This is a genomic window from Streptomyces jeddahensis, assembly GCF_001642995.1.
In the GTDB taxonomy this organism is placed as follows: Bacteria; Actinomycetota; Actinomycetes; order Streptomycetales; family Streptomycetaceae; genus Streptomyces; species Streptomyces jeddahensis.
In genome coordinates, this window is the sequence record NZ_LOHS01000070.1 from 1 (window position 1) to 57,671 (window position 57,671).

A 57,671-nucleotide genomic window follows, 5' to 3' on the forward strand; every position below is an offset into this window, starting at 1 on the left:
CATGCAAGCATCAACGCATTGGCGTTCGGCGTGATCCTGCACGTGGCGGTCTGCCGCCGCTGGCCACTGGACGACAAGACCTCAGCACTGCGGCAGTCCGAGGCGCCCGAACAGTCACCGTGAGCCGGACCGGACCGTCCACCGCCTTCCGGGGCCCCGCACTCGGACGCTGCGGGCGGCCCTCGCCGTGGTCGACGCCGATCGGCTGGCGGAGATACGGCGGACGAAGGACGAGGCGTTCACGAAGGCACTGGAGTGGCAGTCGCTGAGTGTGCGGAGCTGGGTGCCGACCTGGGCCAGGGGCATCGAGTTCGCCCGCCGCACCCTCGCCTTCAGCAGAACCTGTTCAGGAGAGTTCGATGGGCCCATCCGGCAGCCAGCCCTCCGTATAGCCGGCGGTCAGGAGCGCAACCCCTTCAGGAAAGACCTCCCGCCGCCGTCGACGGAGTTGGGGCACAGGCCAGAGGGCGTGGCTGTGGCCCGCGTTTCTCGCGTTCTCCGCCTGCTCATCGGTGATGTGCACGATGAAGACCCGGGAGGGGGTCGGATGGTCAGACTCCCACGTTGCATCGGATCGTGACTGGTGCAGTCCGTACAGGGCAGAGAACCGTGGATCTCTTAGGCCGAACCGTTCCTGCAAGAAGCGGGTGGCCTGTCCGAGGTAGTCGGCACCTGAATCCAGCCGCACCTGGGGCACTGTCCACCCGCGGCAGCATGCCCCGCACAGCAGCAGCCGCTGCTGTTCATCCAGGAGCAGGTGGAACACCCGCCGGTCGAACCTGGGCCATGGTACGTAGACGTCGTCCATGAGCACACCGTCAGGTGTTGCTATTCAAATAGCAAGCCGACGGGCGGGTGAGCAGAGAGGGAGTGAGCTGACAAGGTGAGCGTGGGCGCAGCCTTATGAACCGTCATCGCCGTAGGTTGGCCTGGCCGGAGGCGGCGTGCAGGCTGGAGGCGTTTTGAAATCCAGGGGAGGTCGTTTTCGCTTCCAGAGTGCCAAGCTGGTGACCTGCGCCTCGGGAGTTTTAGACAGATCCCACGAAGGCGCGAAGGCGACGAAGGCGGCGAAGGACGGGCTTGCGTGAGAGTCCGGGGGAACTGACGGGCAGCTCGGGCCTGGGCTCTCGGTGAAGCCACGCTCGGTCCACAGCGTACCGGATGGTGGGTTCGGCAGGTGGGGAGGTTTCGCTGTCTGGGTCTTGGTCGGGGCGTGTGGGCGCCGGGGGAGTGAAGGGCCGGTGAAGGGTGGGCGCGGGGTGAGGAGGGGTCATCGGGACCGGCCTCTTCGTAGGACCTTGTCGATGCCGACTGCCACGATGACGAGGGTGCCGGTGGCCACGTCCTGGTAGAGGCTGTCGATGCCTGCCTGGGTGAGGCCGGAGCGGAGGACGCTGACGATGAGGGTTCCGATGAGGGTTCCGACGACGCCTCCGCGGCCGCCGAACAGGCTCGTTCCGCCGATGACGACGGCGGTGATGCTCTCCAGGTTCGCCGTCTGGTAGGCGTTCGGGTCGGCGTTGGGGATGCGGCCGAGGGCCTGCCAGGCCGCGAAGCCGTAGAGCAGCCCGGCGGTGACGTAGACCGAGAGGACCGTGCGCTCCACGTTGATGCCCGTCAGGCGGGCCGACTGCGGTGCGTTGCCGACGGCGTAGACGTGGCGGCCCCATGCGGTCTTGGCGAGCAGATACCAGAAGAACGCATACAGGACCAGCAGGACGAACGTTCCCCAGGTGATGAGTGCCCCGCCGACGCGGACACCGTTGCCCCAGAAGCGGAGCAGGTCGTCCGTCACCGGGTAGCTGCGGGACTGCGAGTACAGCCTGCCGACGGCGTAGACGACGGTCAGGATCCCGAGCGTCACGATGAACGGGGGGAGGCCGAGGCGGGTAACCAGCAGTCCGCTCACCAGTCCGATGGCCGTCGTCGCGACCAGGCCCAGCAGCACCGCCGTCGCGGGGTCGCCGCCCTCGAAGACGAACCTGGCCATGACGACCGTGCCGAGCACCGCGATGGCGCCGTTGGCGAGGTCGATGCCCGCGGTGAGGATGATCAAGGACTGACCCAGGGCCAGCGTGCCGATCACGATGGACTGCTGCAGAACAAGGGAGAGGTTGGCGGGCGTCAGGAACGTCTCTGTGCCGAGCGAGAAGACCACCACGGCGAGGATCAGAGCGGCCAGGGGACCGGCGGTCGGCGTGCGCAGGGCGTACCGGAGCGGCTCCCAGCGTGAGACGGCCGGTTCGCTGTCGGGGGCGGGCGCGGTGGCGGGTGGTCTCATGGTGTGCGGTGGCCCCTTCGAGCCGATGCACGCCGGGATGTCAGCCCTGTCAGCCCGGGCACGTCAGCCCCGCATGTCAGCCCCAGCATCGCTCGAGTCCCCAGGCCGTGTTCTGCGACTTCAGCCCGGCCACCGGCTTGTCCGTGATGAGCACCGTGCCCGTGTGGGTGAAGCCCGACGGCTTCTTGCCGCTCTTCGCGAACTCGACGACCGCGGCCACGCCGTCATCGGCCATCCTGACCGGGAACTGCATGACCGTGGCCGCGTACTTGCCGGCCTGTACGTCGCGTACGCCCGCGCATCCGCCGTCGATGGAGCCGATGGACACCTGCTGGGTGAGTCCGCGTGCGGCGACCGCAGCGTAGGCGCCGCCGGCCACCGGTTCGTTGATGGTGTAGATGGTGTTGACGTCGCTCGCCCGCTGCAGCAGGTTCTCCAGCGCGGCTTGCGCCGTGTTCGAGTCGGCCTGGGTGTCCGCGCGCCCGACGATCGCCGGCGAGTCCTCGGTGAGCTCGAAGCCCTTGAGGAACCCGTCGTGGCGCTGCCGGCTGACCGAGGAGCCCTGCGTACCGTCAAGCATGATCACCTTCGGCGCTCGGTCGCCGAGCACGGCCCTGAGATAGGCGCCCTGCAGTCGTCCGGCCTCGACGTTGTCGGTCGCGAACGTGGCGTCCACCGCGTCCGGCGGGTCGGTGGCCGTGTCGAGCGCGATCACCAGGATGCCCTGTCGGCGGGCGTCCTCGATCGCCTCCAGGATGCCCGTCGTGTTCGACGGGGTGATGAGGATGCCGTTCGCGCCGCGCGAGACGAGGCTCTCGATCGCGGCGACCTGGCCTTCGTTGTCGCCGTCGAACCTGCCCGCCAGGGCGATGAGCTCGGCGCCGTGCTTCTCCGCCGCGGCTGCGGCGGCCTCGCGCATCGTCACGAAGAAGGGATTGGTCTCGGTCTTGGTCACGAGGCCGATCGTGACCTTGTCGTCCGTCCGGCCGCCCGTATCGTCCTGACCTCCGCCGCACGCGACGGCACCGAGCAGCAGCGCCACGACGGCGAGGAGCGCGGCACCATGGCGTCGGCGTTGTTGCCCGGTGCGTTGTTGCCTGGTGCGCTCGCGGCTTGTGCGGTGCTCACGGTCTGTGTGGTCGGGACCCATGGGTGACACCTCCTCCAGCCGGCGGCAGCGTCATGCGAGCTGTCATACGTACGCGCGTCTACGTCGTCTCCATCATGTGTCCAGAATCTTCCGGTATAGCGACTTATGCCCCCTCGGTACGGGCAGACGGACGCCCGCCGAGCAGAGCAAGGGGCCTCCACTCGGAGGACGGCTTGAGCGATCTGGCGGAACCGCGCGGAACCGAGCAGCAACGAGCGGCAACGAGCGACAACGAGCGGATGCGGGCCGCCCCATGGATTGCGGCCGTGGTCGTTGAGGCGAAGGATGGTGAACGGCCTGGTGGCAGCACTGGTCGACGGCCTGGTGGCGGCACTCCGCGAAGCCCGGCGAGCCCGCGGAGCCCGCCGGATCTGCCGAACCGGTGAGCCCGCCGAACCGGCGAGCCCGTCGACGACCAGAGAAGGTGAGGTTCCCGTGACCGGCCCGCCCCTGCTGGCGCTGCGTGGGATCTCCAAGCGGTTCGGCGCCGTCCAGGCCCTCATGGACGTGGAGCTGGAGATCCACAGCGGTGAGGTCGTCGCGCTCCTCGGCGACAACGGCGCCGGCAAGTCCACCCTCGTCAAGGTCATCTCGGGCGTCGTGCCCGCGGACAAGGGCGTCATCGAGTGGGAGGGCCGGACCGTGCAGGTCAGGTCACCCCAGGACGCCCAGCGCCTGGGCATCGCGACCGTTCACCAGAACCTGGCGCTGTGCGACAACCTCGACGTCGCCGAGAACCTCTTCCTCGGACGGGAGCGGCGACGCCCCGGCCTGCTGGGCAGTCTCTGCCGGCTGGTCGACGGCAGCGGTATGCGGCGGGAGGCCCGCCGGCAGCTCGACGAGCTGGGGATCCGCATTCCTGACGTACGGGTCCCGGTCGCCGTCCTGTCCGCGGGTCAGCGGCAGAGTGTCGCGATCTCCCGGGCGCACCTCGGCGAGCCCAGGGCCGTACTCCTGGACGAGCCCACCGCCGCTCTGGGCGTCCAGCAGACCAGCCACGTCCTCGACCTCGTCGACAAGCTTCGCGAGCGTGGCGTGGGGGTGCTCCTCATCAGCCACAACATGGGGGACGTCAAGGCCGTCGCGGACCGGGCTGCGGTGCTGCGGCTCGGCCGCAACAACGGCTTTTTCGACGTGCCGACCACCTCGCACGACCAGATCATCTCCTCGATCACCGGCGCCACGAGCAGCGCCTGAGCCGCCGGTACGGGATCCGGAACGCGGCTGGTATGTCGGTACGGATGCGGTGCGCCGCCGGTACGGGATGCGGTCCCTCATGACCGCGTGACCCGTACCCGGTAGTCGCCGTCTCGTCCGGCGTCCGTGACACTGATCCGCAGGTGGCTCTCGGCGTCGGTGAAGGTGCTGCCCGCTCCGTACGTCGCATCGGAGAGTTCCGCCTGGACGTTGGGGCTGCGGGTGCAGCCGCCGCTGCGGGGCGTCGAGTCGACGACCGTGATCGGGCCGTGGCCCGTGTCTATGTCCGCGTCGACGCGGTAGATCAGGACGCCCGGCTTGCAGACGGCCTCGTCGTTGCCTGCCTTGGTGCGTACCTCGACGGCGTAGCCGGTCGTCTTGGTCAGGGGGACGAAGAGGAGCTTGGGGCCGCCGGCCCGGGACAAGGGGGTGAGGCGGTGTTCCGACGTGCCGCGGGTGGAAGCACAGGATATCTGGGTGCTGTCGAGCCAGCCGAGCTTCCATTTGTGCCAGGCGAGCAGGTCGTTGTTGGCGCCCCAGTCCTCGCTCATGATGTCCCAGTGGCCGACCGCGCTGCCGCCCTCCAGGGTGTAGAGGTCGGGTAGTCCGAAGGTGTGGCCGTTCTCGTGGGGGAGGACCCGGTAGCCGGTCTCGGCGTAGGTGCCGGAGCCGTCGTCCTGGCGGCTGTAGATGAAGGAGGCGTTGGCGATCGGCACGCCGTCCGCCGTCGGAGCGTCGCGGTTGCCCGCGAAGGTGACGGAGAGGACGGTGTCGAGGGCGGACGGGCCGGCGTTCGGGGTTATCAGGATGTTGACCAGGTCGTACGTGCGGAAGTCCACGTCCGGGTCGGCCTTGGCGACGATGTCGTCCACGAGGCGGCGATAGCCGGGGTCGAACGGCGCGCCTCGCTGTATGCCGTAGTCCGTGAATTTCTTGGGCATCCGCAGCCAGTGCCGGATGGGGGTCTCGGGGCGGTAGTCGAGACGGCCGTACGAGCTGGTGCGGAACCAGTCGCGGGTCTGCGGGAAGAACTCCGCCAGGCGGTCCATCGCGCTGCCCTCGCCGGGGACGTCGGGGAAGTCGACCATCAGGTTGAGGGCCCGGACCGTGCCCGTGGAGCGGGCGTAGCCGGTCGCCGTGGGTATGCCCTCCGACATCTGCACGCCTATGACGCCGTTGATCATGCAGGGGCCGAGTGCGGTGTTGCGGGCCAGGCCCAGGGCTCCCGAGGCGGTCGACGAGCCGTCCATGAGTCCGCCGGTGCTGGCCGACATGGTCATCGCCAGGGTCAGGGCGGTGAGCGACGCGAGGACGGTGGTGCGGCGCGGGCCGCGTATCCGACGACGGCTGGTCGGCTGCATGCACTGGCCTTCCGCTCCGCGGCAGCCGGGCCGTTCTGGCTGCTCCCTCTCGATCACCTTCTGCCGAGGGCTGCGCGGTCGCCTGCTGGGTGCGCCGATCGTGGGTTTTCCGGGCCCGAGAGGGTGTGACTCACCTCACGGACGGGGTGGGAAATAACCGGGGATCGCCTCCCCGTTTAGCTGAGTGTCCGAGCGAAGTGGGGACGGAATCCCCGGATGGGAGTGCACAGGTGAACGCCGTGGACACCGCCACCGTCGCGCAGCGCCGTACGTCCCGCCCGCGGGCCGACGCCCTGCGCAACCGGGAGCGGATCGTCACCGCCGCACGCGAGATCTTCGTCGAATACGGCGCCGAGGTGCCGTTCGATGAGATCGCGCGTCGCGCCGGCGTCGGAAACGCCACGCTGTACCGGCACTTCCCCGACCGCGAGGCGCTCGTGCGCGAGGTCGTGTGCTCGGTCATGGACCGTACGTCGGAGCTGGCCGAGGCGGCCCTCGCCGAGGAGGGCGACGCCTTCTCCGCGCTGCGCCGCTTCGTGCACGCTGCGGCCGACGAGCGGATCGGCGCCCTGTGCCCGATGCTCTCCGGCACCTTCGACAAGCACCACCCGGATCTGGTGGCCGCGCGCGACCGGATCGAGGTCCTTGTCGAGGCGCTCATGGAGCGGGCCCGGGCGGCCGGGCAGCTGCGCTCCGACGTCGCCGTCGGCGATCTGATGGTCGCGATCACCCAGCTCACCAGGCCGCTGCCCGGAACCGGATGCCAGGGCATCGACCGCTTCGTTCATCGTCATCTGCAGCTGTTCATGGACGGTCTGCAGGCCCCCGCCCGTTCCGAACTGCCGGGAACCGCAGCGACTTTGGAGGATCTCAGGCGGACGGACTGACACAGGCCTGACGGACTGACGCGCCGTCCCGTCCCGAGCGTCACACCGTTCCTCTCGTCTTCTCTCGACCTCGTCTTCCTTCGACCTCGTCTTCTTCGTCCTCCTTCGACCGACCTCGTCTTCTTTCGACCTCACGTTCTTCCGACCTCTCGCCACGTCGCGAAAAGTCCCGAAATGGGTACCTCCATGCCTGAAACCGCCAAGGCTGCTTCATCCACGGCAGCTCCCGCCCCCGATTCCAACCGCTGGAAAGCGCTCGTCTTCATCGCGCTCGCCCAGCTGATGGTCGTGCTCGACGCGACCATCGTGAACATCGCCCTGCCCTCCGCCCAGCAGGACCTGGGCATATCCGACGGCAACCGGCAGTGGGTCATCACGGCCTACGCCCTCGCCTTCGGCGGTCTGCTGCTGTTCGGCGGCCGTATCGCCGACCTCTGGGGCCGCAAGCGCACCTTCGTGACCGGTCTGATCGGCTTCGCCGCGGCCTCTGCGCTGGGCGGTGCGGCGCAGGGCGAGGCGACGATGCTCGGCGCCCGTGCCCTGCAGGGTGTGTTCGGCGCACTGCTGGCACCCGCAGCGCTGTCCCTGCTCGCGGTGATGTTCACCGAGGCCAGGGAGCGCGCCAAGGCGTTCGGCATCTACGGTGCGATCGCCGGTGGTGGCGGCGCCGTCGGCCTCATCCTCGGCGGCTTCCTCACCGAATACCTGGACTGGCGCTGGACGTTCTTCGTGAACATCCCGTTCGCCGTGGTCGCGGCCGCAGGCGCGTACTTCGTCATCCGTGAGCCCGCCGGCTCGCGCAACCGCTCGCCGCTCGACATCCCGGGCGTGGTCCTGTCGACCCTCGGCCTGGTGTCCCTGGTCTACGGCTTCACGCGCGCCGAGTCCGACGGCTGGTCGGACTCGATGACCATCGGCCTGTTCGTCGCGTCGGCTGTGCTGCTGGCCGGATTCATCCTCGTCGAGTCGAGGGTCAGGGCGCCGCTGCTGCCGCTGCGTGTGCTGACCGACCGCAACCGCGGCGGCGTCTACCTGTCGCTGGGCCTCGCCGTGATCGCGATGTTCGGGCTGTTCCTCTTCCTCACGTACTACCTGCAGATCGTGAAGGGCTACTCCCCGGTGAAGACCGGCTTCGCGTTCCTGCCGATGATCGTGGGCATGATCACGGGCTCGACGCAGATCGGCGCCCGGCTGATGACGCGGGTCGCGCCCCGGCTGCTGATGGGCCCGGGCTTCCTGGTCGCCGCGGTCGGCATGCTGCTGCTGACGCAGATGGAGATCGACTCGTCGTACGCGGGTCTGCTGCTGCCGGCGCAGCTGCTGCTGGGTCTCGGCATGGGCACCGCGTTCATGCCCGCGATGTCGCTGGCGACCCACGGCGTCGAGCCGCGGGACGCCGGTGTCGCTTCCGCGATGGTCAACACCTCGCAGCAGGTGGGCGGTGCCATCGGTACGGCGCTGCTGAACACCATCGCCGCGTCCGCGACCACCGCGTACATCACGGACCACATCGCAACGGCGGCCTCCAGGCCCCAGCAGCAGCTGGTCCAGCTGCAGGGCATGGTGCACGGCTACACCAACGCGATCTGGTTCGCCGTCGGCATCCTGGTCGTGTCGGCCGCCATCGCGCTGACCTTCGTCACCACCGGCCGCCCGGGCGCGGCCGCGGCCTCCGGGCAGGCCGGCAGCGCGGACGCGCAGGACGAGGTGCAGGTGCCGGCCGTCGCGCACTGACACGGCGTAGGTCCGAAGGAGGCACCCCGTACCGGCGAGGGCCCCGCGCCCTCAGCGGAGCCAGGGCAGGTCCGCTGACGCGTCCTTCGGCTCGAGTCCCTCGGCGACGATCTGCATGATCTCGCCGAGGGACTTCTGCTGTTCGGGCGTGAGCCGGTCGAACAGTGCCTGGCGGACCGCCGACACATGGCCGGGTGCCGTCTTGCGCAGCACCTCGTACCCCGCGTCGGTCAGCACGGCGAACTGTCCGCGCTTGTCCGACGGGCAGTCCTCGCGGCGCACCCAGCCGTTCTTCTCCAGCCGGGCGATCGCGTGCGAGAGGCGCGAGCGCGTGATCTTGGCGACCATCGCCAGCTCCGTCATGCGCAGCCGGCGCCGCGGGGCCTCGGAGAGCCGTACGAGCAGGCCGTAGTAGACATGCGGCATACCCGCGTCGCGCTGCAGCTGCCGGTCGAGATGGTCCTCAAGGAGCATGGTGGCGTGCAGATACGCCAGCCAGATGCGCTGTTCCTCACTGGTCAGCCAGCGCGGTTCCTGGTCGGGTGCCGTCGTCATGTATTCCACTCTACGCCCCCTCCTTGAATCTTAAACAAAGCGGAGGTAGGGTCTTAAACCGGAAAGCTTGATACTTCAAGCAGTATCAGGCAATCGCCGATAGGGCTGCAGGGAGTAACCGCCATGACCGTCACCGCACCGGAGCGTATGCCGACCCTCTACCTCAGCCACGGTGCCCCGCCGCTCGCCGACGATCCCGTGTGGCCCGGTCAGCTCGCCGCCTGGGCCGCGGACCTGCCGCGCCCCAAGGCGATCCTGATGGTCTCCGCCCACTGGGAGGAGGCGCCGCTCGCGCTCGGCGCCACCGAGACCATCCCTCTCGTGTACGACTTCTGGGGCTTCCCTGAGCACTACTACCAGGTGCAGTACGCGGCCCCGGGCGCTCCCGAACTCGCCGAGTCCATACGGAAGTTGCTGCGCGGCCCCGGCGTACCGGTGCAGGACATCCCGGACCGCGGGCTCGATCACGGCGCGTACGTGCCGCTCGTCGAGATGTACCCGGACGCCGACATCCCCGTTCTGCAGATCTCGATGCCGACCCTCGACCCGCAGAAGCTGATGGACATCGGCCGCAAGCTCGCTCCGCTGCGCGACGAGGGCGTGCTGATCGTCGGCAGCGGCTTCTTCACGCACAACCTGGCCGCGCTGCGGCAGGGCGGCATCCCCGCATGGTCCGTCGAGTTCGACGACTGGGGTCACCGCGCGCTGGAGTCCGGCGACGTGGACGCGCTGCTGGACTTCGCCCGTAAGTCCCCGGCGGGCCGGCTGGCCCACCCGCGCACCGAACACTTCGCGCCTCTGTTCGTGACCATGGGCGCGGCGGACGCGGCCGGTGAGCTGGACGGGCAGCGGAGCGTGATCGACGGCTTCTGGATGGGGCTGGCGAAGAGGTCCGTGCAGTTCGGATAGCCCCGTGTAGTTCGGACAGGGGTTCCTCCGGTGGAGGTTCGCGTGTCCCTTGGAGCTGTAGCCCGCCCGGGCTACAGCTCCTTCTCGTACCAGGCCACGTCCCAGTACTGGCCGAACTTCCGGCCCACCTCGCGATACGTGCCGACATGCCGGAAGCCGAAGCGCTCGTGTATGCGGTTCGAGGCCTCGTTCGGCTGGGCGATGCCCGCGTACGCGCGGTGCACGTCCTCGCCCGCCAGGGCCTCGAAAAGCGCCTTGTAGAGGAGTGTGCCGATGCCCCGGCCGCCTGCGTCCGGGGACAGATAGATGCTGACCTCGACGGAAGTGCTATATGCCGGTTTTTTTCGGAATGGGCTTGATGTGGCGTATCCAAGGATGCGACCGTTGTGCTGCTCCTGGGCAACCATGAGGCGGTACGGGCCGTCTTCAGGGTGGGAGAGCAGCCAAGGGCGGCGCTCATCAGGAGTGAAGGCGGCCGTGTCGAAGGTGATGGCGGTCTCGCGGACGTAGTGGTTGTAGATGTCCGTGAGGGCCCTGAGATCTTCCTCGGCGCCTGGCCTGACCTGCACCTCTGTGTGCTCTCGCGGCATCAGCCCTCCTTTGTGGCGGCACAGGGTACTGCATGATCAGGAAAATTGATGAGCGGCTTGGGAATTGTGTCCGGATTCCAGTCGTTGTTTCCATCGGATGCAGGGCACCCGGCAGGGTGTCGGCCACTCCAGGACCCGCTCGAATCCACCATCGCAAGGGAGCACGCATGGCAACCCGTGCCGTCGCCAGTCGTCAGTCCGCCGTGGGCGAGACGGACGTGGCAAGCAGTGTTCGCGCCGGAGGCGGCGAGATCGCCGATCGCGACCTGGTCGGCATGTATCTCGACGAGATCGCGCGGACGCCGCTGCTCGACGCCGCCAAGGAAGTCGAGCTGTCCCAGATCATCGAGGCGGGTGTGTACGCCCGGCAGATCCTCGACGACGATGTGGAGCAGGAGAGCGAGGTCGCGAAGAAGGCGACCCGTGAGGAGCTCGAGGCGCTGGTCGAGGCCAGTGACCGGGCCAAGGACGTCTTCATCAGGTCCAACCTCCGTCTGGTCGTCGCGGTCGCCCGCCGCTATCCGCGGAGCGGTCTGCCCCTGCTGGACCTGATCCAGGAGGGCAACGCAGGTCTGGTGCGCGCGGTCGAGAAGTTCGACTACCGCAAGGGCTTCAAGTTCTCCACGTATGCGACGTGGTGGATCCGGCAGGCGATCACCCGCTCGATAGCGGACCAGTCGCGCACCATCCGCCTCCCCGTCCACCTCGTGGAGGAGCTTGGCCGGATCCGTCGCGTGCAGCGCGAGTTCGCCCGTGAGCACGGCCGGGAGCCGGAGCCCGCGGAGATCGCCGCGGAGCTGGGCTCGAACGCGGAGCGCGTCGGGGACGTCCTGGACTGGGCCCGCGACCCGGTCTCGCTCAACATGTCGGTCGACGACGAGGGTGAGACCCAGTTCGGTGATCTGCTGGAGGACACCTCGGCGGTCACGCCCGAGCAGTCCGTGATGACGCTGCTGCGCAGCGAGGAGCTCGACGACCTCATCGGGCGCCTCGACCAGCGCACCGCATCGATCATCAAGATGCGGTACGGCATCGAGGACGGCCGGGAGCGCACGCTCACGGAGGTCGGCAAGGAGCACGGCCTCACGCGCGAGCGCATCCGCCAGATCGAGAAGCACGCACTCCTCGAGCTCAAGAAGCTGGCGCGGGACACGGGGTTCGACGCGGCCGCGTAACCGCGGTGGCCGATGACTGCCTGATGCCTGTGGCCTGCCCTCTCGTGGCATGCCGGCCCCCTGAAAGCCGAGCCCCGGTACCTACTCCCCCCCAAGGTGCCGGGGCTCGCCCGTGCCCCTGACCCCCTGCTCATCCAGCCCCGCGCGGCCGCGGGTGGGCCCGTTTATGTCTGGGCCGTGCCCGAAAATGCCCGAACCTGTTTACTTCCCGGAAATCCAGTCGTAGTCTCAGGTAGAAACCACAGGTTCGGGCATCGAACGGAGGCAACCGGGCTATGTACGCACCGGAGCGTCAGCAAGAGATCCTCCGCCTCGCGCGCGACGGCGGTCGGGTGGACGTGCTGTCGCTGGCCGAGGAGTTCCAGGTCACGGCCGAGACCATTCGCCGGGACCTCAAGGCCCTGGACCGCGCCGGACTCGTACGCCGTGTGCACGGCGGAGCCATCCCGGCCGGGCGGCTCGACTTCGAGCCCGACCTCGACGAGCGCGAGAGCACGGCCGCCGACGAGAAGGACCGCATCGCGCGGGCCTCGCTCGCCGAGCTGCCGAGCGAGGGCAGCGTGATCCTCGACGCGGGTACGACCGTGGCGCGGCTCGCCGCGGCGCTGCCGCTGGAGTCGACGCTGACCGTCGTGACGCACAGCCTGCCCACCGCGGCCCGGCTCGCCGACCACCCCGGCATCCAGCTCCACCTCATCGGCGGCCGGGTCCGGCACCGTACCCGCGCGGCCGTCGACGCCTGGGCGCTGCGTGCGTACGGCGAGATCCGCGCCGACGTCGTCTTCCTCGCCGCCAACGGCTTCTCCGCCGAGCACGGGCTCACCACGCCCGACCTCGCCGAGGCCGCCGTGAAGCGGGCGGCCGTCGCCGCCGCGCGGCGCGTCGTCCTGCTCGCCGACTCCGGCAAGCACGGCAAGGAGCACTTCGCGCGCTTCGGGGACCTGGCCGACGTGGACCTGTTGATCACCGACAGCGGGCTGAGCCCCGACGACGCTAGCGCCATCGAGCGCGGTGGCACGGAAGTAGTACGCGCATGATCCTCACCGTCACCCCGAATCCGAGCCTCGACCGCACCTACGAGGTCCCGTCGCTGGACCGCGGCGAGGTCGTCCGGGCCACCGGCGACCGTATGGACCCGGGCGGCAAGGGCGTCAACGTGTCGCGGGCCGTCGCCGCGGCCGGCCAGCGGACCGTCGCCGTACTGCCGCTCGGTGGCGCGCCCGGCCGGTTCGTGGCGCAGCTCCTCGACGAGCAGGGGATCGAGGTCGCCCCGGTGCCGGTGGCCGGCCAGACGCGCTCCAACATCTCGATCGCCGAACCTGACGGCACGCTCACGAAGATCAACGCGCCCGGGCCCGAGCTCTCCCCCGAGGAGCAGGAGCTGCTTCTCGAGACCGTGCGCCGGCAGTCCGCGGGCGCCGCCTGGATCGCGTGCTGCGGCAGCCTGCCCCGCGGGCTCGCCCCCTCGTGGTACGCGGAGCTGGTCGCCCGCGCCCATGCGGCGGGCGCCCGGATCGCGCTGGACACCTCGGGCCCGGCCCTGCTCGCCGCGCTCCGCGAGCGGCCCGACGTCGTCAAGCCGAACGCCGAGGAGCTCGCCGAGGCCGTCGGCCGCCCGCTGGCGACCGTCGGCGACGCGGTCAAGGCGGCCGAGGAACTGCGCGAGCTGGGAGCGCGGGCGGTGCTTGCGAGTCTTGGCGCGGACGGACAGCTGCTGGTCGACGACTCCGGCGCCTACTTCGCCAGCGCCCCCGTCGCCGTCGTACGCAGCAACGTCGGCGCGGGCGACTCCTCGCTCGCCGGATTCCTGATCGCGGGCGGCAGCGGGCCCGAGGCGCTCGCCTCCGCCGTCGCCCACGGTGCGGCGGCGGTCCAGCTGCCCGGCAGCGTGATGCCGACCCCGGCCGACCTCGAACCGGCCGCCGTGACGGTCACGTCCGTCATCCCCCAGGACCAGGCCCTGACGGAGGCGGTGTCATGACCGTGCACCTCGGGCGCCGTCTGTACGCGGTTCGCTCACCCCTGGCGTTCCGGCCCGACTTCGTGGTCCACTCGTCCGCGACGTACCCGAAATATCCGCTGATTTCGGCGAGCCGCCACTCCCCCCAGGCTCGTCTGAACACTCCGGCCCGGCTCTCCCCGGCGTCGCGGTCGGCCTCGATGCGGGCCGCACGCCCGTGGACGACCGCGAAGCGCCTGCTTCTCCTTCTCCCGCTCCCCGTCCCCACCCCCGCCCGCAAGGCGATACGCGCGCTAAGGAGCCCGCGATGAGCGACATGATCACCGCGGACCTGGTCGACCTCGACCTGTCCGCCGACACCAAAGAGGCGGCGGCCCGTGCCCTCGCCGAGCGGATGGCGGCCCGAGGCCGCGTGACCGACCTCGAAGGCTTCCTCGCGGACGTTGCAGCCCGCGAGGCGCAGATGCCGACCGGTCTCGACGGCGGCATCGGCATCCCGCATTGCCGCAGCGAACACGTCACCGAGCCCACGCTGGCCTTCGGGCGCAGCGCCCAGGGCATCGACTTCGGCGCCGCCGACGGCCCGGCCGACCTGATCTTCCTGATCGCGGCCCCGGCCGGTGCGGACGACGCCCATCTGACGATCCTGTCGTCCCTGGCCCGTCAGCTCATGGACGCCGACTTCACGTCCGCGCTCCGGGCTGTCGGCGACGCCGCGGCAGCTGCGGCCCTGATCCGCGGCGACGAAGCCCCGGCGGCCACCGCCAAGGCCCAGGCCGCCCAGGACTCCGCGCCGGACGCCTCGGCGGCCTCCGACGCCGGCGCGGACCGCACGGCCCCGGCGCCGGGTGCCCCTGTCAAGGACAGCGGGGCCCCGGCGCCGGGCGCCACGGACGCAGACGCCCCGCGGCCCTTCCGTATCGTCGCCGTCACCTCCTGCCCGACCGGCATCGCGCACACCTACATGGCCGCCGAGTCGCTGGAGAACGCGGGACGCGACGCGGGCGTCGAGGTCGCCGTCGAGACCCAGGGATCGGCCGGCTTCACCCGGCTCGACCCCGCCGTCATCGCCGCCGCCGACGGCGTGATCTTCGCGCACGACGTTCCCGTACGCGACAAGGAGCGCTTCGCCGGCAAGCCGACCGTCGACGTGGGCGTCAAGGCCGGTATCAACCGCGCCACCGAGCTCATCACCGAGGTGCGCGAGAAGGCGGCCCGCGGTGAGACGACGTCCGCCGCCGCGCCCGGCACCCCGGTCGAGAGCGCGGGCGAGGCCGGTGACGGTTACGGCACCAAGCTGCGGAAGTGGCTGATGTCCGGCGTCAGCTACATGGTTCCGTTCGTCGCCGCGGGTGGTCTGCTCATCGCCCTCGGCTTCGCCATCGGCGGCTACTCGATCAACAAGGCGCCGTCCGTCGCCGAGCACTTCGTGTGGACCCAGGCGGACAGCTGGGCCGCGCTGATGTTCCAGATCGGCGGACTGGCGTTCAGCTTCCTGATCCCCGTCCTCGCCGGCTATATCGCCTACGGCATGGCGGACCGGCCCGGTCTCGTCCCCGGCTTCGTCGGCGGCTCGGTCGCGGTCACGATCAACGCGGGCTTCCTCGGCGGTCTCGCCGCCGGTCTGATCGCGGGCGCCGTTGTGATGGCCATCCAGCGGATCAAGATCCCCGCACCGCTGCGCGGCATCATGCCGGTCGTGGTGATCCCGCTGATCTCGTCGATCGTCGTCGGCTTCCTGATGTTCCTGGTCATCGGCAAGCCCATCGCCGAGCTGCAGGCCGCGCTGACGGACTGGCTGAAGGGCCTGAGCGGCGCGAACGCCATCATCCTCGGCGTCATCCTCGGCCTGATGATGTGCTTCGACCTCGGCGGCCCGGTGAACAAGGTCGCGTATGCCTTCGCGGTCGGCGGCCTCGCCAACCCGACCGAGGGCTCGCTCAAGGTGATGGCCGCGGTCATGGCGGCCGGTATGGTGCCGCCCCTGGCGATGGCGCTCGCCACCACGGTGCGCGGGAAGCTCTTCACCAAGGCCGAGCGCGAGAACGGCAAGGCGGCCTGGGTGCTCGGCGCCTCCTTCATCTCGGAGGGCGCGATCCCGTTCGCCGCGGCCGACCCGCTGCGGGTCATCCCCGCCTCGATGGTGGGCGGCGCGGTCACCGGTGCCCTGTCGATGGCCTTCGGGTGCACGCTGCGTGCTCCGCACGGCGGCATCTTCGTGGTCCCGCTGATCGGTCAGCCGCTGCTGTACCTGGTCGCCATCGCCGCGGGTGTGTGCGTGACGACTGCGCTGGTCGTGGTGCTGAAGGGGGCCCGCAAGGCGTCCGGTGCCGCGGCGGCACCGGAGGCGGCCGGGGCGGCCGCCGCCTCGGAGGCGAAGACGCCGGTGGCGGCGTAACGCCTGGCGGCGGGCTTGGCGTGTCGGCGGGGGGACCCCGGGATCGTTCCCGGGGTGCCCCCGCCGCTGTACGTGTGAAACGCACCGTGCGTCGTGGGTTGTGCCCACCCGTTCCGCCCCAGCGGAACGACTGCCCACAACGGTGCCTACGACGCTCCGTCGGAAACCCGTGCTGCTCGGCGGTCCATCGCTTCGCGGGCTGCCGTCTCCGTGGAGTAGACCTCGCACATGTGCCGGCCGTCCGGCGTCGCCGTGTGTTCGACCTCCCACAGGCTGATCTCGCTGCCGTCGCGCAGCAGGAACGCATGCTCGTACAGCGCAAAGCCGACGCCCGCCCCGCCCGCCGGGCACGGGCGGCCGAAGGCCTGCGTGATCTGGTGGGCGCACGCCCTGTGCAGCAGATGTGCGGTGTCGGCGCCCGGCCGGTCCGGGTTCTCCGCGCGCCGCAGCAGCCGGCGCGCGTGGTCCGCGGAGTCACCCGGCTCGTACGCGTGCAGGGGCAGGTGCGGCACGGCCGGCAGATGCACGGTCACGGGCAGCTCGAAGTCGGGCGTGTCCGGCGGCAGCGGCAGCCGCGCGGTCGCCTCGCGGAGCTCCTCCTCGTCCGCGTAGAGCTCGGACTGCGTGCGGCCGCCCGGACCGGTGTTGTGCACCATTTCCCAGAGGGTGACCGCCGTGCCGTCTGCGAGCAGCCACGTGTGGCGGTACGTCTCGCGGTGCCGCCCCGCGCTGTGGTGCGCGGAGTACAGCGAGGTGTCGTACGCGAGCGCGCTCTCGAGCAGGCACAACGTCTCGTCGGGCAGCTCGAAGGAGTTCAGGGCACGGCCGAGCAGTCGCTCGAGCTGCTCCTCCGGAGACTCGGGCGGCTCGGCTGGTTCGTACGCGGCTGAGTCGTACGGAACGCTCAAGGCTTCTCCCGGCGTCGCTGCATGTCACCTTGTGGGTGCATACCGTAGCCCCTTGGCCCGACATCATGTCCTGTGAACCGGAAAAACGAGCGGCCTGTCCCTGGAGTTCCCGCCCCGCCCTGGCGGACGGGCGCGGTTTCCACCTCAACTCCCGTACAACTCCCGGTACGACGGGTAGCTGCCGCCCGGGCCTTCCACGGACTCGGCGGCAAGGACCGCCCGTACGATCGCACGGGTCACCATGTCCGCGCCGGCCGTGAGGATCTCGTTCAGCGCGAGGGGATTCCCGACGGCGAGCGGGCGGTCGCCCGTGGCCAGCGCGAAGACGGTGTCACCGTCGTGGAGCAGGTGGACCGGACGCACCGCGCGTGCGATGCCGTCGTGCGCCGTGCCCGCGAGCTTCTGCGCCTGCGCGCGTGTCAGCCCGGCGTCGGTGGCGACGACCGCGAGCGTGGTGTTCAGCGGTGCCGGACCGTTCTTCGCGGCCGACTCCGCCAGCCGGCGCTGCGCCGACTCGTGGACCTCGTCCGAGGGATACGCCGGGCGCCCCTCGAAGAACCGCCCGTACAGCACACCCGTCAGCGGGTCGACCGCCGAGCCCACGGCATTGGCCACCACCAGCGCGGCGACCGTGACACCCGAGGTGAGGCGGGTGCTCGCCGTGCCGACACCGCCCTTGATGCCGCCGACCACCGCGCCCGTACCGGCGCCCACTCCGCCCGACTGCACCGGCGCGCCCAGCTCTGTGCGCGCTGCGGCCTCCACCGCGGCGCGGCCCGTCGACGCGTCCGGCCTGGTCCGGAAGTCGCCGCCGCGGCCCAGGTCGAAGACGCACGCGGCCGGGACGACCGGCACGACATGCGACGGATCGGGACCGACCCGTACGCCTCGCCGCCGCTCCTCCAGCCAGGCCATCACCCCGGACGCCGAGTCGAGTCCGTACGCGCTGCCGCCGGTGAGGACGACCGCCTCGACGCGCTGCACCAGATTGCGCGGGTCGAGCGCGTCCGTCTCCTTGGTGCCGGGGCCGCCGCCGCGCACGTCCACGGCCGCGATCGCCCCGCCCTCCGGCGCGAGCACGACCGTGGTGCCGGTGAGCCAGCCGTCCCCGGCCCGCGTGGCGTGCCCCACGCGCAGTCCGGACACGTCCGTGAGCGCGTCAACCGTCATGTCTGTGTCTCCCACCCGTCGTCCGGCTCCACCGGAGACGGTATGCCCAGGAGCCGACGCCCTACGTCTGAGCTGAGGCCATGCGCCGGAGCCGAGCCCACGCGTCTGAGTCGAGGCCATACGTCTGGGTCGAGGCCATACGTCGAGGGCGAAGCCGAGCGCGCGCCGGGCCGAAGCGGAGGACCTTCGGCCCCCAGATCGAGGACCAACGCATCGCCCTTTGCTGCTGCCCCAGGCGTGCAATGGACAGGAAGCGACGAAGGGACTCGGACGTGAGCGTGACGACGACTGGCACTCCTGCAGAACAGACGGAGCAGGCACATCGCAGCGGAGCCTGGGACGGCTTCAAGGGCGGTCTGTGGCGTGACGCCATCGACGTCCGCGACTTCGTCCAGCAGAACTACACGCCGTACGAGGGCGACGGCTCCTTCCTGGCCGGGCCCACCGAGCGGACCACGCAGGTGTGGGAGAAGCTGCTGTCGATGTTCCCGGCCGAGCGGGAGCGCGGCATCCACGACGTCGACGGGCACACCCCGTCCCGTATCGATGCCTTCGCGCCCGGCTATGTCGATCCGGACCTCGACCTCATCGTCGGTCTGCAGACCGACGCCCCGCTCAAGCGCGCGATCATGCCAGCCGGTGGCTGGCGCATGGTCGAGACGGCCCTGGGCGCCTACGGCTATGAGCCGGACCCCGCGGTCAAGGACGTCTACACCCATCTGCGCAAGACCCACAACGACGGCGTCTTCGACGCCTACACCCCCGAGATCCGCGCCTGCCGCTCCGCCGGAATCATCACCGGCCTGCCCGACGCCTATGGCCGCGGCCGCATCATCGGCGACTACCGCCGCGTCGCCCTCTACGGCGTCGACCGGCTCATCGAGGCCAAGCAGGCCGAGAAGGAGCAGCTGAACGCCCAGTGGCCGACCGAGCACGTCATCCGCGACCGTGAGGAGATCGCCGAGCAGATCAAGGCACTGGGCGAGCTCAAGGCGATGGCCCGGTCCTACGGCTACGACATCTCCCGCCCGGCGGCGACCGGCCGCGAAGCCGTCCAGTGGCTGTACTTCGCCTATCTGGCGGCCGTGAAGGAGCAGAACGGCGCGGCCATGTCGAACGGCCGCATCGACACCTTCCTCGACGTCTACCTGCAGCGCGACATCGAGCGTGGCGCACTCACCGAGTCCCGGGCACAGGAGCTGATCGACGACTTCGTCATCAAGCTCCGCATCGTCCGCTTCCTGCGCACCCCCGAGTACAACGAGCTCTACTCCGGCGACCCCACCTGGGTCACCTGGACCATGGCGGGCATCGGCGAGGACGGCCGCCCGCTCGTCTCCCGCACCACCTTCCGCGCCCTCCAGACCCTCTACAACCTGGGCCCCGCCCCGGAACCGAACCTCACCGTCCTGTGGTCGCAGCGACTGCCCAAGGCCTTCAGGGAGTTCGCGTCCAAGGTCGCCATCGACACCAGCGCGCTCCAATTCGAGTCCGACGAACTGATGCGCCCGAAGTACGGCGACGACACGGCCATCGCCTGCTGCGTCTCCGCCATGGCCATGGGCAAGCAGATGCAGTTCTTCGGCGCGCGCGTCAACGTCGCCAAGGCGCTGCTCTACGCGATCAACGGCGGCCGCGACGAGATGACCGGGAAGACCGTCGTCGAGGGCTTCGAGCCGGTCACCGGCGACTACCTCGAGTACGAGGACGTCGCCCGGCGGTACGACGCGATGCTCGACTGGCTCGCCAAGACGTACGTCCATGCGCTCAACGTCATCCACTACATGCATGACAAGTACGCCTACGAGCGCATCGAGATGGCACTGCACGACCAGGAGATCCTGCGCACCATGGCCTGCGGCATCGCGGGCCTGTCCGTGGCCGCCGACTCCCTCTCCGCCATCAAGCACGCACGCGTGAACGTCGTACGCGACGAGACGGGACTGATCGTCGACTACGAGACCGAGGGCGGCTATCCCGCCTACGGAAACAACGACGACCGCGCCGACTCCCTGGCCCAGCAGATCGTCCACGACTTCATGGAGAAGGTGCGCAAACACCCCACGTACCGCGACGCCGTGCACACCCAGTCGGTGCTGACCATCACCTCGAACGTCGTCTACGGCAAGAAGACCGGCAACACCCCCGACGGCCGCCGCGCCGGCGCCCCGTTCGCCCCGGGCGCCAACCCGATGAACGGCCGCGACGCGCACGGCTACATCGCCTCCGCCCTGTCGGTCGCCAAACTCTCGTATGACGACGCCGAGGACGGCATCTCGCTCACCAACAGCGTCACGCCGGACGCCCTCGGCCGTACCCGGGAGGAGCGCATCGCGCATCTGTCCGGCGTGCTGGACGGCTTCATGGCGAGCGGCGGCTTCCACATGAACGTCAACGTGCTCGACAAGGCGACGCTCGAGGACGCCATGGAACACCCGGAGAAGCACCCGCAGTTGACCATCCGGGTCTCCGGCTATGCCGTGAACTTCGTCCGCCTGACGCGCGAGCAGCAGCTGGACGTCATCAACCGCACCTTCCACAACTCGCTGTAAGCCCACAGCCCGCTGCGAGCCGTCCGGCCGCAGCCCCGGCTTCAGCAATCCGGGAGTACCACCATGCCCCTGCTGCTCGGTCAGAACCCCGCGGCGCCTGCCACGCTGAACCCCGCGGCCTCTGCCAGCCTGAACCCCGCGGCGTCTGCCACGCTGGCCGCCGCCACTCCGGCGGCCGCCGCAACCCGCCACCCCGTCGAGGGCTCCGTCCACTCCTGGGACCTGTCGACGGGCGTCGACGGTCCCGGCACCCGCTTCGTGACGTTCCTGTCCGGATGCCCGCTGACGTGCCTGTACTGCCAGAATCCCGACACCTGGCGGATACGCGACGGCAGGCGCACGGCAGCCGACGACATCGTCGCCGAAGCGGCCAAGTACACCGGCTTCATCGCGGCCGCGGGCGGCGGAGCCACCCTCAGCGGCGGCGAGCCCCTGCTGCAGCCCGTCTTCGCGGGAGAGCTGCTGCACCGCTTCAAGCACGAAGTGGGCCTGCACACCGCCCTCGACACCTCCGGCTTCCTCGGCAGCCGCGCCACGGACTCGCTGCTGCGCGACGTCGACCTCGTGCTGCTCGACATCAAGTCCTGGAACCGCGAGACGTACAAGAAGGTCACCGGCCGTCCGCTCGAGCCGACGCTCGACTTCGCCCGCCGTCTCGCCCGGCTCGGCAAGGACGTCTGGGTCCGCTTCGTGCTGGTGCCCGGATTGACCGACGACCCGGCGAACATCGAGGGCGTCGCGGCGTTCGCCGCCTCGCTCGGCAACGTCTCCAGGGTCGATGTGCTGCCCTTCCACAAACTGGGCGCGAGCAAGTGGCGGGAACTCGGCAGGACCTTCCCCCTGCACGACACCCCGTCCCCCGTCCCGGAGCAGGTGGCCTCGGCCAGGCGGATCTTCGAGGCGAAGGGGCTCAGGGCCGTCTGAGGCCCTTCCCGGCCGGACGTACCCTGGACGCATGAGCACCGCCCCCGGCCCCGAACCGCGCGATCCGAAGGACGCGCTGGTCTTCGACGACCCGCTGACGCAGCAGACCTCGGACGACACCGACCGGGGGTGGGGCGAGGGGCCGGCACCCGGCGGTGACAGTGCCGCCGACCTCGCGCGCTTCCTGGACGAGAAGCCGCCCCACCACCTCTGAAGCCGCCGGGCTGCCGCTGCTGCTGTCGCTACCGCGTACCGTCCCCGGAACCGCGCTGCGCGACCAGGGCGTCGCGGATCTCCTTCAGGAGTTCCAGCTCGGTCTCCTCGAGCTTCTCCTGCGCGCCCTCCTTGGCCGCCTTCCGCTCCGCCATCCTGGCCAGGTACTTCGACATGGGCAGCACCATGAGGAAGTACACGACGGCCGCGGTGATCAGAAAGCTGAGGGTGGCGCTGAGCACCGATCCCCACATGAGGGGGATGCCGCTCGTGACCGTGCCCGTCTTCTCGTCGAACTTGCAGGGAGCCTGCAGGCACGAGCTGTACCTGTCGAGATCCTTCGTCCCGAACGCGCCGACCAACGGGTTGATGATGCCCTTCACCAGGGAGTTCACGATGTTGGTGAACGCGGCACCGATGACCACCGCGACCGCCAGGTCGATCACATTGCCGCGCATCAGGAAGGCCTTGAAGCCTTCCCAGACGCTCGGCGTCTTCTTCACGCTCACCGCGAGGCCTTTCTTCACATCTGCAGGTTGTGGAACAAACAGCTCCGCAACCTACGGCAGAACGCCTTCGCTCTGCCCACCGAGGCCTCCCCGACGAGCGACTTGACAGGACGGCGTCGGTGCCGCGCGCAGCCATGGTCGGCACGTCGGTGTCTCGCGCAGCCGTGGTCAGCACAGTGTCACCGCCAGCCGTGACGTCGCCCCTGCCCCGGCCAGCCGTGCCGCCGTGGCCCGCGGCACGGAGAGCACGATGAGCGCCCCGCTCTCCGCCGCACTGTCCCGTGCCGCCTCGGGGACCTTCGTCACCCGTGCACCCCTCGCCACCACGCGCGCCACCCCGCCGCCCGTCGCCGCGCCGTCGGCCGCGACGACGTCCACGCGGTCGCCCGGGCGCAGCAGCCGCACCGTCGCGGCGTCCGCGATACGCACGGGCGCGGCCACCAGCTCCACCGCCCGCGGCTCCTTCCGGGGAGCGGGTGCCGGGTGGGCCTGCGCCGGGTCCGCCTGCGCCCGCTGCACGTCACGCGGGCCCGTCGCCACGAGGGCCGCCGCCGTCACGGCGAGACCCGCCGCCACAGCACGGCGTCTGTGCCGTACGAGCCGGCGCAGACCATGCCGCCCGCCGCGCACCCGCACCGGCGAGAAGTGCGGGACCTCGCACGTCGGCGGAGCGTCTCCGCCTGGCGGACGATTCTCGCTCGAGTTCTCGCTCGCAGGACCTGGTGGCCACCCGCCCTGCGGACGATGCCCGTGCGTGACCGCCTGCGCGGCCAGGTCCGACTGGTCACGTGGAGCAAGCGATACATGACTCGGAGACGGAGACGGAGACGGAGACGGAGACGGAGACGGAGACAGAGGCGGGAGCTGCGAGAGGAACTGGGACACGGTGACCACCACCTGCGGTGAGGAGCTCGGCTTGCGCATCCACGATGCAGCTCCTCGCCGACGCCCGCTGAAGCCCGTGGAATACCGGCCGGTTGTGGACAACTCCCACACCCGAACGTGAAGTTCCGCCCAGCCCCCTCAGACAGCCGCGACCAGCCGCGGCCTCACGGCAGCGGCGACCAGCCGCCGCATCACGGCAGCCGCGACCAGCCACCGCCTCACGGCAGCTCGATGCCCGGGTCCATGCCGCCCAGCGCCCGCATGCACAGGCAGTCCCGCTTCTCGTTCGACGGCAGGCCGGCCACCGCATCGAACAGCACCGTCCGCAGCCTGTCCACGTTCGCGGCGAACACCTTGAGCACCTCCTCATGCGAGACGCCCTCGCCCGTCTCCGCACCCGCATCGAGGTCGGTGACCAGGGTCAGCGACGTGTAGCAGAGCTCGAGCTCACGGGCCAGCGCGGCCTCGGGGTGGCCCGTCATGCCCACCACCGACCAGCCCTGCGCCGCGTGCCACAGCGACTCCGCACGGGTCGAGAACCGGGGCCCCTCGACCACCACGAGCGTGCCGCCGTCCACCGGCTCCCAGCCCTGCTCGTGCGCCGCCTTCACCGCGACCCTGCGGCCCACGGGGCAGTACGGGTCGGCCAGCGAGACGTGCACCACGTTCGGCACGGGGCCTCCGCCGGGCAGCGGAAGCCCGTCGAAGTACGTCTGCACGCGCCCCTTCGTACGGTCCACGAACTGGTCCGGAACCAGCAGGGTTCCGGGTCCGTACTCCGCCCGCAGTCCGCCCACCGCGGACGGACCCAGTACCTGGCGCACGCCCAGCGAGCGCAGCGCCCACATGTTCGCGCGGTAGTTGATCCGGTGCGGCGGAAGGTGGTGGCTGCGGCCGTGGCGGGGGAGGAAGGCGACCCGCCGGCCGGCCAGTACGCCGAGGAAGAGCGAGTCGCTCGGCGCCCCGTAAGGGGTGTCGACCTGCACCTCTGTCACGTCGTCGAGGAAGGAGTAGAAGCCGGAGCCGCCGATGACGCCGATCTCCGCGGAGGGCTGTGTGCCCGCCCCGTCCGTGAGTTCTGCGTCTGCCGTGTTCGCCAGGGTCGCCATGGTCAGCACAGTAGCCGGGCCGGGAAATGCCGGAGACCCCGCCGTCGGAAAACGGCAGGGCCTCGCGAAGAAAGCCTGAAGCTGTGGTTACGCGGCGGAGGAGCCGGCGGAGCTCGACGTGCCGGCGGAGCTCGACGTGCCGGACGAGCTCGACGTGCCGGACGAGCTGGTGGAGGCCGTGGAGTCCGAGGACGAGGTCTTGGAGTCCGACGACTTCGCCGACGAGGCGGGCGAGCTGCTCGAGGACGAGCCGCGGCTGTCGTTGCGGTAGAAGCCCGAGCCCTTGAAGACGATGCCGACCGCGGAGAACACCTTCTTGAGGCGGCCGTCGCAGCTGGGGCACTCGGTCAGGGCGTCGTCCGTGAACTTCTGCACCGCCTCGAGGCCCTCGCCGCACTCGGTGCACTGGTACTGATAGGTCGGCACTTGCTTCCTCCTGGCACTCTCACTCGATGAGTGCTAACGACGGTCCATAGTGACGCATTCCCGGGGATCAGTCCACTGCGAGCGGCACGCGGTGACCGACGCCACGTCTCACCGTCCGGCCCTTGGACTGCGGTACGAGGTGCGTGCGCAGTGACACGACGGTCGCCAGGGCCAGTGCCGTGCCGGCCAGCGGCACCAGGAATCCGGCGCCGTTCCAGAGACGGTCCTCCAGCTGCCCGGCGAGCGTGACCGCGGCGGCCTGCCCCAGCGCCACCGCGCCGGTCAACCACGTGAAGGCCTCGGTACGCGAGGTGGGCGCCACCAGACGTTCGACGAGTGTGTAGCCGGTGATCAGGGTGGGGGCGATGCACGCGCCGACGAGCAGCCCGAGCCCGGCCAGCAGCAGCACGGAGTGCGCGGTCCACAGTCCGGAGGCCGCCAGCGCCAGCGCCGCGTATCCGACGACAAGCCGCCGGTGAGGCGCCGCCTTCCAGGCGATCGCTCCGCAGACGATGCCGGAGAGCATGTTGCCCGCAGCGAAGACGCCGTAGAGGACGCCGTTCAGCCCCGGCTCGCCGATCGACCGGGTGAACGCGGCCAGTGAGACCTGCATGCCGCCGAAGACGCAGCCGATGCCCAGGAAGGCCACGGCGAGCACACGTACGCCGGGCACCCGGAGAGCGGGAACGCGCTCCACGCGCACGTGCCCCGCGCCTCCGGTCGCCGCCCTCACGCCGTCCGTAGCCGGGGGCGTGTCGCCCCGGCCCCTCGCACCTGCATGCTGTGTCTCCGGCCCGGCTTCCAGCACACCGGCCCCGACACCGCGGCCGCCTTCGCCCGGGCCGCCTACGCGCGCGTGCCCGTCAGGCGCCGCGTCGGACGACGGCCGTAGGTCCGTGTCGCGCGGCCGCTGCTGCTGCGTGTCGCGCGACGTCCGCGGCTGTGTGCCCGTCTGCGCCGCGAAGAGCAGCCCGCCGCCCAGCGTCAGCACCGCCTCCGTCACCAGGCCCGCGGCCGGGTCCACGGCCGTGCACAGCGCGGTCGCGAGCAGAGGGCCGAGGACGAAGGTCAGCTCGTCCGTGACGGACTCGAACGCGGCGGCCGTCGGAAGCAGCGGTGGCGAATCCTGCAGCGTGACGGCCCAGCGTGCCCGCACCATCGGCCCGATCTGCGGTACGGAGGCACCGGTCGGCACGGCCCCCGCGAAGAGCGCCCACAAAGGCGCATGCGACAACGCCAGCACCGTCAGCGTCAGGCCGGCCGCCGCGTGCACCAGGACGCCGGGCAGCAGTACCGCCCGTTGCCCGAAGCGGTCGGCACAGGTGCCGGTCAGGGGCGCGAACAGCGCCATCGAGACGCCCGTGACGGCGGCGACGGCGCCGGCGGCACCGTAGGAGCCGGTGGTGTGGTGCACCAGCAGCACGATGGAGACGGTCAGCATCGCGAACGGCTGGCGCGCGGCGAATCCGGGGACCAGGAACGTCCAGGCGCCACGCGTGCGCAGCAGCTGTCCGTAGCCCGGACGGGACGACCCGCGCCGGGACGACCCGGGGCGAGACGATCCAGGGCGGTATGACTTCGAGGTGACCGTGGATGCCACGGCCCGTGCCTTTCTGCCGCCTGGTAGCGCGACCGCTTTCATCAGGCGGGCGCCGAGAGCTGTCCTCTTGCGCTGGACTGCGGTAGATACCGGGCGGTCCCCTGCAGGGGCGCCGCGGCCGCCATACGGTCGCGCCAGCTCTGCGTCAGGCAGAGTTGGTCCGATCAGGTGGCCTCATCGTACAGGGCCGGACAGAGCCCTCAGCCTGCGAATCCGAGCGGGCGCAGCGTGTTCACCTGTGATTGCCGGGGCGTTCTTCCACCCCGAGGCCGCGACCGCCGACCGCCGCACAAACGACCGTAGGCCGCCAGACCTCACGGATTCCCACCCGTCCCCAGCCACCCGGCCAGCTTGCCGCCCTGCCCCACCGCCCGCAGACGTGCCTCGGCGGCGTCCCGCACCGGATCGGTGGCCACCACGAGCAGTTCGTCGCCGCGCCGCAGCACGGTCGTCGGAAGCGGTACGAAGGACTTCCCTTCGCGGACCACGAGCGTGACCGCGGCGCCCGCGGGCAGCCGCAGTTCGTTGATCTCGACGCCGTGCATCTTGGATCCCTTGGGGATCGCCACGGACAGCAGATGCCCGCCGAGCCGCTCCAGGGGCGCGGACTCGATGCCCAGGTCGGAGGCCTCGGCGGTCTCGGCGAGGCGCATCTTCCGGGCCAGCCACGGCAGCGTCGGCCCCTGGACGAGGGTGTAGACGACGACGAGTACGAAGACGATGTTGAAGATCCGGCGGCTGTGCTCGACGTCGTGCACCATCGGGATGGTGGCGAGGATGATCGGCACGGCGCCGCGCAGGCCCGCCCACGACATGAGCGCCTTCTCCCGCCACGGCACCCGGAACGGCAGGAGGCCGACCACCACCGACAGCGGCCGCGCCACCATGGTCAGGACCAGGCCGATGACGACGGCGGGCAACACGTCGTCGTGCAGGTCGTGCGGCGTGACGAGCAGACCGAGCAGGACGAACATGCCGATCTGGGCGATCCAGCCGACGCCCTCGGCGAAGCCGCGCGTGGCGGGCCAGTGCGGCAGCCTGGCGTTGCCGAGCACCATCGCGGCGAGGTACACGGCGAGGAAGCCGCTGCCGTGCGCGAGTGCCCCGGCCGCGTAGGCGCTGACCGCGATCGCCATGACCGCGATCGGATAGAGACCGGAGGCGGGCAGCGCCACGTGCCGGAGGCCGAAGGCGCCGAGCCAGCCCACCGCGAGGCCGATCGCCGCGCCGATCGCCAGCTCCAGGGCGATCTCACCGACGAGCACGTACCAGTGCTCCACCGGCCCGGCCGTGGAGAACGCCACGACGAGGATCACCACAGGGGCGTCGTTGAAGCCCGACTCGGCCTCGAGCGTGCCCGTCAGGCGCGCGGGGAGGGGCACTTTCCGCAGTACCGAGAAGACCGCTGCCGCGTCCGTGGAGGACACCACCGCGCCGATGATGAGCGCCTGCCGCCATTCCAGCCCGATCAGGTAGTGCGCGCCCGTCGCCGTGACGCCGACGCTCACCGCGACGCCGACGGTCGCCAGAGCGGCGGCCGCCGGAAGTGCCGGTTTGATCTCTTTCCACTTCGTGCCCAGGCCGCCCTCGGCGAGGATCACGACGAGCGCGGCGTAGCCGATCACCTGGGTGAGCTGGGCGTTGTCGAAGGAGATGTGGCCGGGGCCGTCCTGCCCCATGGCGATGCCGATCCCCAGGTAGATGAGCAGGCTGGGGAGTCCGCTGCGCGAGGAGATACGGACCGCTGCCACGGCGACGAGCAGAACGAGCGAGCAGACGAGCAGGAGCTGGTTGAGGTGGTGGACAGTCAGCGGCCGTTCCTTCCCCTGGTGGAGCCATGTGCTCTTGTACCGGTCGTGGGCGCTGTAGCGCGAGAAACCGGGTTACTTCATTACCTTACCTAATAGTTAACGCTTTCTTGGCGCCTTGAGGGTGTCTTTCGAACGTATGTCAACAACGGGCGGACCCGCCTTCACGACCTTGCGTCCGAAGGGGAAGTGCCCTGCGCCTATGGTTGCTCCAGCGCTCACACAACCGCACAGCCCGTTCTGCCGCTCGCGAAGGACAGCAAGGACAGCGATGCCCTCGAATCACACCGCCTCTTCCGGTCAGGAGCCCGGCAAGTCCGGCAGGAAGAAGGGGCGCCGCGCCCGATTGATCGTGATCGTCCTGGTTCTTGCCGTCATCGCGGGCGTGAGCTGCGGCGCGTACTGGGGCGTCAGCACGGTGCGTGCCTCCCTCCCGCAGACGAAGGGGTCGATAAAGCTCGACGGGCTCTCCGGACCGGTCGACGTGAAGCGCGACGGCTACGGCATCCCGCAGATCTACGCCTCCTCCGACGAGGACCTCTTCATGGCCCAGGGCTATGTGCAGGCGCAGGACCGGTTCTGGGAGATGGACGTACGCCGCCACATGACCTCCGGTCGGCTGTCGGAGATGTTCGGCAAGAGCCAGATCAAGACGGACGAGTTCCTGCGCACGCTCGGCTGGCGCCGGGTGGCGGAGAAGGAGTACGACACCAAGCTCTCGGCGACGACCAAGAAGTACCTGCAGGCGTACGCCAAGGGGGTCAACGCCTACCTCGAGGGCAAGGACGGCAAGGACCTCTCGGTCGAGTACGCGGCGCTCGGCTTCACCAACGACTACAAGCCGGAGAAGTGGTCGCCGGTCGACTCGGTGGCCTGGCTCAAGGCGATGGCCTGGGACCTGCGCGGCAACATGCAGGACGAGATCGACCGCTCGCTGATGACCAGCCGCCTCGGCCCGTCCCAGATCAAGGACCTGTACCCCGAGTACCCGTACGAGCGCAACGAGCCGATCGTGCAGGAGGGCGCCTACAACGCGGCCACCAAGACGTACGGGCCGGAGAGCTCGGCCAGCACGCAGACGCAGACGCAGTCCGGCACCACCGCCGGTACGGGGCTCGCGGGCAACGCCACCGCGCCGTCGGGGCTGCAGAGCCAGCTGTCGGCGGTCTCCGACGTCCTGGACGAGGTGCCGGCGGTCTTCGGGCCGAACGGCAACGGCATCGGCTCCAACTCCTGGGTGGTCTCCGGCGCCCACACGATCACCGGCAAGCCGCTGCTCGCCAACGACCCGCACCTGGCGCCCCAGCTGCCGTCGATCTGGTACCAGATGGGCCTGCACTGCCGGAACGTCTCCGACACCTGCCAGTACGACGTCTCCGGCTACACCTTCTCCGGCATGCCCGGCGTGGTCATCGGCCACAACCAGGACATCGCGTGGGGCATGACGAATCTGGGCGCGGACGTCACCGACCTGTACCTGGAGAAGTTCGCCGGCGACGGCTACCAGTACGACAACAAGGTGCTGCCGTTCACGACCCGCAAGGAGACCATCAAGGTCGCGGGCGGCCCGAGCAAGACGATCACCGTCCGCGAGACCAACAACGGGCCGCTGCTGTCCGACCGCGACGACGAGCTGGTCAAGGTCGGCCAGAAGGCCACGGTCGACGCGGCGGCACCCGACCGCGGCGACGGCTACGGCGTCGCGCTCCGCTGGACCGCGCTGACGCCGGGCAACACCATGGACGCCGTTTTCGCGCTGAACAAGGCGGAGAACTGGACCCAGTTCCGCAAGGCCGCCGCCGACTTCGAGGTGCCCTCGCAGAACCTCATCTACGCGGACACCGCGGGCAACATCGGCTACCAGGCACCCGGGAAGATCCCGACGCGCGGCGGCGGGTACAACGGTTCGCTGCCCGCCCCGGGCTGGGACTCCAAGTACCGCTGGACGGGCTACATCCCGCAGGCCGCCCTGCCGTACGAGTACAACCCGAAGCGCGGCTACATCGTGACCGCCAACCAGGCCGTCATAAACCCGGCCACGTACCCGTACACCCTCACCACGGACTGGGGCTACGGCGCGCGCAGCCAGCGGATCAACGACCTCATCCAGTCGAAGATCAAGAACGGCGGCAAGATCTCCACCGAGGACATGCGCCAGATGCAGATGGACAACAGCAGCGAGATCGCCAGGCTGCTCGTGCCCAAGCTGCTCAAGATCGACGTCTCCGACCCGTACGTGCGCGAGGCGCAGAAGCTGCTGGAGGGCTGGGACTACACCCAGGACGCGGACTCGGCGGCGGCCGCCTACTTCAACGCGGTCTGGCGCAACATCCTCAAGCTCGCCTTCGGCAACAAGCTCCCCAAGGAACTGCGCGTCGAGGGCCAGTGCCTGAGCGTCGAGCCGGCGGGCAACACCGGCCCGGTCGACGAGGAGCGCAAGGTGCGCGAGTGCGGTGAGCGCGACGCGGACTCGGCGCAGCCCGACGGCGGCGACCGCTGGTACGAGGTGGTCCGCAAGATCCTCGAGGACGAGGACAACGACTGGTGGACGGCGCCGAAGACGCGGACCGAGCCCGCGGCCACGAACCGCGACGAGCTGTTCGCACGTGCCATGGAGGACGCCCGCTGGGAGCTGACCGCCAAGCTCGGCAAGGACATCGACACCTGGAGCTGGGGCCGCCTGCACCGGCTGTTCCTGAAGAACCAGACGCTGGGCACCGACGGTCCGGGCTTCCTGCAGTACATGCTCAACCGCGGCCCGTGGAAGCTCAGCGGCGGCGAGGCCGCGGTCGACGCGACCGGCTGGAACGCGGCGGGCGGCTACGGAGTGATCTGGGTGCCGTCGATGCGGATGGTGGTGAACCTCGAGGACCTCGACAAGTCCAAGTGGATCAACCTCACCGGCGCCTCGGGACACGCCTACAGCGCGCACTACACCGACCAGACGGACAAGTGGGCCGACGGTGAACTCCTGCCGTGGGCCTATTCGGAGAAGGCGGTCGACGCCGCAACGCAGGACGCCCTGGTGCTGCGGCCCTGATGGTCGACCTTCCCTGAAGTGGCCCCGCACGCGTGCGTGCGGGGCCACTTCGCGTCCGGAGGGCCGCGGTCGGCTTCGTGCCCCAAGGACTGCCGTCAGCGGAAGCGGCGTACTCCCGAAGGCGTCACCACCGCATGCACCGGCCGGTCGTGCGGTTCCTCGGGAACGTGCTCGACGACCTCGCTGTCGTACAGCAGGACCACCAGCGCCGGATCCGCGCCCGCCCGCTCCAGGCGCCCGAGCACCCGGTCGTACGAGCCTCCGCCGCGCCCCAGCCGCATCCCGCGCGCGTCCACGGCGAGCCCCGGCAGCAGGACCGCGTCCGCCTCCAGGACGGCGTCCGGTCCGAGCCGCGCGCCGGCCGGCTCCAAGAGTTCGATCTTCCCCGGGTGCCGGACGCCGACGAGCGAGTCCGCGCCCTCGTACACCGCCCAGTCGAGGTCGTTGTCGGCCAGCAGCACCGGCAGGAGGACGCGCACCCCGCGCGCGTGGAGCGCGTCCAGCAACGCGCGCGTGCCGGGCTCGCTGCCGACCGACACGTACGCGGCGACCGTGCGGGCCCCGGAGAGCTCCGGCAGCTCAAGTGCCCGGCCGGCGAGAACCGCCGCCTCCTCGCGCACGTCATCCGCTGTCAACCCGCTTCTCACCGCGAGGAATCCCTGCCGCAACATTCGCTTGCCACGCTCTGGTCCGCCCTTGGCGTGTCTCATGGTGTTCTCATAACTCCTCATATTCGCCTCATATGAGAGCGAATTAACCGGACCCACAGATTCCGCACAATGGCACCCGATATGGTTGCGGACATGACTGACACGTCGCATCCAAGGATCAGCAAGGCTGTCATTCCTGCAGCAGGCCTCGGCACCCGGTTCCTGCCCGCCACCAAGGCCACTCCCAAGGAGATGCTGCCGGTCGTCGACAAGCCGGCGATCCAGTACGTGGTCGAGGAAGCCGTGTCCGCCGGCCTCGACGACGTCCTCATGATCACGGGCCGCAACAAGCGCCCCCTGGAGGACCACTTCGACCGCAACTACGAGCTGGAATCCGCCCTGGAGAAGAAGGGCGACGCCGACCGGCTCGCCAAGGTCCAGGAATCCAGCGATCTCGCGACGATGCATTACGTACGCCAGGGCGACCCGAAGGGCCTCGGCCACGCCATCCTGTGCGCCGCGCCCCACGTCGGCCACGAGCCCTTCGCCGTCCTCCTCGGCGACGACCTGATCGACCCGCGCGACCCCCTGCTCGCGCGCATGATCGAGGTCCAGGAACAGCGCGGGGGCAGCGTGATCGCGCTCATGGAGGTCGACCCGGCCCAGATCCACCTCTACGGCTGCGCGGCCGTGGAGCCCACCGAGGACAGCGACGTCGTCGAGGTCACCGGCCTGGTCGAGAAGCCCGACCCCGCGGACGCCCCCAGCAACTACGCGATCATCGGGCGCTACGTCCTCGACCCGCACGTCTTCGACATACTCCGCAAGACCGAGCCGGGCCGCGGCGGTGAGATCCAGATCACCGACGCCCTGCAGAAGCTCGCCGAGGAGCACCGGGGCACCGACGGCGGCGGGGCCGGCGGTCCCGTGCACGGCGTCGTCTTCAAGGGCCGCCGCTACGACACCGGCGATCGTGGCGACTACCTGCGTGCCATTGTCAGACTCGCGTGCGAACGTGAAGACCTGGGCCCGGACTTCCGGACCTGGCTTCGCAGTTACGTCGACGAGGAGATGTAGCAATTTGAGCAACGCCGCGACCCGCGTCACCGGCCAGGACCACATCTGGTCGGTGTCCGAGCACCTCGAGGACATCCTCACCACCGTCCGGCCCCTGGAACCCATCGAGCTGCATCTGCTCGACGCCCAGGGCTGCGTCCTCGTCGAGGACGTCACGGTGCCGGTGTCCCTGCCGCCCTTCGACAACAGCTCGATGGACGGGTACGCGGTCCGGGTCGCCGACGTGTCGGGCGCGAGCGAGGAGTTCCCCGCCGTGCTGACGGTCGTCGGCGACGTCGCCGCGGGCCAGGCCGCGCAGCCCGCGGTCGGGCCCGGCCAGGCCGCCCGCATCATGACCGGAGCCCCGCTGCCGCCCGGGGCCGAGGCCGTCGTCCCCGTCGAGTGGACCGACGGCGGACTGGGCGCCGGCCCCGTCTCCGGAATGCGCGCCCACAGCGCCGCCCCGGAGGCAGCCTACGGCCGCGTCCATGTGTACCGCCCCGCTGAGGCACGCGCGCACGTCCGCGCGAAGGGCAGCGACGTGAAGGCCGGAGAGCGCGCGCTGGAGGCCGGCACGGTCCTCGGCCCGCCGCAGATCGCCCTGCTCGCCGCCATCGGCCGCGGCACCGTCCGGGTACGCCCGCGCCCACGCGTCGTCGTCCTGTCCACCGGCAGCGAACTCGTCCAGCCCGGCGAGGAATTGGAAGACGGCCAGATCTACGACTCCAACAGCTTCGCGCTCACCGCGGCCGCCCGCGACGCCGGAGCGATGGCCTACCGCGTCGGCGCCGTGGCCGACGATGCCGACACCCTGCGCGCCACCATCGAGGACCAGCTGATCCGCGCCGACCTGATCGTCACCACGGGCGGCGTCAGCGTCGGAGCGTACGACGTCGTCAAGGAGGCCCTGTCGTACGTCGGCGACGAGGACGAGGCAGGCAGCGGCATCGAGTTCCGCAAGCTCGCCATGCAGCCCGGCAAGCCCCAGGGCTTCGGCTCCATCGGCCCCGACCACACCCCGCTGCTCGCCCTCCCCGGCAACCCCGTCTCGTCGTACGTCTCCTTCGAGCTGTTCGTACGCCCCGCCATCCGGGCGCTGATGGGCCTTGCGGACGTGCACCGGCCGACCACGCGAGCGGTCCTGGAGGCCGGCAAGGCGCTCTCCTCGCCCGCCGCCAAGCGCCAGTTCCTGCGCGGGCGGTACGACGCGGGCACAGGCACCGTCACGCCCGTCGGAGGCGCGGGCTCGCACCTCATCGCCGCCCTCGCGCACGCGGACGCGTTGATCGTCATCCCCGAGGACACGACATCGGTCGAACCGGGCACGGAGGTCGAAGTGGTCCTGCTGGGCTGAGCATCGGCCAGTCGGGCGGAGGTACCCTGTCGCGCACACCAGGCCCGCGCGCACGGCGCCGGCCCTGACCAGGAGCGCGACAGCGAATGACCGTGTTTTCCCAGGGGGAGGCCCCCGGACCTCCGGAGCCGGAACGGCTGACGCACATCGACGACGCGGGCGCCGCCCGCATGGTGGACGTATCCGGGAAGGACGTGACGGCGCGCACCGCCCGCGCCAGCGGCCGCGTTCTCGTCGCGCCCCGCGTGGTCGAGCTGCTGCGCGGCGAAGGGGTGCCCAAGGGCGATGCCCTCGCGACCGCCCGTATCGCGGGGATCATGGGCGCCAAGCGAACCCCCGATCTGATCCCGCTGTGCCACCCGCTGGCCGTCTCGGGCGTGAAGGTGGACCTGTCGGTCGCGGACGACGCCGTCGAGATCACCGCCACGGTGAAGACGACGGACCGCACGGGCGTCGAGATGGAGGCCCTCACGGCGGTGAGCGTGGCGGCCCTCACGGTGATCGACATGGTCAAGGCCGTGGACAAGGGCGCCGTGATCACGGACGTACGGGTGGAGGAGAAGACCGGCGGCAAGTCCGGCGACTGGAGCCGGGCGGGAGGCCCGGCATGAGTGCCGCCGACGTGCACGCGCGCGTTGCGTCGTGGTCGGTGGCAGCCGCGCGCGTGGCGTCGTGGTCGGGCGCGGCCGCGAGCGGCGACCGTGCCGGGGCTGTGCAGGTCGGGCGAGGTCCGCTGCGGTTCGGCAGCGCCCTGAAGGGGCGCGGGGCTGTGACATATGCGGCTCCGCCGCGCGGGCGCGACCAGCCACGATGGCGCCGCAGACGATTGACGGCACATCGCGGCACGTCCAGCGGAGCGCTGAGCGGCCGGGGTCGCAGCCAAGACGATACGCGGGCGTGCCCGACGGTCGGCGCGGGCGCGCACGCACCGGAACCCGCCGCGCAGGCGAGCCGCCGCGGCGCGCAGACAGGAGCGCGGGCATGACGACGCACGGCCATCACGGCCATGGGCAGGAACAGGGCCGCCGCCACGGAGACGAGTCGGCACCGCGTCGTGCCCTCGTCGTCACCGCATCGAACCGCGCGGCGGCCGGGGTCTACGCTGACAAGGGCGGGCCGCTGATCGCCGAGGCGCTGACGGCGCTCGGCTTCGCCGTCGACGGTCCCCAGGTGGTCCCCGACGGCGACCCCGTGGAGCAGGCGCTGCGGGCCGGGGTCGATGCCGGGTACGACGTCATCCTCACCACGGGCGGCACCGGCATCTCGCCCACCGACCGCACACCAGAGGCCACCCGGCGCGTCATCGACTACGAGGTGCCGGGCATTCCTGAGGCCATTCGCTCGTTCGGACAGATGAAGGTGCCCACGGCGGTGCTCTCCCGGGGACTTGCCGGGGTCGGCGGGCGGACACTGATCGTCAACCTGCCCGGTTCCACCGGCGGCGTACGGGACGGGCTCGCCGTACTGGAGCCCCTCCTGGTGCACGCCGTCGACCAGATCCGCGGCGGCGACCACCCCAGACCTTCCCCCAGTGCCTCAGCGGCCTGGGAGGTACCCCCAGGGGGTGCGAGCTGAACAGCCCATCCTGGCCCGTCGAGCTCGCGGACGGCGACGTCGCTCTCCGCCCCATAAGGCTGCGCGACCAGCGGACATGGCGCGAGGTCAACCGGCGCAACCGGGACTGGCTGCGCCCGTGGGAGGCGACCATTCCGCCGCCCACGCCCAGCGGCCCCGTCGCACATCGCCCGACCTACCGTCAGATGGTCCGCCATCTGCGCGCCGAGGCGAGCGCGGGCCGGATGCTGCCCTTCGTCATCGAGTACCAGGGCCGCCTCGTCGGGCAGCTGACCGTCGCCGGTATCACCTGGGGCTCGATGTGCTCGGGCCATATCGGCTACTGGGTCGACGAGGCGGTCGCGGGCCGCGGTGTGATGCCGACGGCCGTGGCGCTGGCCGTCGACCACTGCTTCCGCACGGTCGGCCTGCACCGCATCGAAGTCTGCATTCGCCCCGAGAACGCACCCAGCCGCAGGGTCGTCGAGAAACTCGGATTCCGCGAGGAGGGACTTCGTCCACGGTATCTTCACATCGACGGTGCCTGGCGTGATCATCTCGTCTTCGCGCTCACCGCCGAAGAAGTGCCGGAGGGGCTGCTCCGCCGTTGGCACCAGGCGCGTTCCAGGAACAGCGGGCAGAACACCGTCTGAGGGCGCTCGTCGATGCGGAATAAAATAAATGTTCGAAAATGATCGGCGGCCGATCGCCTGAGCCATTAATTTTCCCGCCGCCGTGGCGCTGCTGATCGCATGAGTCGCAAAAAAAGCTCGGAATATCAGCCAGATCGTGCGACACACCGGTGGAATTGGCAGATGGCCTCACGCAAACCCCTCTACGGTGTGAGGCGTGAGCAGCAGCGGCCTCATCTACGCAGTCATCGTCGGGGCCTGGGCCGCCTACTTGGTGCCGATGTGGCTCCGTAGGCAGGACGAGCTGAACGAAGCCCGTCCGACGGAACGCTTCAGCACCGCCATCCGGCTGCTGTCCGGACGAGCGGGGATGGAGCGCCGATACGCCAAGGACCTGGAAGCGCGCTCGGCCGGAGAGGCTGATCCGCGCGTCGACCCGGACGACGTCACCGACTCGGTGGACGTCCGGGCCTTCGCCGTGTCTCCGTCGCGCAAGGAGGTGCCCCGGGCGCGCAGGGAGAGGCACGACGCGGCCGGCGCCGCACGCCGTGACGAGAGCCGGGACGCAGCGCTGCGCGAAGGCCGGGAAACGAGCGAAGGCCGGGGCGCAGGACTGCGCGAAGGCAGGGGTGCGCGAGGAGACGATCGCGGGGTCGCGCGACGAGACGACCGCGGGGTCGCACGAGACGATCGCGGGGTCGCACGAGACGACCGCGGGGCCGTACGGCGGGAGGACCGCGGAGACGCACCGCGGGACGCACGCGAGGACGCGCCGCGGCCCGAAACGGGAGCCCCGGCAGCCCCGCGAGCCACTTCCAAGGGGCGTTCCCGTGTGCACGCCGAGGCCCGGACCCAGCCGCCGAAGGTGCACGCCCAGGCCCGCCCCGCGGACGGCTCGCCGACTCGGGAGGTATCCCGGCAGGAGCCATCGCCCGCACGCCGCGCGGCCACGCGAGATGCCGTCGCGCGGGCCCAGCGCTCGAAGGTGCTGGCGCGCCGTCGCCGCACGACGGTGGTCCTGTTCTTCGCCTTCACGCTCGGCGCGATCGTCGCCGCCGTCGGAGGGCTCGCGTTTCTGTGGGCGCCCGCGGTACCGGCCCTGCTGCTCAGCGGCTATATCGCGCACCTGCGTTCCCAGGAGCGGCGACGATTCACGTATGTCATGGACCGGCGCCGGGCCGAGGCCGCGGCGCAGAGCCTGCGCGAGCGGGAGCGGCAGCCGCGCCGGCGCCCGCCCGCCGACGGCCCGGCCGGCGACGAGACGGAGGAGGAATCGGCGCCCGCCGCCGGCCCGGACCTCTCGGCGCTCGCCGCCGACCGCCGCGCCATCGTCGAGCAGACCGACCACGCCGAGTGGCTCGACCAGCAGCGCGAGCAGCCGTGCGGCCCCGGCAACGGCGACAGCTGGGAGCCCGTGCCCGTGCCGCTGCCGACATATGTGACCGCGCCGGTCGCCCCGCGCGCCGCCGGCGGTGTCGACCTGGGCGCGCCCGACGTGTGGAGCTCGGCGCGGTCCAGTGCGGCGGAACCGGCGACGGGCGGTGCCGCCGACCGCGCCGACCGCCCGGGCAGCCCGGAAGGTGCCGACCGTTCCGCCCGGGTGCCGGGCCCGGCGTCCGGCGCGGACCGCGATCACGGTGCCGCGGCGGGACAGGACCCGGCGGGGGACGCCGGCGCGGGCGCCCAGGGGCACGCCGCGGCAGGCCCGTCGGCGGAGGGGCAGGACGGCGGGGCGGACGCGCAGGAAGCTGCCGCGGGTGATCGGAGCGACGCCCGCCGCGCGGCCTCCGCACGGCGTTCCCGCGAGCGCGGCCGCACGCCGCTGTTCGACCAGTACGCGGACGGGGACCGGCCCCGAGCCGCCAACGAGTGAGACGCGGTGGCCGGGCGGCGGGACGCGCGAGCCGGCCGGGCGCGTCCGCCGCCTCCGCGGCTGACCAGCCAGGCAACGGATTTCCAAGCACCCGGACCGGGATGCTAGAGTTTCACTCGTTGCAAGGGCCTGTGGCGCAGTCCGGTAGCGCACCTCGTTCGCATCGAGGGGGCCAGGGGTTCAAATCCCCTCAGGTCCACTGCACGACCGTTCTTGAGTTAGCTCAAGGTCGGTTGACGAGATCCCGGCGATCATGATGATCGTGCGGGATCTTTGTCATTTCCGGGAACGCGGCTGGCAGGGCGATGTCGGACGGCGTGGGCACGCACGCTATCTCCAGCGCAAAGGGCAAGCGGCGCCCCCTCGCCTCTGTTCCGCAGTGGTTCTCAGACGCGTCCGGGTCCGCCTCTTCGCACAGCGCCGAGCTGAGTGCGGTCGAGGCCGGCCTCGGTGAACTTCTGTGCCACCGCGCGCAGTACGCGGGCCATGGCCTGGGCGGGTGGGGTCGCGGCGCGGGTCGCGGCGCGGGCGAGCAGGATGCGGCGGGTGGGAGCGGGCACGTCGGAGCCGAAGGGCAGCAGACGGACGTCGCTGCGGCGGCTGGTGAGGGCGAGCCGGGGAGCGAGGGCGATCCCGAGACCGGCCGCGACCATGGCCTGCGCCTCCTGGTAGTCGTGCGAGGCATAGGCGATACGCGGCTCGAACCCGGCCCGGCGGCAGCTGCGGCGCAGAACGTCGGCGACGGGATGGTTGTCGGCGCGGATGATCCACTCCTGATCGGCGAGGTCGCCGAGGCGCAGCGCCGGCCGGGTGCGCAGCGGGGAGTCGGCGGGCACGACCAGCACGGTCGGGTCGTCGAGGAGGTGCGTGACGGCGAGGGCGTCGTCGTCGACGCGGTTCCACTCATAGTCCCACAGCAGCGCCTGCTCGACCTCGCCCGTGTGCAGCATCTCGCGCAGCTGGTCGAGGACTCCGGCACGTACCACGATCCGCACGCCGGGGTGACGGTGGCTGAACCGGGTGAGGGCGAGCGGCAGCAGTGAGGCGCTGGCGGTGGGGAAGGAGCCGAGCCTGAGAGTGCCCTGGTCGAGGTCGGCGAAGGACTCCAAATCGGCCTCGGCTGCGCCCAGTTCGCGGCGGATGACCCGGCCCCGCTCGGCCAGGGCGGCGCCCGCGGGGGTGGTGCGGATGCCGCGCGGCAGCCGTTCGATCAAGGGCTGTCCGGTCTCCCGCTCGAGCAGGGACATCTGCTGGGAGGCGGCGGAGGTGGTCATTCCCATCGCCTCCGCGGCGGCGGTGAGCGAGCCGCGCTCGGCGGCCTCGGTGAGCAGCAGCAGACGGCGCACGTTCAGCATGCGACGAGTTTAGTTGAGCTAAACCCTACTGAAGGAATCTGCCATTGTGCCCAAGTCACGCGTCTGCGAAGGTCGTCGCATTCGCCGAGCGGTTCACCGGATCGCAACACGCCCGTAACCGTCCGCCCGGCGCTCTCCCTCCCCATGAGACACAGGAAGAGCCCGAAGCCGTGCACACTCCCGCGACCCTGGTACGTGGCGGCACCAGCAAGTGCTGGTTGTTCAGCCAGGTCCATGTCCCCACCGACCGCAGCGAGTTGGAGAAGTTGCTGGTCGCCGCCTATGGCTCCACCGACCCGGTGGAGCTGGACGGGGTGGGCGGAGCGACACCGACCACCTCCAAGGCCGCCGTCGTCGGCGTCTCACCCGAGCCCGCCGTGGATGTCGACTACCTCTTCGCGCAGGTCGGCATCGGCACCGGCACGGTGGAGTGGACCAGCAACTGCGGCAACTGCGCCACCGGCATCGCCCTGTACGCAGTAGCGAAGGGGCTGGTGCCCGTCACCGGTGACCGCACCCGCGTGGTGATGCGGAACAGCAACACCGGCGCGCTCCTTGAAGGCGTGGTGGACACCACGGGCGGCGTGGTGCACGAGTTCGGCGACCAGACCGTGCCGGGCACCCGGGCCGGCGGCGTGGCGGTCGGCCTCACCTTCCTCCGCCCGGCCGGCGGCACGACGGGCTCGCTGCTGCCCACCGGGCGGGCGGCCGACGAACTGCGGCTCGGCACCGCGGCGCCGCAGTGGGTGAGCATGGTGGACGCGGGCGCCCCCGTGGTTCTCGTGGACGCGCTCGGCGCCGGTCGCACCGGCGCCGAGACCCCGGACCAGTTGCGCGCCGACGTGCCGTGGCTGCGCGCGGTCCGGCACGCGGCCGCACCGCTGATGGGACTCCTCGAGCCGGGACAGGAGCCCGGCGACGCGGTACCCAAGGTGGGCCTGATCGGCCCCCCGGTGCCGTACACCACCACCCTGGGCGAACCCGTCGCCGCCGAGGACTACGACGTCTCGGTTCGCATGCTCACCATGAACGCCCCCCACCCGGCGATCGGTCTCACCTCCGCCGTCGCCGTCGCGGCCGCGGCCCTGCTGGAGGACTCCGTGGTCTCCCGGGCCGCCGCCAAAGAGCGTGGCGAATGGCTGCGCCTGGGCACCCCCGCCGGTGTCGTGGCGGTCCGCTGCTCGGACGTCCGCGACGGCGTCCCGGAGCGGGTCACCGTGCAGCGGGCCGCCCGGCTGCTCGCCGACGCACGCATCTACGTACCGGAACGGGGAGCACGCAAGGCTTCCTGACCGGGACGCATCTCACCTCGCGCGGCCGGTCCCCCAGCCGTCCACACCGGGGTAGCCTCGCGCCCTCGTGGCGCGCACTCCCGTCCCCTCCTGCATCAAGGAACAAAGATGTCCCCTGAAGCGATCTCCATAGGCGCGCTGCTGGTGATGTTCGTGATCGGCACCGTACTGCCGATCAACCTGGGCATTCTTGCCTTCGTCGCGACCTTCGCGGTCGGCACTGCCTCGCTCGGCCTCACCGAGGACGAGATCTTCGAAGGCTTTCCGGTGAAGCTGTTCGTGACGATCGTGGGGGTCACGTATCTGTTCTCCGTCGCCCGCCGCAACGGCACCATCGACCTGCTCGTCGCGGCCGGCGTGCGGCTGGTGTGCGGGAAGGTCGCGCTCATCCCCTGGGTGCTGTTCCTGGTGGCCGCCCTGCTGACGGCGTTCGGCACGTTCACCCCGGCCGCCGTCGCGATCCTCGTGCCGATCGGCATGAACTTCGCCCACCGCTACAAGCTGAACCCGCTGGTGGTCGGCATGATGGTGATCAGCGGCGGCCACGCGGGCGCGTTCTCCCCGCTCGCCGTCTCCGGTGCGCTGGTCCTCGGCCTGGTCGACAAGACGGAACTGCACGTGTCTCCCGTCGCGTTGTTCACCGCCAGCTTCGTGATCAACCTGGTGCTGTCACTGCTCACCTACGCGCTGCTGGCCAAGCGTCCTGTTCCACTGGCTGAAACAGACGACGCGACCGGAGACGGCGAGGATCTCGCCGTCTCCGGCAGGCCCGACTGGCGGCAGTGGCTGACTCTGGGCTGCCTGCTCGCCCTCGTCGTCGGGGCGCTCGGCTTCCAGCTCGAGATCGGCTTCCTGGCCCTGGTCGCGGGAGCCCTGCTGGCCCTGGTGGACATGAAGCGACAGGAGAAGGCGGTCGACGGCATCAGCTGGTCCACGCTGCTGCTGGTCGCCGGCATGATGACGTACATCGCGATGCTCGAGAAGGCCGGCATCATCGAGGAGATCTCCGAGCACGCCGCGGGCCTGGGCGCCCCGATCGTCGTAGCCCTGCTGCTGTGCTTCACCGTCGCCATCACCTCGGCGTTCGCCTCGTCCACCGCGATCCTCACGGCGATCATCCCCATCGCCGTGCCACTGCTGCTCTCCAGCCACCTCAACGCAGCCGGGCTGATCGCCGCCCTGGCGGTGTCCACCACGATCGTCGACACCTCCCCCTTCTCCACGAATGGTGCCCTGGTCCTGGCCAACGCCCGTGGCGTCGACGCCCGCCGCTTCTACCGCCAGGTCATCAGCTACACCGGCGGCATCGTCGCCCTCGGCCCCGTCGTCGCCTGGGGTGCCCTGGTCCTGCCCTGGTCATAGAGCACAGGACGGCGACGAAACGTCGGCCGGCCGCTCGGCGCGATGATCGCGCCGAGCGGCTCTGTACGGTCTTCGGTGTGACCGGCGCGACCGGCCGTGACGTCACGGCACGCCGGGGTGAGGGACTCCGCGTACGAGGCGGTGCCCGCCCCGTGCTGCTGGATCGTCTAGATCGCCGGCTCGCGCGCCGGTTCGGGGGCGGCGGCCCGGGTTGCCTCGTGGCGGGCGGCCCAGGGCTCGGCGAGCAGGACGGCCACCGCGCAGGCTCCGAGCAGGCCGCCGACGAGCACCGCGCCCCGTACACCGGAGCCGGTGGACAGCAGGAGACCGCCGACGAAGGAGCCGCCGGCGATACCGACGTTGAAGACCGCCGAGCCGACGGCCGAGGCGATCTCCGTGCTGCCGGGTGCCACACGGAGGATCCTGTTCTGCAGCGCCGTGGTCATCGAGGCGATGGAGAATCCCAGCAGCGCGACCAGGCAGACGGTGGGGACGGTGCTGCCGCCGAACGCGTACAGGCCGAACATCGTCGCCGCCAGCAGGGCCACCGTCAGCACCATCGTGCCGCGGGGACGGCGGTCCACCACCGCGCCGGCCAGGGCGGTGCCTGCGACGCCCGCGACGCCCGAGGCCAGCAGCAGCGGGGCCACGGCCGCCTGTGAGAACCCGGTCACCTCGGTGAGGAAGACGGTGATGTAGGTGTACCCGGCGAAGACACCGCAGATCACCAGGGCGTTCGCCGCCATCAGCACCAGGAACCGGCGGCGGCTGGGTTCGGTGCCGGCCGTGGCGTGACTCTCCTCCCCGGTCGTGGACGGCAGCAGCGTGACCACCGCGAGCAGGGCGAGGAAGCCGAAGGCGCTCATCACCAGGAAGGGCACCCGCCAGTCGGTCTGCTGGCCCAGCCAGGTGCCGGCCGGGACGCCCACCACATTGGCCAGGGAGAGCCCGGAGAACAGCCCGGCGACCACCCGCCCCCGTACTTCGGGAGAGAAGAGACCGGTGGCGGTCGCCGCGACGATCGACCAGAAAACCGAGTGGGTGAGCGCGACAGTGATCCGGGCCGCGAGCAGGACCCAGTAGCCCGGGGCCGCGGCGGAGACGAGGTTCGCCGCGACGAACAGGACCAGCAGCCAGGCGAGCAGGGCCCGTCGGGGTATCCGGCGGACCAGGTGTGTCAGGGGTACCGAGGCGACCGCCACGACGAGGCCGTACCCGGTCACCAGCCGGCCGGCCTCGGTCCTGGACACCCCCAGGTCCTCCGCGATCAGCGGGAGCAGGCCGACGGGCAGCGTCTCGACCGTACTGAGCGAGAACAGCGCCAGCGCCAGCGCCACCACCACGACCACGGCGGCCGAGGGACGTATCGGGGGTGTGCTTCCGGTCTGTGGCACTGTCATGTCCTTCCCGTCACGATGGGTCCGGTGACCGGACGGCCGAGGAGCGGTCGCCGGGCCGGGCGGCGTCATTGAATACGCCTCCCCTCTTCTCGCGCAAGGGAATTGTTGTTAATCGCCGGTAAACCGTTCGGCGGGCTGCCTGTTTTCGGCCAGGGGTGCAGAATAGGCCGAAAATCTTTCGAAGGTTGAGATCGGCCTCCGGAGCCTGTTCCCTTGTCGCTTGCACGCCTCTGAACGATCATCTCTGTGTTCGGTGGACGAAAAAATGGAGGTCAAGTGTCCACGTCGACGGGGAATTACAGGCGGACCGGTGTCGCCTTTCTCGGCTGTGGTTATGCCGCTGATTTCTACGGACCGACCCTGCCCAATTATCCCGAGCTTGAAGTTGTCGGAGCCTACGACTTACGCCGGGAGCGGGCGGAGTCCTTCACCGCGGAATACGGCGGAAGGGTCTACGGCGCACTCGAGGAGGTGCTCTCCGACCCCGAGGTCGAGATCGTGGTGAACCTCACGCCGACGACCGAGCACTACGCGGTGAACAGGGCGGCCCTGCTCGCCGGGAAGCACGTGTACTGCGAGAAGCCGATGACCACGAAGCTGGTCGAGGCGACGGAGCTGGCCGAACTCGCCGAGCAGCGCGGGCTGCTGCTGTCCAGTGCGCCGGCGACGGTCTTCAGCCGCTCGGCGCAGACGCTGATCCGCGCCGTCCACGGCGGGACGGTGGGCACTCCGCGGTTGGCCTACGCCTCCCTGGACATGGGGCCGCTCGCCTTCATGGCCTACCGGGACTGGCAGAGCGCGCGCGGTGTTCCCTGGCCCTACCGGGAGGAGGTGGGCAACGGCTGTGTGCTGGAGCACGCGGGGTACCTGCTCACCTGGCTGACCGCGATGTTCGGGCCGGTGGTCCGGATGTCGGGGCAGGCCGTCACCCCGTTCTCGGACCAGTGGGAGGGTGTGGTCGACGACGTGGCGCCCGAGACGTCGTTCGGCTGCCTGCACTTCGCCGACGGGACCGTATGCCGCGTCACCATCGGCTGGGCGGCGCCCGCCGACAAGTCGCTGCTCGTCGTGGGGGACCAGGGAGTGCTGTCCGTGGAGGACGTCTGGCAGGCTTCCAGCCCGGTGACGCTGCGGCGCCGGGTCGCGACCACGGGCCGGGACACCGGCTATCTGGGCGAGCCCGAACAACTCCCCTTCGTCCTGCCCCCGCTGGAGTACGGGTACGACGACGAGGCACACGACCTGACGGTGTCCGCGGGGATCGCCGACCTTGCCAGGGCGGTGCGTTCCGGGGAACGGCCGCTGCTCGACACCGAGTACTGCCTGCACATCCTGGACCTCAGCATCCGGCTCGCCACCGCCCGGAGCGAGGACGAGGCGATCGATGTGCCCCCGCCCTCCGCCACCCGGCTGTGGGGCGACCGGTACCGGGGGCCCGTGGCCGCCTCCGTCCCGAGGTGACCGCCGCCGTGCCGGGGGGTTCCCGGAGCGCCGGGGGAATTCCCGGTTCGCTTGGCGTGCACCATGTCGCCTATACCGTCCCGGACCTGGACCAGGCCGTCGAATTCTTCGTCGACGTGCTGGGGGCGGAACTCGCTTACCGCATGGGGCCGGTGGAATTCCCGGACAGCGACTGGATGGAAAGGTACCTCGGCGTTCACCGGGACGCCACGATGGACCTGGCGATGCTCAGGCTCGGTCCGGTGACCAATTGCGAGCTTTTCGCCTACTCCGCTCCGGACCAGCGCAGGGAGATACCCCGTAACAGCGACTGGGGAGGCCATCATCTGGCCTTCTACGTCGAGGACATGGACAAGGCGGTGGAGTACCTGCGGGCCCGGCCCGGGGTGCGGATACTGGGCGAGCCCCAGCCTCTCGACCCCGGCTCCACCAGGGGCGACAGCTGGGTCTATTTCCTGTCACCGTGGGGAATGCAGCTCGAGCTCATCCACATGCCGCCCGGAATGGCCTACGAGCGGGAGACCGCCACCCGCCTCTACCAGCCCGGCGGCCACTGAGCCGGCACGGTGTGGGGCCGCAGTGCCCTCAGGTCCACTGCAATTCAGAACCCCGTCGGATCCGTCCGACGGGGTTCTTGCGTGCGGCCGACGGCACTGCGCGGCAGGCCTGAGCAGAGTGTCAGGCCCTCAGCGATGCGTCGGGCCGTCATCGGTGCGTCGTCAGGCCGTCAGCGGCTTGGCGAAGCAGAGGCTCAGCTCGTGGAAGCGGTAGTGGCCGAACTTGGCGCAGGGCTCGTAGCCGCTCGACGTGTACAGGCCGACCGCCTCCGGCTGCTTCGTGCCCGTCTCCAGGACCATGCGGACGCGGCCCGCCGCGCGCGCGTCGTCCTCCAGAGCGGCCAGAATGCGGCGCGCGAGGCCCAGGCCGCGAGCCTCCGGGACGACGTACATGCGCTTGAGCTCGGCGTCGCCGTCCGAATAGCCGTGGTCGTTCTTGTCCTGCGTGCGCCAGCCACCGGTGGCGACCGGGGTGCCGAGTTCGTCGTACGCGATGAGGTACAGCCCGAGCGGCGGCCTGAACATCGTGGCGTCGAGCGGGGTGACGTCGCCCTCGTCCTGGTAGCGCTCGGCGTACTCGCGCTGGACGCGGTCGTTCAGCTTGACGGCGTCGGGGTGGTCGAAGGGGACAGGGCGGATATTCATGCGAGGCATCGTACATCTATGCATGGCTTGGGCGTCTGGCTTTACCAGTGTGCCGGTATCGTGCCGGGGTGCTCACTGTGACCTCCGTGAATGTGAACGGGCTGCGCGCGGCCGCCAAGAAGGGCTTCGTGGAGTGGCTCGCCGACACCTCCGCCGACGTGCTGTGCCTGCAGGAGGTGCGGGCCGAGCCGCAGCAGCTCCCCGACGAGGTGCGTGAGCCCGACGGCTGGCACGTCGTGCACGCACCGGCCGCCGTGAAGGGCCGCGCGGGTGTGTCCTTGCTCACGCGCCGCGAGCCGGAGCGCGTGCAGATCGGCTTCGGGTCGAGCGAGTTCGACGGCAGCGGGCGGTACGTCGAGGTGGATCTGCCGGGCGTCACGGTCGCCAGCCTGTATCTGCCGTCCGGCGAGGTCGGCACGGAGCGGCAGGACGAGAAGATCCGGTTCATGGGGGAGTTCCGGGCGTATCTGAAGGCGCTGAAGGAGCGTTCCGCCGCGGACGGCCGCGAGGTGCTCGTGTGCGGCGACTGGAACATCGCCCACCGCGAGGCCGACCTGAAGAACTGGAAGGCCAACCGCAAGAACTCTGGGTTCCTGCCGGAGGAGCGGGAGTGGCTGGGGCAGGTCATCGGCGAGGACGGTTACGTCGACGTCGTGCGGGCGCTGCATCCGGACGTGGAGGGGCCGTACACGTGGTGGTCGTACCGGGGGCGGGCCTTTGAGAACGATTCAGGCTGGAGGATCGACCTCGCCGTCGCGACTCCTGGGCTCGCCCAGCGTGCGGTCAAGGGGTATGTGGAGCGGGCCGCCAGCTATGAGGACCGCTGGTCGGACCACGCTCCAGTGACGGCGGTCTTCGAGCTGTGAGGAGAACGGCGCGGGGCGCACCGGATCTGTGCGCCCCGTCCGTTTCAGGGCTGTAGTTGATCGGGCAGGGAGCCCCCGATGGTGAACGTCAGCCGTGATGTGTCCGGGCCGGCCAGCCGGTCCGGTCCACCGCCGGACCGTCCTTTGGCGACTGTGACGCGAACTCCGTCCCTGAGGAGTTGCTCCCGAGTCACCTCGCCGTCCGTTGCGAACACCTCGCGGAAGCGGCTGACCGTGTAGTCGTCCAGCCAGCTCTCGCGGATAGCGGCGGGAGCGGGACAGGTCGTGCCGCGGGCAGAAGCACGGCAGACGTAGTCGCCGTACGCATAGGCCTTCCGTGTGGCGAAGTACATGCGGCCGCTGCACCCTGCGCAGTACGCGACGCCGATCAATAGGGATGTCTCCCTGCGCTTGGGGTGAATGCCGTTCGAGCGGGCGTTGAGGATGTCTTGGAGAGCTTGGAACTCCTCTTCCGTGAGCAGCGGGGGGCCGATCAGCACGGGTGATCCCTCAGCGTTACTGACGGTCTTCCCCCTATGCACCCGGTGCCCCATCAGCGTCGGCGTGCGGAGGATTTTGGACAAGCTGCCGGCTGTCCAGCGGAATCGCTCGAAGTCACGTCCGTGGCGCCGCCCACCCATGGGGCGACCCTGAAGCTGGGCATGGCGATCACGCGGTACCGGAACGCCTGCGGCTTCGAGTTTGCGGGCAATGGCGACCAGGGACATTCCCGAGTGCACGTCGTCCACAATCGCGCGGACAACGGCGACGGTTTCCGGGTCAGGAGCGAGACACCAGCCGACGCCGGACGGATGCGGCGCCTTCTTGTACCCGAACGGAACCAGGCCACCGCCGTATCGGCCCGTCGCGCGCAGCACTTCGTGGGCGCTGGTGAGACGAGCGGAAATGGCACGAGTCTCCTGCTCGGCGACGTAGGCCAGATTCATGCAGCGGCGGATGACGTCGCCATCCGCCTGCAGCGTGACCACGAGCGGCTGATGCTCTTCGGGCATCCCGAAGATGAGTGTCGTCGCGTGCTTCTGGCCCCACTCGATCAACTCGGTCATGTGGGCAACGGATCGCACGGCGCGGTCCACATGTGACCACACGATGGCGTCGTATTCGTCCGGGCGCCGAAGCCAAGACGAAAGGGAAGGCCTCTCGAAGGGGGACATCTTGCGTGCAGAGACCCCGATATCTGTGGCTTCGGCGATCAGTGTGAAGCCCAGTTGCTCGGTGCACAGCTGGATTGAGGCACGCTGCCTACCGGGTGAGGTGGTCACTTCTGTCAGGTAGCTGAGACGCACAGCTCCCAGAGCTCGCGGGTATTCGGTGGGAGTCGAAGCCAGCTGCGACGGTTGAGGACTAGGCTTGGGCATGTCGGCGCTCCGTGAAGTGTCGGCCATACCCCGGGGCTGGTAGGACAGCCGCCGGGGCCTTTTCGATCTCACTCTCGGAGTTCGAATCGGATCCCGTGTGTTGTTGCCGGGAAAGTGCCTCGTTGGAGTGAACGTCCATGGAAAGCGAGACATTTGAGGCAGTGGGGTTCATGCCTTGCTGAGGGTCTGACCGTGAGGCTGTCCGCGTCCGGGGCTACTGCTGTTTGCGCAGTCGCCGGTCCAGCGCCAGCGACAGCTCCGCCTCCACCACGCTCTTGGCGAGAGGGCGCAGCCGCTGGGCGTCCCCCGGTGAGGCGTGGGCGGCGACGAGGTCGGTGAAGATCTCGGCCAGTGCGTCTGCGTGTTCGCGGACGCGGCGGCCGGCCTCCAGCACCGCGGCCAGCGGGATGCCCTCGCGGACCAGCGCCGACGAGACCTCGAGGAGGCGGTGGCTGATGTGCACGATCTCGCCGCCGTCCGTGCCGAGATAGCCGAGGTCGAGCGCGGCGGTGAAGTTCTCTGGGGTGACCTCGCCCGCGAAGTGGTCGGCCAGCTCCTCGGGGGTGAGGCGGACCGGGGTCTCCTCCGACTGGGCGTGGAACCCCAGGAGTTCGCCCACGTCGCGGCCGTGGTCGAAGGCCTCGGCGAGTTCGGCGATGCCGTTGAGGGTGTGGCCGCGTTCCAGCAGGGCGGAGATGGTGCGGAGGCGGGCCAGGTGGTGTTCGCCGTACCAGGCGATGCGGCCCTCGCGGCGTGGCGGGGGAAGGAGTTTGCGCTCGCGGTAGAAGCGCAGGGTGCGCACCGTGATGCCGGCTTCCTTGGCCAGCTCTGTCATGCGGTACTCGCGTCCCTCGCGTCCGTCTGCCACGGCTGCAGCCTATGTCGTACGGCTGGTTGATACCCCCGGTAACTTTCCTGGTCCGCCCCCTACCCCTCGGTACGCCGCTGCTCTAACCTCCCCACTGCGCCAGTGTTCACTGGCGCGGTCGCGGGATCGATCGGGGAGGCACTGGCATGGCCGAGCACGAACATGTCCGCGTGGCGGTGATCGGGTCCGGGTTCGGCGGGCTCGGTGCCGCCGTCCGGCTGCGCCGGGAGGGCATCACCGATTTCGTCGTCCTGGAGCGGGCCGGCTCGGTCGGCGGCACCTGGCGGGACAACAGCTATCCCGGGTGTGCGTGTGATGTTCCGTCGCACCTGTACTCGTTCTCGTTCGCGCCCAACCCGGACTGGCCGCGCGCCTTCTCGGGGCAGGAGCACATCCGGGAGTACCTGGAGCATGTCGCGGACGTGTTCCGGCTGCGGCCGCACATCCGGTTCAACTCCGAAGTGAAGATGATGCGCTGGGACACCGGGAAGCTGCACTGGGAGGTGGAGACCAGCAGCGGCACCCTCACCGCCGATGTCGTCGTCTCCGCCACCGGTCCGCTCTCCGACCCCAAGGTGCCGGACATCCCCGGGCTCGACACCTTCACCGGAAAGGTGTTCCACTCCGCCCGCTGGGACCATGACTACGACCTGCGCGGCAAGCGCGTCGCCATGGTCGGTACGGGCGCATCCGCCATCCAGATCGTGCCGTCCATCCAGCCCGACGTCGCCCGGCTGACGCTCTTCCAGCGGACCCCGCCCTGGGTCATGCCGCGCATGGACCGGGCCATCGGCGGCGTCGAGCGGTGGCTGCACCGGACGCTGCCGTTCACCACGCAGGTGCGGCGCGGAGTGCTGTGGGGCATCCGGGAGTTGCAGGTCCAGGCGTTCACCAAGCGGCCGAGCGAGCTGGGACTCGTCGAGCAGCTCGCCAAGCGCAACATAGCCCGCGCCATCAAGGACCCGGAGCTGCGGGCCAAGCTCACGCCGTCGTACCGCATCGGCTGCAAGCGCATCCTGCTCTCCAACTCGTACTATCCGGCGCTCGCGCAGCCCAATGTGGACGTCGTCGCGAGCGGTCTCGCCGAGGTGCGCGGGTCGACCGTCGTCGCCGCCGACGGGAGCGAGGCCGAGGTCGACGCGATCATCTTCGGTACGGGATTCCACGTCACCGACATGCCGATCGCCGAGTGGGTCATCGGTGCTGAAGGCAGGACTCTGGCCGAGAGCTGGAGCGCCTCCGGGATGGCCGCGCTGCGCGGGGCGACAGCGGCCGGCTTCCCCAACTGGATGACGATCATCGGCCCCAACACCGGCCTCGGGAACTCCTCGATGATCCTGATGATCGAGTCCCAGCTGAACTACATGGCCGACTTCCTGCGGCAGCTCGACGTCCTGGGCGGCCGGGTCGCGCTCGGCGCGCGGCGCAGCGCCGTGACCGCCTGGAACCATCGCGTCCAGGAGCGCATGAAGCGCACCGTGTGGAACACCGGCGGCTGCACCAGCTGGTACCTGGACGCGAACGGCCGCAACACGACGGTCTGGCCGGGGACGACCACCGAGTTCCGGAACGCCACGCGCCGCGTCGACCTCTCCGAGTACGAGGTGGTCAGGCCGCCGAAGTCCTCCGTCACGGTTCCTGCCGAGAAGGCGGAGGCCGGAGCGTGAGCCGACTCATGCACGTCGCCTCCGGGCCCTACGCGCCGCCCGCCCCTGCCCGTGAGCTCACCGCCGTGTCCGCCGACGGCGCCCGTCTGCACGTCGAGACGCACGGACCCGACGACGCGCCCGCCGTGGTGCTGGCGCACGGCTGGACCTGTTCCACCGCGTTCTGGGCCGCGCAGATACGCTCCCTCGCCGCCGACCACCGAGTGATCATCTACGACCAGCGCGGGCACGGGCGCAGTCCCGCGGCCGTCACTCCGGACGGATACAGCACGCGGGCGCTCGCCGACGACCTGGAAGCCGTGCTGGCCGCGACCCTCGAACCGGGTGAGAAGGCCGTCCTCGCGGGGCACTCCATGGGCGGCATGACGATGATGGCGGCGGCCGGGCGGGAGGCGTTCCAGGAGCACGCGGCCGCGGTGCTGCTGTGCAGCACGGGCAGCTCCCGGCTGGTCGCCGAGTCGCTGGTGTTGCCGATGCGCGCGGGGGCGCTGCGCACCCGTATCACCCGGTCGATCCTCGGCGCCCGGGTGCCGCTCGGGCCCGTCACCACGGCGGGCAAGCGGATCCTGCGGTACGCGACGATGGGCCCGGCATCGTCGCCCGAGATGGTCGAGGCGTGTGCGCGCATCGTGCACGCCTGCCCGACCCCGGTGCGCCACGGATGGTCGCACGTGCTCAATGCGCTCGATCTCGACGCGGGTCTACGGCAGTTGACGATGCCGACCGCGGTCATCGCGGGGACGGCCGACCGGCTCACCCCGGTCGTCCACGCCCGCACCATCGCTGCGGCGCTGCCCGACTGCGTCGGGCTGACCGAGCTTGCCGGGCTCGGCCATATGACGCCGGTGGAGGCGCCGGAGGCGGTCACCGGCCGGATACGTGAACTCGTCGCGACCTACGCACAGACGTCGCGGCCCGACGCAGAGGTGAAGGGGACAGCATCGTCATGAGCGGCAGCAGGGGCGGTACGGGCAGCAGGGGCAGGGCGAGACTCGAGGGGCAGGTCGTCGTCGTCACCGGTGCCGCGCGGGGCGTCGGCGAGCTGCTGGCGCGCAAGCTGTCGGCGCGCGGCGCCAGGATCGCGCTGGTCGGACTGGAGCCGGACGCGCTGAAGGAGGTGTCCGAGCGGCTGCACTCCGACAGCGACCACTGGTACGCGGACGTCACCGACCACGAGGCGATGGCCCGGGTCGCGCAGGAGGTGAAGGAGCGGTTCGGGAAGGTCGACGTCGTCGTCGCCAACGCGGGCGTGGCGGCGGGCGGACCCTTCATGGACTCCGACCCGGTGGCCTGGCGGCGGGTGATCGAGGTCAATCTGATCGGATCCGCCGTCACCGCGCGGGCGTTCCTTCCGGCGCTGACGGAGAGCCGGGGCTATCTCCTGCAGATCGCCTCGCTGGCCGCCGTCACTCCGGCGCCGATGATGACGGCCTACTGCGCGTCCAAGTCCGGTGTGGAGGCGTATGCGCACAGCCTGCGCGCCGAGGTCGGCTACAAGGGTGTACGGGTCGGGGTCGCGTATCTGTCGTGGACCGACACGGACATGGTGCGGGGTGCCGATCAGGACGACGTCATGCGGGAGTTGCGGCAGCGGCTGCCGTGGCCGTCCAACAAGACGTATCCGCTCGGGCCGGCGGTCGACCGGATCGTCACCGGGATCGAGCGGCGGTCCAGTCATGTGTACGGGCAGTGGTGGCTGCGCGAGATGCAGTCGGTGCGCGGATATCTCCCCGGAATCATCGGCGCGGTGGGGCAGCGCGAGATGCGGCGGTTCGGGGCGCGGCTCGGGGGAGTGTCGAAGGGCCTTGTGGGGGCGGGTGGCGCGGCGGACGAGCAGGCGCGGGGGGTGCGGGGCGGGTAGGGTCCCGCCGACGACCCGTTGCGGAGGCCTGCTGCGAGGCGTCGTGCTTGCTTTTTCCCGTCCCCAGCTGGGGTTTGTACGGTGCGTAGTCGTTCGGTTGCTGATCGAAATGCGGCGTATGTCGGGGCGTGTCACTCTGACAGAGGCCCCATCCCCTCAGCGATTTGGGAGTGAACCCGCATGGGCATGATGGACCAGTTCAAGGACAAGGGTGAGCAGCTCTCCGAGCAGGCGAAGGAGAAGATCGCCCGGGAGAAGCGCGAGCGTGGGCGCTCTCCGCAGGCGCCGGGTGAGCGAGGGCGGCGTGAGCCGGGCTCGCACATGCCCGAGGAGGAGTCTTCGCGGCGGGCGCCTCGGGATCCTGACGAGGACCGTTACGACGAGGTCTGACCTGCGCGACCTTCATTGAAGGGGCGCCCCATTTCTTGGGGCGCCCCTTCTGGTTGGTTAGTTACTGCCGCGGTGGCAGTTTCGGGCGGGTTCGCTTTGGGACCCTCGAGTAGTCCGGGGGGCTGGCCGCCGGGTGGTGGGTCAGGAGGTCGAGGGCTACCTCGACCGCCTTGTGGAGCTGGGTGTTGCGGCCCTCCGCCCAGTCGACCGGGGTCCGGGCCACCTCGATGTCCGGGGTGACGCCGTGGTTCTCGACGGACCAGCCGTACGCGTCGAACCATGCCGCGTTCATCGGGACCGTGATGATCGTGCCGTCGCCGAGGCGGTGACGGCCCGTCATGCCGACGACGCCGCCCCAGGTGCGCTGGCCCACCACGGGCCCCAGCTCGAGCAGCTTGAACGCCGCCGTGATCATGTCGCCGTCCGAGGAGGTCGCCTCGTCGGCGAGGGCGACGATCGGACCGCGGGGCGCGTTCGAGGTGTACGAGATGGGCTGGGCGTTGCGCGTCAGGTCCCAGCCGAGGATCGTGCGGGTGAGCTTCTCGATGACGAGTTCGCTGATGTGGCCGCCCGCGTTGCCGCGTACATCCACGATCAGGGCCGGGCGGGACACCTCCATGCGCAGATCGCGGTTGAACTGCGCCCAGCCGGAGCCGCCCATGTCGGGGATGTGCAGATAGCCGCACTTGCCGCCGCTCAACTCGCGGACGACGGCGCGGCGTTTGGCGACCCAGTCCTGGTAGCGCAGGGGCCGCTCGTCGATGAGGGGGATCACGGCCACCCGGCGGGCGTGGCCCTTGCCCTCCGCCGTGGCGAAGGTCAGCTCGACCGTGGTGCCGCCCGCGCCCGCCAGCAGCGGGTAGGGGCCGGTGACCGGGTCGACCGGGCGGCCGTCGACGTGGGTGAGGATCTCGCCCTCGCGGATGCCGTGGCCGGCGAGCGGGGAGCGCGCCTTGGAGTCGGAGGACTCGCCGGGCAGGACGCGCCTGACCACCCAGTTGTCGCCCCGGCGCACCAGGTTGGCGCCGAGCAGACCGATCGCGCGCTGGTAGTGCGGCGGTCCCTCGTTGCGGCGGGCCGGGGTGACGTACGCGTGGGACGTGCCCAGTTCGCCGAGGACCTCGCGCATCAGGTCCGCGAACTCGTCGGGCGAGGCGACGCGTTCGACCAGCGGCCGGTACTGGTCGAGGACGGCCGGCCAGTCGATGCCGCACATGTGCGGCTCCCAGAAGTAGTCGCGGATGATCCGCCCGGCCTCGTTGTACGCCTGGCGCCACTCGGCGCCCGGGTCGACCTCGTGCAGGATGCGGCGCAGGTCTATCCAGACGGTCGAGTCGCTGTCGCCCAGCTCGTTGGAGGGGACGGCCTTCAGATCGCCCTCGTCGGCCACGACGAGCCGGGTTCCGTCGCCGCTGACCGCGAACGAGTCGAGGTGCACGACCAGTTCGGACTTCCTCGCCTTGGCGATGTCGAAGTACTCGAGGGTCGGCCGGCCGCTGGTGTCGCTCGGATTGACGAACGTCTCGCCGAGGGCTCCGGAGATGGGCCAGCGCAGCCACACCAGTCCGCCGCCCGCGACCGGGCGCAGCGCCGAGTACTTGGAGGCGGACACCGGGAACGGCGTCACCCGGTTCTCCAGTCCCTCGGTCTCCACGATGACCGTGCCGCCGCCCGTTCCGCTCTCGTCCGGGTCCAGCCCGCCCGCGGCGGGGCGGCCGTCGGGCGACAGCGCGAAGGGCGACGGCGTGGCCGACGACAGCGGTACGAGGTAGGGGCGGCAGCCGAGCGGGAAGGACAGGTCGCCGGTGTGCACGTCGTACACCGGGTCGAAGCCGCGCCAGGACAGGAACGCCAGATAGCGGCCGTCCCTGGTGAACACCGGGTTCTCGTCCTCGAAGCGGCCGTTGGTGACGTCCACGATCGTCCGGTCGCTGATCCGCGCGATCTTGATCTGGCGCAGCGAGCGTCCGATGCCCGGGTGGGACCAGGTGATCCAGGCGCCGTCAGGCGAGAAGGCGAGATCGCGCACCGGGCCGTTGATGGACCGGATCAGCTCGGCCACCTCTCCTGCTCCGGCCTCGGAAGCACCCGCGGCCTCGGAAGCGCTCTCAGCTTCCGAAGCGCCCGCAGCCTCCGAAGCGCCCACCGCCTCGGAAGCGCCCTCGGCCTCCTCGGCGCCCCCCTCGCCCAGCACGTCGATCAGCAGCAGCCGCCCGTCGTGCGAGGCGATGGCGAGCCGCTCGCCCGCCGGGTCGGACACCAGTTCCAGTACGCGGCCGAGCCGGCCCGAGGCGAGGCGGCGCGGCTCGCGGGCCCCGCTGGCCCGCGGCAGATCCGCGATCTCAACCGCGTCCTCGCCGTCCGCGTCCGTGACGTAGGCGACCTGCCCGCCGGTGCCGAGCATCTCCGGCATGCGTACCCGTTCGCCCGCGGTGTCCTTGATCGCGCGCGACGGCCCGTCCCGGTGCGTGAGCCAGTACAGGCTGCCCCGTACGACCACCGCGCTGGCCCGGCCCGTCGTGTCCACGGAGAGCGCGTCGATGTTGTTGGCGGCGGGCACCTGGTAGCGGCGGCGGCCGGCGCGGGGCCCGCCGAGGCGTACGTCGAGGCGGCGCGGCTCGCCGCCGGGGGACAGGTCGTCGACGAGCCACAGCTCGCCCGCGCACTGGTACACGATGCGCATGCCGTCCGACGAGGCGTGGCGGGCGTAGAAGGCGTCGTGGTCGGTGTGGCGGCGGAGGTCGGAGCCGTCGGGCAGGCAGGAGTACAGATTGCCGACGCCCTCATGGTCGGAGAGGAAGGCGATCCGGCCGTCGACGAACATCGGGGACTCCAGATGCCCGTCGAGGTCCGCGGCGATCTGCCTGCCCTGCAGCCACAGCCGGCCCATGGCGCCGCCGCGGTACCGCTTCCAGCTGGCGGGCTCGTGCGGCGGCTTGCCGGTGAGGAGCAGGGTGAGGTGTTCGCCCTTGACGTCGGCGATGGCGATGTCGGAGACCGGGCCCCAGGGCAGCTTGTTCCCGGGGGAGCCGTCGGTGGGGACGCGGTAGGCCCAGGAGAAGTACGAGAAGGGCTGGCCGTGCGAGGCGACGGCGAGGATGTCGGCCCTGCCGTCCTTCTCGGGGGGCGCCCAGCCGCACACGCGTGTGTCGATGCTCCCCCAATAGGTGAGCCGCCGCGCGGGGCCGCCGTCCACGGGGGCGATGTGGATCTCCGGATCAAGGCTGCGCCACGTCGTGAACGCGATGTGGCGCCCGTCGGGCGAGAAGCGGGGGTGGCTGACCTTGGTCCGGTCGACGGTGAGTCGCCAGGCCCGCTCCGGGGTCTTGCCCTCGGGCGTCAGAGCCGCCATCCACAGATCGTCCTCGGCCGCGAAGCAGAGGCGATCGCCATGCAGGTGCGGAAATCGCAGATACCCAGGTGTGTAGTCGCTCGCGTCGCTCACGCAACCATGCTTTTACTCGGAACGGGTCATGGCAAGTTATCCCGTTATGGGGATTTTTGGTCGACCTTCTCAGGACCTCGGAAGCGCCGTAGTGACGCGGGACACGTACGAAACCGTTTCGTTTCGATAGGAGGAGGGCTAAGCTCTCCGCTGTACGAACCCGTTTCGTTCGGAGTGGGAGTGGATGAACATGGCTGAAGCCGCGACGGTGCGCCGCAGCCGGATCACGCCCGAGCGCGAGGCCGAGCTCTACACGGCCGTGCTCGACCTGCTCCGCGAGGTCGGCTACGACGCCCTGACCATGGACGCCGTGGCAACCCGCACCCGGTCCAGCAAGGCCACCCTCTACCGCCAGTGGGGGAGCAAGGCGGAGCTGGTCGTCAAGGCGCTCCGGCACCAGAAGCCGGTGACCATAGGCGAGATCGACACCGGGAGCCTGCGGGGCGACTTCCACGAGATGGTGACGCGTGAGGACGACTGCCGCATGGAGCAGGACACCTCGCTGATGCGGGGCCTGGCCATGGCGGTGCACGAGAACCCCGATCTTCTGCGCGCCCTTCGTGAGCTGCTGTTCGAGCCGGAGATGACCGGCCTCGACCGGATACTGCGGCGGGCCGTGGAGCGGGGGGAGATCCGTGCGGACAACCCCGCGCTGGACTACGT

General features: G+C 70.3%; 49 protein-coding genes and 1 tRNA gene (1 of these 50 running past the window's edge). 29 read left to right on the top strand and 21 right to left on the bottom strand.

The annotated features are described in order from the left end of the window. Positions 1 to 346: 346 nt before the first annotated feature. The 3 genes from STSP_RS39130 to STSP_RS12145 all read right to left on the bottom strand — a co-directional run bounded on the left by STSP_RS39130 (position 347) and on the right by STSP_RS12145 (position 3,431). Entirely contained in the window at positions 347 to 808 is a 462-nt protein-coding gene (locus tag STSP_RS39130; RefSeq protein ID WP_067275929.1) for a hypothetical protein, read from the bottom strand. Positions 809 to 1,270: 462 nt separating this feature from the next. Then, a complete protein-coding gene (locus STSP_RS12140; RefSeq protein ID WP_078067108.1) occupies positions 1,271 to 2,281 on the bottom strand; it encodes an ABC transporter permease in 1,011 nt (336 codons plus the stop codon). A gap of 76 nt (positions 2,282 to 2,357) precedes the next feature. After that, on the bottom strand, positions 2,358 to 3,431 hold the full coding sequence (locus STSP_RS12145) for a substrate-binding domain-containing protein (protein ID WP_078067109.1): 1,074 nt from the start codon (positions 3,429 to 3,431) through the stop codon (positions 2,358 to 2,360). Between the two features lie 435 nt (positions 3,432 to 3,866). On the opposite strand from STSP_RS12145, the gene STSP_RS12150 reads away from it, so the two are divergent. Further along, on the top strand, positions 3,867 to 4,628 hold the full coding sequence (locus STSP_RS12150; RefSeq protein ID WP_067276233.1) for an ATP-binding cassette domain-containing protein: 762 nt from the start codon (positions 3,867 to 3,869) through the stop codon (positions 4,626 to 4,628). 77 nt (positions 4,629 to 4,705) lie between these two features. On the opposite strand, the gene STSP_RS12155 is transcribed toward STSP_RS12150, so the two are convergent. Next, a complete protein-coding gene (locus tag STSP_RS12155) occupies positions 4,706 to 5,989 on the bottom strand; it encodes a M6 family metalloprotease domain-containing protein (protein WP_067275934.1) in 1,284 nt (427 codons plus the stop codon). 239 nt (positions 5,990 to 6,228) lie between these two features. Between STSP_RS12155 and STSP_RS12160 the strand changes: the two genes are divergently transcribed. Beyond that, positions 6,229 to 6,876: a TetR/AcrR family transcriptional regulator gene (locus STSP_RS12160; RefSeq protein WP_067276234.1), complete on the top strand. Its 648-nt coding sequence runs from the start codon at positions 6,229 to 6,231 to the stop codon at positions 6,874 to 6,876. 186 nt (positions 6,877 to 7,062) lie between these two features. After that, complete coding sequence (locus STSP_RS12165) at positions 7,063 to 8,610, top strand: MFS transporter (RefSeq protein ID WP_067276235.1); 1,548 nt, start codon at positions 7,063 to 7,065, stop codon at positions 8,608 to 8,610. Positions 8,611 to 8,661: 51 nt separating this feature from the next. Here STSP_RS12165 and STSP_RS12170 read toward each other — a convergent pair whose 3' ends face one another. Further along, positions 8,662 to 9,165: a MarR family winged helix-turn-helix transcriptional regulator gene (locus STSP_RS12170; RefSeq protein ID WP_067276242.1), complete on the bottom strand. Its 504-nt coding sequence runs from the start codon at positions 9,163 to 9,165 to the stop codon at positions 8,662 to 8,664. Between the two features lie 123 nt (positions 9,166 to 9,288). Between STSP_RS12170 and STSP_RS12175 the strand changes: the two genes are divergently transcribed. Then, complete coding sequence (locus tag STSP_RS12175; RefSeq protein ID WP_067275937.1) at positions 9,289 to 10,074, top strand: dioxygenase family protein; 786 nt, start codon at positions 9,289 to 9,291, stop codon at positions 10,072 to 10,074. A gap of 71 nt (positions 10,075 to 10,145) precedes the next feature. On the opposite strand, the gene STSP_RS12180 is transcribed toward STSP_RS12175, so the two are convergent. After that, positions 10,146 to 10,664: a GNAT family N-acetyltransferase gene (locus STSP_RS12180; protein WP_067275939.1), complete on the bottom strand. Its 519-nt coding sequence runs from the start codon at positions 10,662 to 10,664 to the stop codon at positions 10,146 to 10,148. A 167-nt stretch (positions 10,665 to 10,831) separates the two neighbouring features. Here STSP_RS12180 and STSP_RS12185 point away from each other — a divergent pair, with 167 nt between their 5' ends. The 4 genes from STSP_RS12185 to STSP_RS12200 all read left to right on the top strand — a co-directional run bounded on the left by STSP_RS12185 (position 10,832) and on the right by STSP_RS12200 (position 16,197). Continuing rightward, a complete protein-coding gene (locus STSP_RS12185; RefSeq protein WP_067275942.1) occupies positions 10,832 to 11,839 on the top strand; it encodes a sigma-70 family RNA polymerase sigma factor in 1,008 nt (335 codons plus the stop codon). Between the two features lie 275 nt (positions 11,840 to 12,114). Further along, positions 12,115 to 12,876, top strand: a complete 762-nt coding sequence (locus STSP_RS12190) for a DeoR/GlpR family DNA-binding transcription regulator (protein WP_067275945.1) — start codon at positions 12,115 to 12,117, stop codon at positions 12,874 to 12,876. Then, a complete protein-coding gene (pfkB, locus tag STSP_RS12195; protein WP_067275948.1) occupies positions 12,873 to 13,820 on the top strand; it encodes a 1-phosphofructokinase in 948 nt (315 codons plus the stop codon). Before STSP_RS12190 ends, pfkB begins: the two co-directional genes overlap by 4 nt. 286 nt (positions 13,821 to 14,106) lie before the next feature. Then, positions 14,107 to 16,197: a PTS fructose transporter subunit IIABC gene (locus STSP_RS12200; protein WP_067275951.1), complete on the top strand. Its 2,091-nt coding sequence runs from the start codon at positions 14,107 to 14,109 to the stop codon at positions 16,195 to 16,197. Between the two features lie 146 nt (positions 16,198 to 16,343). On the opposite strand, the gene STSP_RS12205 is transcribed toward STSP_RS12200, so the two are convergent. Both STSP_RS12205 and STSP_RS12210 read right to left on the bottom strand, forming a co-directional pair. Then, positions 16,344 to 17,105, bottom strand: coding sequence for a DUF6227 family protein (locus STSP_RS12205; RefSeq protein WP_067275954.1), 762 nt, complete (start codon positions 17,103 to 17,105; stop codon positions 16,344 to 16,346). Between the two features lie 144 nt (positions 17,106 to 17,249). Continuing rightward, entirely contained in the window at positions 17,250 to 18,275 is a 1,026-nt protein-coding gene (locus STSP_RS12210; RefSeq protein WP_067275956.1) for a P1 family peptidase, read from the bottom strand. Between the two features lie 242 nt (positions 18,276 to 18,517). Here STSP_RS12210 and pflB point away from each other — a divergent pair, with 242 nt between their 5' ends. The 3 genes from pflB to STSP_RS12225 all read left to right on the top strand — a co-directional run bounded on the left by pflB (position 18,518) and on the right by STSP_RS12225 (position 21,965). Further along, on the top strand, positions 18,518 to 20,827 hold the full coding sequence (gene pflB / locus STSP_RS12215) for a formate C-acetyltransferase (protein ID WP_067275958.1): 2,310 nt from the start codon (positions 18,518 to 18,520) through the stop codon (positions 20,825 to 20,827). 63 nt (positions 20,828 to 20,890) lie between these two features. After that, positions 20,891 to 21,751 (top strand): pyruvate formate-lyase-activating protein, encoded by an 861-nt coding sequence (gene pflA, locus STSP_RS12220; RefSeq protein ID WP_078067111.1) that lies wholly within the window; start codon positions 20,891 to 20,893, stop codon positions 21,749 to 21,751. 31 nt (positions 21,752 to 21,782) lie between these two features. Continuing rightward, complete coding sequence (locus tag STSP_RS12225) at positions 21,783 to 21,965, top strand: hypothetical protein (RefSeq protein WP_067275961.1); 183 nt, start codon at positions 21,783 to 21,785, stop codon at positions 21,963 to 21,965. A gap of 28 nt (positions 21,966 to 21,993) precedes the next feature. Here STSP_RS12225 and mscL read toward each other — a convergent pair whose 3' ends face one another. The 6 genes from mscL to STSP_RS12260 all read right to left on the bottom strand — a co-directional run bounded on the left by mscL (position 21,994) and on the right by STSP_RS12260 (position 28,304). Next, positions 21,994 to 22,473, bottom strand: a complete 480-nt coding sequence (gene mscL, locus STSP_RS12230; protein ID WP_067276246.1) for a large conductance mechanosensitive channel protein MscL — start codon at positions 22,471 to 22,473, stop codon at positions 21,994 to 21,996. Positions 22,474 to 22,641: 168 nt separating this feature from the next. Further along, the gene (locus tag STSP_RS12235; RefSeq protein WP_408646276.1) at positions 22,642 to 23,397 is read right to left on the bottom strand and encodes a hypothetical protein; all 756 of its coding nucleotides are present in this window, start codon (positions 23,395 to 23,397) and stop codon (positions 22,642 to 22,644) included. A 179-nt stretch (positions 23,398 to 23,576) separates the two neighbouring features. Next, positions 23,577 to 24,467: an S-methyl-5'-thioadenosine phosphorylase gene (locus STSP_RS12240; RefSeq protein WP_078067112.1), complete on the bottom strand. Its 891-nt coding sequence runs from the start codon at positions 24,465 to 24,467 to the stop codon at positions 23,577 to 23,579. 87 nt (positions 24,468 to 24,554) lie between these two features. Further along, complete coding sequence (locus STSP_RS12245) at positions 24,555 to 24,893, bottom strand: FmdB family zinc ribbon protein (protein ID WP_067275966.1); 339 nt, start codon at positions 24,891 to 24,893, stop codon at positions 24,555 to 24,557. A gap of 67 nt (positions 24,894 to 24,960) precedes the next feature. Further along, positions 24,961 to 26,493, bottom strand: a complete 1,533-nt coding sequence (locus STSP_RS36985; protein WP_157902824.1) for an MFS transporter — start codon at positions 26,491 to 26,493, stop codon at positions 24,961 to 24,963. Positions 26,494 to 26,807: 314 nt separating this feature from the next. After that, positions 26,808 to 28,304: a potassium/proton antiporter gene (locus tag STSP_RS12260; RefSeq protein WP_067275968.1), complete on the bottom strand. Its 1,497-nt coding sequence runs from the start codon at positions 28,302 to 28,304 to the stop codon at positions 26,808 to 26,810. Between the two features lie 268 nt (positions 28,305 to 28,572). Here STSP_RS12260 and STSP_RS12265 point away from each other — a divergent pair, with 268 nt between their 5' ends. Further along, the gene (locus tag STSP_RS12265) at positions 28,573 to 31,341 is read left to right on the top strand and encodes a penicillin acylase family protein (protein ID WP_067275971.1); all 2,769 of its coding nucleotides are present in this window, start codon (positions 28,573 to 28,575) and stop codon (positions 31,339 to 31,341) included. A 95-nt stretch (positions 31,342 to 31,436) separates the two neighbouring features. Here the strand turns inward: STSP_RS12265 and STSP_RS12270 are convergent, their stop codons facing one another. Then, a complete protein-coding gene (locus tag STSP_RS12270; protein WP_067275973.1) occupies positions 31,437 to 32,012 on the bottom strand; it encodes a 5-formyltetrahydrofolate cyclo-ligase in 576 nt (191 codons plus the stop codon). A gap of 132 nt (positions 32,013 to 32,144) precedes the next feature. On the opposite strand from STSP_RS12270, the gene galU reads away from it, so the two are divergent. The 7 genes from galU to STSP_RS12305 all read left to right on the top strand — a co-directional run bounded on the left by galU (position 32,145) and on the right by STSP_RS12305 (position 38,659). Beyond that, on the top strand, positions 32,145 to 33,068 hold the full coding sequence (gene galU, locus STSP_RS12275) for a UTP--glucose-1-phosphate uridylyltransferase GalU (RefSeq protein ID WP_067275976.1): 924 nt from the start codon (positions 32,145 to 32,147) through the stop codon (positions 33,066 to 33,068). Between the two features lie 4 nt (positions 33,069 to 33,072). After that, positions 33,073 to 34,401 (top strand): molybdotransferase-like divisome protein Glp, encoded by a 1,329-nt coding sequence (gene glp, locus STSP_RS12280; RefSeq protein WP_067275977.1) that lies wholly within the window; start codon positions 33,073 to 33,075, stop codon positions 34,399 to 34,401. 86 nt (positions 34,402 to 34,487) lie between these two features. After that, positions 34,488 to 35,012, top strand: a complete 525-nt coding sequence (gene moaC / locus STSP_RS12285) for a cyclic pyranopterin monophosphate synthase MoaC (protein WP_067275980.1) — start codon at positions 34,488 to 34,490, stop codon at positions 35,010 to 35,012. 370 nt (positions 35,013 to 35,382) lie between these two features. After that, the gene (locus STSP_RS12290) at positions 35,383 to 35,976 is read left to right on the top strand and encodes a MogA/MoaB family molybdenum cofactor biosynthesis protein (RefSeq protein WP_078067115.1); all 594 of its coding nucleotides are present in this window, start codon (positions 35,383 to 35,385) and stop codon (positions 35,974 to 35,976) included. Beyond that, positions 35,973 to 36,608 carry a GNAT family N-acetyltransferase gene (locus STSP_RS12295; protein ID WP_067275982.1) on the top strand — a complete coding sequence of 212 codons (636 nt, stop codon included), beginning with the start codon at positions 35,973 to 35,975 and terminating at the stop codon, positions 36,606 to 36,608. Before STSP_RS12290 ends, STSP_RS12295 begins: the two co-directional genes overlap by 4 nt. 196 nt (positions 36,609 to 36,804) lie before the next feature. Continuing rightward, entirely contained in the window at positions 36,805 to 38,460 is a 1,656-nt protein-coding gene (locus STSP_RS38350; RefSeq protein ID WP_067275985.1) for a hypothetical protein, read from the top strand. Positions 38,461 to 38,585: 125 nt separating this feature from the next. Next, positions 38,586 to 38,659: transfer RNA gene (locus tag STSP_RS12305), tRNA-Ala, on the top strand. A gap of 187 nt (positions 38,660 to 38,846) precedes the next feature. Here STSP_RS12305 and STSP_RS12310 read toward each other — a convergent pair. Continuing rightward, positions 38,847 to 39,815 carry a LysR family transcriptional regulator gene (locus STSP_RS12310; RefSeq protein ID WP_067275988.1) on the bottom strand — a complete coding sequence of 323 codons (969 nt, stop codon included), beginning with the start codon at positions 39,813 to 39,815 and terminating at the stop codon, positions 38,847 to 38,849. A gap of 170 nt (positions 39,816 to 39,985) precedes the next feature. On the opposite strand from STSP_RS12310, the gene STSP_RS12315 reads away from it, so the two are divergent. Then, entirely contained in the window at positions 39,986 to 41,107 is a 1,122-nt protein-coding gene (locus STSP_RS12315) for a PrpF domain-containing protein (protein ID WP_067275990.1), read from the top strand. Positions 41,108 to 41,215: 108 nt separating this feature from the next. Then, positions 41,216 to 42,469 carry an SLC13 family permease gene (locus STSP_RS12320; RefSeq protein ID WP_067275991.1) on the top strand — a complete coding sequence of 418 codons (1,254 nt, stop codon included), beginning with the start codon at positions 41,216 to 41,218 and terminating at the stop codon, positions 42,467 to 42,469. Positions 42,470 to 42,636: 167 nt separating this feature from the next. On the opposite strand, the gene STSP_RS12325 is transcribed toward STSP_RS12320, so the two are convergent. After that, complete coding sequence (locus STSP_RS12325) at positions 42,637 to 43,863, bottom strand: MFS transporter (RefSeq protein WP_198547325.1); 1,227 nt, start codon at positions 43,861 to 43,863, stop codon at positions 42,637 to 42,639. A 282-nt stretch (positions 43,864 to 44,145) separates the two neighbouring features. Here STSP_RS12325 and STSP_RS40145 point away from each other — a divergent pair, with 282 nt between their 5' ends. Further along, positions 44,146 to 45,330, top strand: coding sequence for a Gfo/Idh/MocA family protein (locus STSP_RS40145; protein ID WP_157902825.1), 1,185 nt, complete (start codon positions 44,146 to 44,148; stop codon positions 45,328 to 45,330). Positions 45,331 to 45,386: 56 nt separating this feature from the next. Then, a complete protein-coding gene (locus STSP_RS40150) occupies positions 45,387 to 45,887 on the top strand; it encodes a VOC family protein (protein WP_232789608.1) in 501 nt (166 codons plus the stop codon). A 162-nt stretch (positions 45,888 to 46,049) separates the two neighbouring features. Here the strand turns inward: STSP_RS40150 and STSP_RS12340 are convergent, their stop codons facing one another. Continuing rightward, positions 46,050 to 46,532 (bottom strand): GNAT family N-acetyltransferase, encoded by a 483-nt coding sequence (locus STSP_RS12340; RefSeq protein WP_067276001.1) that lies wholly within the window; start codon positions 46,530 to 46,532, stop codon positions 46,050 to 46,052. 47 nt (positions 46,533 to 46,579) lie between these two features. Here STSP_RS12340 and STSP_RS12345 point away from each other — a divergent pair, with 47 nt between their 5' ends. Next, a complete protein-coding gene (locus STSP_RS12345; protein ID WP_078067118.1) occupies positions 46,580 to 47,398 on the top strand; it encodes an exodeoxyribonuclease III in 819 nt (272 codons plus the stop codon). A gap of 44 nt (positions 47,399 to 47,442) precedes the next feature. Here STSP_RS12345 and STSP_RS12350 read toward each other — a convergent pair whose 3' ends face one another. Continuing rightward, on the bottom strand, positions 47,443 to 48,930 hold the full coding sequence (locus STSP_RS12350; RefSeq protein WP_332835363.1) for a recombinase family protein: 1,488 nt from the start codon (positions 48,928 to 48,930) through the stop codon (positions 47,443 to 47,445). A gap of 61 nt (positions 48,931 to 48,991) precedes the next feature. Beyond that, positions 48,992 to 49,612: a MerR family transcriptional regulator gene (locus STSP_RS12355; RefSeq protein WP_067276008.1), complete on the bottom strand. Its 621-nt coding sequence runs from the start codon at positions 49,610 to 49,612 to the stop codon at positions 48,992 to 48,994. A 179-nt stretch (positions 49,613 to 49,791) separates the two neighbouring features. Between STSP_RS12355 and STSP_RS12360 the strand changes: the two genes are divergently transcribed. The 4 genes from STSP_RS12360 to STSP_RS12375 all read left to right on the top strand — a co-directional run bounded on the left by STSP_RS12360 (position 49,792) and on the right by STSP_RS12375 (position 53,563). Beyond that, positions 49,792 to 51,312, top strand: coding sequence for a flavin-containing monooxygenase (locus STSP_RS12360; protein WP_067276010.1), 1,521 nt, complete (start codon positions 49,792 to 49,794; stop codon positions 51,310 to 51,312). Then, positions 51,309 to 52,262, top strand: coding sequence for an alpha/beta fold hydrolase (locus tag STSP_RS12365; RefSeq protein WP_067276013.1), 954 nt, complete (start codon positions 51,309 to 51,311; stop codon positions 52,260 to 52,262). Before STSP_RS12360 ends, STSP_RS12365 begins: the two co-directional genes overlap by 4 nt. Then, entirely contained in the window at positions 52,259 to 53,173 is a 915-nt protein-coding gene (locus STSP_RS12370; protein ID WP_067276016.1) for an SDR family oxidoreductase, read from the top strand. Before STSP_RS12365 ends, STSP_RS12370 begins: the two co-directional genes overlap by 4 nt. A gap of 180 nt (positions 53,174 to 53,353) precedes the next feature. Further along, complete coding sequence (locus STSP_RS12375) at positions 53,354 to 53,563, top strand: hypothetical protein (protein ID WP_067276019.1); 210 nt, start codon at positions 53,354 to 53,356, stop codon at positions 53,561 to 53,563. A gap of 61 nt (positions 53,564 to 53,624) precedes the next feature. Here STSP_RS12375 and STSP_RS12380 read toward each other — a convergent pair whose 3' ends face one another. After that, a complete protein-coding gene (locus STSP_RS12380; RefSeq protein ID WP_067276022.1) occupies positions 53,625 to 57,008 on the bottom strand; it encodes a S41 family peptidase in 3,384 nt (1,127 codons plus the stop codon). A gap of 190 nt (positions 57,009 to 57,198) precedes the next feature. On the opposite strand from STSP_RS12380, the gene STSP_RS12385 reads away from it, so the two are divergent. Beyond that, positions 57,199 to 57,671, top strand: partial view of a TetR/AcrR family transcriptional regulator gene (locus STSP_RS12385; RefSeq protein ID WP_067276250.1) — the 5' portion only. 118 nt of this gene lie beyond the right edge of the window; only the first 473 of its 591 coding nucleotides appear in the window; it begins with the start codon at positions 57,199 to 57,201; its stop codon lies off the right edge, out of view.

Bases quoted from the DNA above. Each gene is read 5' to 3' on its own strand.
- STSP_RS12210 (WP_067275956.1), bottom strand. From the start codon at position 18,275: ATGACGGTTGACGCGCTCACGGACGTGTCCGGACTGCGCGTGGGGCAC.
- moaC (WP_067275980.1), top strand. From the start codon at position 34,488: ATGACCGTGTTTTCCCAGGGGGAGGCCCCCGGACCTCCGGAGCCGGAA.
- STSP_RS12170 (WP_067276242.1), bottom strand. From the start codon at position 9,165: ATGACGACGGCACCCGACCAGGAACCGCGCTGGCTGACCAGTGAGGAA.
- STSP_RS12200 (WP_067275951.1), top strand. From the start codon at position 14,107: ATGAGCGACATGATCACCGCGGACCTGGTCGACCTCGACCTGTCCGCC.
- STSP_RS12185 (WP_067275942.1), top strand. From the start codon at position 10,832: ATGGCAACCCGTGCCGTCGCCAGTCGTCAGTCCGCCGTGGGCGAGACG.
- STSP_RS12290 (WP_078067115.1), top strand. From the start codon at position 35,383: ATGACGACGCACGGCCATCACGGCCATGGGCAGGAACAGGGCCGCCGC.
- STSP_RS12310 (WP_067275988.1), bottom strand. From the start codon at position 39,815: ATGCTGAACGTGCGCCGTCTGCTGCTGCTCACCGAGGCCGCCGAGCGC.
- STSP_RS12145 (WP_078067109.1), bottom strand. From the start codon at position 3,431: ATGGGTCCCGACCACACAGACCGTGAGCACCGCACAAGCCGCGAGCGC.
- STSP_RS12320 (WP_067275991.1), top strand. From the start codon at position 41,216: ATGTCCCCTGAAGCGATCTCCATAGGCGCGCTGCTGGTGATGTTCGTG.
- STSP_RS12165 (WP_067276235.1), top strand. From the start codon at position 7,063: ATGCCTGAAACCGCCAAGGCTGCTTCATCCACGGCAGCTCCCGCCCCC.
- STSP_RS12140 (WP_078067108.1), bottom strand. From the start codon at position 2,281: ATGAGACCACCCGCCACCGCGCCCGCCCCCGACAGCGAACCGGCCGTC.
- STSP_RS12180 (WP_067275939.1), bottom strand. From the start codon at position 10,664: ATGCCGCGAGAGCACACAGAGGTGCAGGTCAGGCCAGGCGCCGAGGAA.
- STSP_RS12155 (WP_067275934.1), bottom strand. From the start codon at position 5,989: ATGCAGCCGACCAGCCGTCGTCGGATACGCGGCCCGCGCCGCACCACC.
- STSP_RS12235 (WP_408646276.1), bottom strand. From the start codon at position 23,397: ATGCGCAAGCCGAGCTCCTCACCGCAGGTGGTGGTCACCGTGTCCCAG.
- STSP_RS39130 (WP_067275929.1), bottom strand. From the start codon at position 808: ATGGACGACGTCTACGTACCATGGCCCAGGTTCGACCGGCGGGTGTTC.
- STSP_RS12270 (WP_067275973.1), bottom strand. From the start codon at position 32,012: ATGTTGCGGCAGGGATTCCTCGCGGTGAGAAGCGGGTTGACAGCGGAT.
- STSP_RS12375 (WP_067276019.1), top strand. From the start codon at position 53,354: ATGGGCATGATGGACCAGTTCAAGGACAAGGGTGAGCAGCTCTCCGAG.
- pflA (WP_078067111.1), top strand. From the start codon at position 20,891: ATGCCCCTGCTGCTCGGTCAGAACCCCGCGGCGCCTGCCACGCTGAAC.
- STSP_RS12360 (WP_067276010.1), top strand. From the start codon at position 49,792: ATGGCCGAGCACGAACATGTCCGCGTGGCGGTGATCGGGTCCGGGTTC.
- pfkB (WP_067275948.1), top strand. From the start codon at position 12,873: ATGATCCTCACCGTCACCCCGAATCCGAGCCTCGACCGCACCTACGAG.
- STSP_RS12355 (WP_067276008.1), bottom strand. From the start codon at position 49,612: ATGACAGAGCTGGCCAAGGAAGCCGGCATCACGGTGCGCACCCTGCGC.
- STSP_RS12190 (WP_067275945.1), top strand. From the start codon at position 12,115: ATGTACGCACCGGAGCGTCAGCAAGAGATCCTCCGCCTCGCGCGCGAC.
- pflB (WP_067275958.1), top strand. From the start codon at position 18,518: ATGGACAGGAAGCGACGAAGGGACTCGGACGTGAGCGTGACGACGACT.
- STSP_RS12225 (WP_067275961.1), top strand. From the start codon at position 21,783: ATGAGCACCGCCCCCGGCCCCGAACCGCGCGATCCGAAGGACGCGCTG.
- STSP_RS12175 (WP_067275937.1), top strand. From the start codon at position 9,289: ATGACCGTCACCGCACCGGAGCGTATGCCGACCCTCTACCTCAGCCAC.
- galU (WP_067275976.1), top strand. From the start codon at position 32,145: ATGACTGACACGTCGCATCCAAGGATCAGCAAGGCTGTCATTCCTGCA.
- STSP_RS12265 (WP_067275971.1), top strand. From the start codon at position 28,573: ATGCCCTCGAATCACACCGCCTCTTCCGGTCAGGAGCCCGGCAAGTCC.
- STSP_RS12240 (WP_078067112.1), bottom strand. From the start codon at position 24,467: ATGGCGACCCTGGCGAACACGGCAGACGCAGAACTCACGGACGGGGCG.
- STSP_RS12340 (WP_067276001.1), bottom strand. From the start codon at position 46,532: ATGAATATCCGCCCTGTCCCCTTCGACCACCCCGACGCCGTCAAGCTG.
- STSP_RS12370 (WP_067276016.1), top strand. From the start codon at position 52,259: ATGAGCGGCAGCAGGGGCGGTACGGGCAGCAGGGGCAGGGCGAGACTC.
- STSP_RS12350 (WP_332835363.1), bottom strand. From the start codon at position 48,930: ATGTCTCGCTTTCCATGGACGTTCACTCCAACGAGGCACTTTCCCGGC.